This window comes from Halopseudomonas pertucinogena (assembly GCF_014646575.1).
Taxonomy (GTDB): Bacteria; Pseudomonadota; Gammaproteobacteria; order Pseudomonadales; family Pseudomonadaceae; genus Halopseudomonas; species Halopseudomonas pertucinogena.
The window spans coordinates 623,943-680,882 of sequence record NZ_BMNN01000001.1 but is presented as its reverse complement, the minus strand read 5'-3'; the positions used below and the strand labels follow the sequence as shown (position 1 = coordinate 680,882).

The 56,940-nt window shown below is 63.8% G+C and carries 52 protein-coding genes and 1 pseudogene (2 of these 53 running past the window's edge); 28 read left to right on the top strand and 25 right to left on the bottom strand.

Annotated elements, in window-relative coordinates; all coding sequences use genetic code 11:
* The 6 genes from IEW63_RS03200 to IEW63_RS03175 form a co-directional block, all read right to left on the bottom strand.
* Positions 1–492, bottom strand: partial view of an SDR family oxidoreductase gene (locus IEW63_RS03200; RefSeq protein WP_188635128.1) — the 5' portion only. 318 nt of this gene lie to the left of the window's left edge; 492 of the gene's 810 nt are visible here — the first part of the coding sequence; it begins with the start codon at positions 490–492; the stop codon falls past the left edge of the window.
* A gap of 133 nt (positions 493–625) precedes the next feature.
* Positions 626–1,246, bottom strand: coding sequence for a tRNA-uridine aminocarboxypropyltransferase (locus IEW63_RS03195; RefSeq protein WP_188635548.1), 621 nt, complete (start codon positions 1,244–1,246; stop codon positions 626–628).
* Between the two features lie 101 nt (positions 1,247–1,347).
* Positions 1,348–1,812: a hypothetical protein gene (locus IEW63_RS03190; protein WP_188635127.1), complete on the bottom strand. Its 465-nt coding sequence runs from the start codon at positions 1,810–1,812 to the stop codon at positions 1,348–1,350.
* A gap of 188 nt (positions 1,813–2,000) precedes the next feature.
* The gene (locus IEW63_RS03185) at positions 2,001–2,720 is read right to left on the bottom strand and encodes a hypothetical protein (RefSeq protein WP_188635126.1); all 720 of its coding nucleotides are present in this window, start codon (positions 2,718–2,720) and stop codon (positions 2,001–2,003) included.
* Between the two features lie 2 nt (positions 2,721–2,722).
* Positions 2,723–3,628: a hypothetical protein gene (locus IEW63_RS03180; RefSeq protein WP_188635125.1), complete on the bottom strand. Its 906-nt coding sequence runs from the start codon at positions 3,626–3,628 to the stop codon at positions 2,723–2,725.
* Positions 3,625–4,335, bottom strand: coding sequence for a DUF1190 domain-containing protein (locus IEW63_RS03175; RefSeq protein WP_188635124.1), 711 nt, complete (start codon positions 4,333–4,335; stop codon positions 3,625–3,627). Before IEW63_RS03175 ends, IEW63_RS03180 begins: the two co-directional genes overlap by 4 nt.
* A 142-nt stretch (positions 4,336–4,477) precedes the next feature.
* On the opposite strand from IEW63_RS03175, the gene IEW63_RS03170 reads away from it, so the two are divergent.
* A complete protein-coding gene (locus IEW63_RS03170) occupies positions 4,478–5,641 on the top strand; it encodes a glutathionylspermidine synthase family protein (protein ID WP_188635123.1) in 1,164 nt (387 codons plus the stop codon).
* Positions 5,642–5,726: 85 nt separating this feature from the next.
* Here IEW63_RS03170 and ccoM read toward each other — a convergent pair whose 3' ends face one another.
* Genes ccoM through IEW63_RS03155 form a run of 3 tightly spaced genes read right to left on the bottom strand, consistent with a single transcriptional unit; the run spans position 5,727 to position 6,434 of the window.
* A complete protein-coding gene (gene ccoM / locus IEW63_RS03165; RefSeq protein WP_188635580.1) occupies positions 5,727–5,891 on the bottom strand; it encodes a cytochrome c oxidase subunit CcoM in 165 nt (54 codons plus the stop codon).
* 43 nt (positions 5,892–5,934) lie between these two features.
* Positions 5,935–6,117 (bottom strand): hypothetical protein, encoded by a 183-nt coding sequence (locus IEW63_RS03160; protein WP_188635122.1) that lies wholly within the window; start codon positions 6,115–6,117, stop codon positions 5,935–5,937.
* Positions 6,118–6,161: 44 nt separating this feature from the next.
* Positions 6,162–6,434, bottom strand: coding sequence for a hypothetical protein (locus tag IEW63_RS03155; protein ID WP_188635121.1), 273 nt, complete (start codon positions 6,432–6,434; stop codon positions 6,162–6,164).
* A 204-nt stretch (positions 6,435–6,638) separates the two neighbouring features.
* On the opposite strand from IEW63_RS03155, the gene rapA reads away from it, so the two are divergent.
* On the top strand, positions 6,639–9,485 hold the full coding sequence (gene rapA, locus IEW63_RS03150; protein WP_188635120.1) for an RNA polymerase-associated protein RapA: 2,847 nt from the start codon (positions 6,639–6,641) through the stop codon (positions 9,483–9,485).
* 4 nt (positions 9,486–9,489) lie between these two features.
* On the opposite strand, the gene IEW63_RS03145 is transcribed toward rapA, so the two are convergent.
* A complete protein-coding gene (locus IEW63_RS03145; protein ID WP_229710301.1) occupies positions 9,490–10,653 on the bottom strand; it encodes a patatin-like phospholipase family protein in 1,164 nt (387 codons plus the stop codon).
* The gene (locus IEW63_RS03140) at positions 10,650–11,621 is read right to left on the bottom strand and encodes a lipid A biosynthesis lauroyl acyltransferase (RefSeq protein WP_188635119.1); all 972 of its coding nucleotides are present in this window, start codon (positions 11,619–11,621) and stop codon (positions 10,650–10,652) included. Before IEW63_RS03140 ends, IEW63_RS03145 begins: the two co-directional genes overlap by 4 nt.
* Before the next feature lie 150 nt (positions 11,622–11,771).
* On the opposite strand from IEW63_RS03140, the gene minC reads away from it, so the two are divergent.
* The 5 genes from minC to IEW63_RS03115 all read left to right on the top strand — a co-directional run bounded on the left by minC (position 11,772) and on the right by IEW63_RS03115 (position 15,738).
* Entirely contained in the window at positions 11,772–12,542 is a 771-nt protein-coding gene (gene minC, locus IEW63_RS03135; RefSeq protein WP_188635118.1) for a septum site-determining protein MinC, read from the top strand.
* Positions 12,543–12,687: 145 nt separating this feature from the next.
* Positions 12,688–13,494 carry a septum site-determining protein MinD gene (minD, locus tag IEW63_RS03130; RefSeq protein WP_188635117.1) on the top strand — a complete coding sequence of 269 codons (807 nt, stop codon included), beginning with the start codon at positions 12,688–12,690 and terminating at the stop codon, positions 13,492–13,494.
* 3 nt (positions 13,495–13,497) lie between these two features.
* Positions 13,498–13,755, top strand: coding sequence for a cell division topological specificity factor MinE (gene minE / locus IEW63_RS03125; protein WP_188635116.1), 258 nt, complete (start codon positions 13,498–13,500; stop codon positions 13,753–13,755).
* 40 nt (positions 13,756–13,795) lie between these two features.
* Positions 13,796–14,431 (top strand): RluA family pseudouridine synthase, encoded by a 636-nt coding sequence (locus IEW63_RS03120; RefSeq protein ID WP_188635115.1) that lies wholly within the window; start codon positions 13,796–13,798, stop codon positions 14,429–14,431.
* 17 nt (positions 14,432–14,448) lie between these two features.
* Complete coding sequence (locus tag IEW63_RS03115; RefSeq protein WP_188635114.1) at positions 14,449–15,738, top strand: M18 family aminopeptidase; 1,290 nt, start codon at positions 14,449–14,451, stop codon at positions 15,736–15,738.
* A 39-nt stretch (positions 15,739–15,777) separates the two neighbouring features.
* On the opposite strand, the gene IEW63_RS03110 is transcribed toward IEW63_RS03115, so the two are convergent.
* Positions 15,778–16,728: an NAD(P)H-quinone oxidoreductase gene (locus IEW63_RS03110; protein ID WP_188635113.1), complete on the bottom strand. Its 951-nt coding sequence runs from the start codon at positions 16,726–16,728 to the stop codon at positions 15,778–15,780.
* Between the two features lie 103 nt (positions 16,729–16,831).
* On the opposite strand from IEW63_RS03110, the gene IEW63_RS03105 reads away from it, so the two are divergent.
* The gene (locus tag IEW63_RS03105; protein ID WP_188635112.1) at positions 16,832–18,946 is read left to right on the top strand and encodes a carboxy terminal-processing peptidase; all 2,115 of its coding nucleotides are present in this window, start codon (positions 16,832–16,834) and stop codon (positions 18,944–18,946) included.
* Positions 18,947–19,324: 378 nt separating this feature from the next.
* Here the strand turns inward: IEW63_RS03105 and bamJ are convergent, their stop codons facing one another.
* Entirely contained in the window at positions 19,325–20,050 is a 726-nt protein-coding gene (bamJ, locus tag IEW63_RS03100; RefSeq protein WP_188635111.1) for a BamJ family beta-barrel-assembly machinery protein, read from the bottom strand.
* A gap of 177 nt (positions 20,051–20,227) precedes the next feature.
* On the bottom strand, positions 20,228–20,392 hold the full coding sequence (locus IEW63_RS03095; RefSeq protein ID WP_188635110.1) for a con-10 family general stress protein: 165 nt from the start codon (positions 20,390–20,392) through the stop codon (positions 20,228–20,230).
* Positions 20,393–20,559: 167 nt separating this feature from the next.
* On the opposite strand from IEW63_RS03095, the gene IEW63_RS03090 reads away from it, so the two are divergent.
* Complete coding sequence (locus tag IEW63_RS03090) at positions 20,560–20,958, top strand: hypothetical protein (protein ID WP_188635109.1); 399 nt, start codon at positions 20,560–20,562, stop codon at positions 20,956–20,958.
* A 10-nt stretch (positions 20,959–20,968) separates the two neighbouring features.
* On the opposite strand, the gene IEW63_RS03085 is transcribed toward IEW63_RS03090, so the two are convergent.
* Positions 20,969–21,457, bottom strand: a complete 489-nt coding sequence (locus tag IEW63_RS03085) for a CinA family protein (RefSeq protein ID WP_188635108.1) — start codon at positions 21,455–21,457, stop codon at positions 20,969–20,971.
* Positions 21,458–21,762: 305 nt separating this feature from the next.
* Between IEW63_RS03085 and glgA the strand changes: the two genes are divergently transcribed.
* Genes glgA through IEW63_RS03030 form a run of 11 tightly spaced genes read left to right on the top strand, consistent with a single transcriptional unit; the run spans position 21,763 to position 36,539 of the window.
* Positions 21,763–23,256, top strand: coding sequence for a glycogen synthase GlgA (glgA, locus tag IEW63_RS03080; protein ID WP_188635107.1), 1,494 nt, complete (start codon positions 21,763–21,765; stop codon positions 23,254–23,256).
* Complete coding sequence (treZ, locus tag IEW63_RS03075) at positions 23,244–25,007, top strand: malto-oligosyltrehalose trehalohydrolase (protein WP_188635106.1); 1,764 nt, start codon at positions 23,244–23,246, stop codon at positions 25,005–25,007. The genes glgA and treZ overlap by 13 nt, the downstream gene beginning before the upstream one ends.
* Positions 25,004–27,061 carry a 4-alpha-glucanotransferase gene (gene malQ, locus IEW63_RS03070; protein WP_188635105.1) on the top strand — a complete coding sequence of 686 codons (2,058 nt, stop codon included), beginning with the start codon at positions 25,004–25,006 and terminating at the stop codon, positions 27,059–27,061. Before treZ ends, malQ begins: the two co-directional genes overlap by 4 nt.
* Positions 27,054–29,825 (top strand): malto-oligosyltrehalose synthase, encoded by a 2,772-nt coding sequence (gene treY / locus IEW63_RS03065; protein WP_188635104.1) that lies wholly within the window; start codon positions 27,054–27,056, stop codon positions 29,823–29,825. Before malQ ends, treY begins: the two co-directional genes overlap by 8 nt.
* Positions 29,822–30,184: a DUF2934 domain-containing protein gene (locus tag IEW63_RS03060; protein ID WP_188635103.1), complete on the top strand. Its 363-nt coding sequence runs from the start codon at positions 29,822–29,824 to the stop codon at positions 30,182–30,184. Before treY ends, IEW63_RS03060 begins: the two co-directional genes overlap by 4 nt.
* Before the next feature lie 5 nt (positions 30,185–30,189).
* Positions 30,190–32,391, top strand: a complete 2,202-nt coding sequence (glgX, locus tag IEW63_RS03055; RefSeq protein WP_188635102.1) for a glycogen debranching protein GlgX — start codon at positions 30,190–30,192, stop codon at positions 32,389–32,391.
* A 32-nt stretch (positions 32,392–32,423) separates the two neighbouring features.
* Positions 32,424–32,609: a hypothetical protein gene (locus IEW63_RS03050; protein WP_188635101.1), complete on the top strand. Its 186-nt coding sequence runs from the start codon at positions 32,424–32,426 to the stop codon at positions 32,607–32,609.
* A gap of 9 nt (positions 32,610–32,618) precedes the next feature.
* Positions 32,619–33,530 carry a DUF72 domain-containing protein gene (locus IEW63_RS03045; protein ID WP_188635100.1) on the top strand — a complete coding sequence of 304 codons (912 nt, stop codon included), beginning with the start codon at positions 32,619–32,621 and terminating at the stop codon, positions 33,528–33,530.
* On the top strand, positions 33,527–34,318 hold the full coding sequence (locus tag IEW63_RS03040) for an endonuclease/exonuclease/phosphatase family protein (RefSeq protein ID WP_229710299.1): 792 nt from the start codon (positions 33,527–33,529) through the stop codon (positions 34,316–34,318). Before IEW63_RS03045 ends, IEW63_RS03040 begins: the two co-directional genes overlap by 4 nt.
* Positions 34,315–35,556: a cardiolipin synthase ClsB gene (gene clsB, locus IEW63_RS03035; RefSeq protein WP_188635099.1), complete on the top strand. Its 1,242-nt coding sequence runs from the start codon at positions 34,315–34,317 to the stop codon at positions 35,554–35,556. Before IEW63_RS03040 ends, clsB begins: the two co-directional genes overlap by 4 nt.
* Positions 35,553–36,539: a lysylphosphatidylglycerol synthase domain-containing protein gene (locus IEW63_RS03030; protein ID WP_188635098.1), complete on the top strand. Its 987-nt coding sequence runs from the start codon at positions 35,553–35,555 to the stop codon at positions 36,537–36,539. The genes clsB and IEW63_RS03030 overlap by 4 nt, the downstream gene beginning before the upstream one ends.
* A gap of 192 nt (positions 36,540–36,731) precedes the next feature.
* On the opposite strand, the gene glgB is transcribed toward IEW63_RS03030, so the two are convergent.
* From glgB to IEW63_RS02990, 8 genes and pseudogenes are all read right to left on the bottom strand, one after another.
* A complete protein-coding gene (glgB, locus tag IEW63_RS03025) occupies positions 36,732–38,924 on the bottom strand; it encodes a 1,4-alpha-glucan branching protein GlgB (RefSeq protein WP_188635545.1) in 2,193 nt (730 codons plus the stop codon).
* Positions 38,914–42,253: pseudogene (gene treS, locus IEW63_RS03020) on the bottom strand (maltose alpha-D-glucosyltransferase). The gene glgB and the pseudogene treS overlap by 11 nt, the downstream one beginning before the upstream one ends.
* Before the next feature lie 7 nt (positions 42,254–42,260).
* Positions 42,261–44,234 carry an alpha-1,4-glucan--maltose-1-phosphate maltosyltransferase gene (locus IEW63_RS03015; RefSeq protein WP_188635097.1) on the bottom strand — a complete coding sequence of 658 codons (1,974 nt, stop codon included), beginning with the start codon at positions 44,232–44,234 and terminating at the stop codon, positions 42,261–42,263.
* Entirely contained in the window at positions 44,227–45,093 is an 867-nt protein-coding gene (locus IEW63_RS03010; protein ID WP_188635096.1) for an SDR family oxidoreductase, read from the bottom strand. Before IEW63_RS03010 ends, IEW63_RS03015 begins: the two co-directional genes overlap by 8 nt.
* Before the next feature lie 27 nt (positions 45,094–45,120).
* On the bottom strand, positions 45,121–45,843 hold the full coding sequence (locus IEW63_RS03005) for a ferritin-like domain-containing protein (RefSeq protein ID WP_188635095.1): 723 nt from the start codon (positions 45,841–45,843) through the stop codon (positions 45,121–45,123).
* A gap of 11 nt (positions 45,844–45,854) precedes the next feature.
* Positions 45,855–47,024 (bottom strand): hypothetical protein, encoded by a 1,170-nt coding sequence (locus tag IEW63_RS03000; RefSeq protein WP_188635094.1) that lies wholly within the window; start codon positions 47,022–47,024, stop codon positions 45,855–45,857.
* Positions 47,025–47,163: 139 nt separating this feature from the next.
* Positions 47,164–47,331 carry a con-10 family general stress protein gene (locus IEW63_RS02995; RefSeq protein ID WP_188635093.1) on the bottom strand — a complete coding sequence of 56 codons (168 nt, stop codon included), beginning with the start codon at positions 47,329–47,331 and terminating at the stop codon, positions 47,164–47,166.
* Positions 47,332–47,475: 144 nt separating this feature from the next.
* Positions 47,476–47,994: a ferritin-like domain-containing protein gene (locus tag IEW63_RS02990; protein WP_188635092.1), complete on the bottom strand. Its 519-nt coding sequence runs from the start codon at positions 47,992–47,994 to the stop codon at positions 47,476–47,478.
* A gap of 247 nt (positions 47,995–48,241) precedes the next feature.
* Between IEW63_RS02990 and IEW63_RS02985 the strand changes: the two genes are divergently transcribed.
* The gene (locus tag IEW63_RS02985) at positions 48,242–48,577 is read left to right on the top strand and encodes a DUF3509 domain-containing protein (RefSeq protein WP_188635091.1); all 336 of its coding nucleotides are present in this window, start codon (positions 48,242–48,244) and stop codon (positions 48,575–48,577) included.
* Between the two features lie 36 nt (positions 48,578–48,613).
* Here the strand turns inward: IEW63_RS02985 and ligD are convergent, their stop codons facing one another.
* A complete protein-coding gene (gene ligD / locus IEW63_RS02980; RefSeq protein WP_188635090.1) occupies positions 48,614–51,196 on the bottom strand; it encodes a DNA ligase D in 2,583 nt (860 codons plus the stop codon).
* A 17-nt stretch (positions 51,197–51,213) separates the two neighbouring features.
* Positions 51,214–52,077 (bottom strand): non-homologous end joining protein Ku, encoded by an 864-nt coding sequence (gene ku, locus IEW63_RS02975; protein WP_188635089.1) that lies wholly within the window; start codon positions 52,075–52,077, stop codon positions 51,214–51,216.
* A 186-nt stretch (positions 52,078–52,263) separates the two neighbouring features.
* On the opposite strand from ku, the gene IEW63_RS02970 reads away from it, so the two are divergent.
* From IEW63_RS02970 to IEW63_RS02940, 7 genes are all read left to right on the top strand, one after another.
* Positions 52,264–52,476 carry a hypothetical protein gene (locus IEW63_RS02970; RefSeq protein ID WP_188635088.1) on the top strand — a complete coding sequence of 71 codons (213 nt, stop codon included), beginning with the start codon at positions 52,264–52,266 and terminating at the stop codon, positions 52,474–52,476.
* A 32-nt stretch (positions 52,477–52,508) separates the two neighbouring features.
* Complete coding sequence (locus tag IEW63_RS02965) at positions 52,509–53,675, top strand: zinc-dependent alcohol dehydrogenase (protein ID WP_188635087.1); 1,167 nt, start codon at positions 52,509–52,511, stop codon at positions 53,673–53,675.
* A 17-nt stretch (positions 53,676–53,692) separates the two neighbouring features.
* Positions 53,693–54,067, top strand: a complete 375-nt coding sequence (locus IEW63_RS02960; RefSeq protein WP_188635086.1) for a Rho termination factor N-terminal domain-containing protein — start codon at positions 53,693–53,695, stop codon at positions 54,065–54,067.
* A 12-nt stretch (positions 54,068–54,079) separates the two neighbouring features.
* On the top strand, positions 54,080–54,361 hold the full coding sequence (locus IEW63_RS02955; RefSeq protein ID WP_188635085.1) for a YgaP family membrane protein: 282 nt from the start codon (positions 54,080–54,082) through the stop codon (positions 54,359–54,361).
* Positions 54,362–54,374: 13 nt separating this feature from the next.
* Positions 54,375–55,487: a DUF3182 family protein gene (locus IEW63_RS02950; RefSeq protein WP_188635084.1), complete on the top strand. Its 1,113-nt coding sequence runs from the start codon at positions 54,375–54,377 to the stop codon at positions 55,485–55,487.
* Positions 55,463–56,212, top strand: a complete 750-nt coding sequence (locus IEW63_RS02945; RefSeq protein ID WP_188635083.1) for an alpha/beta hydrolase family protein — start codon at positions 55,463–55,465, stop codon at positions 56,210–56,212. Before IEW63_RS02950 ends, IEW63_RS02945 begins: the two co-directional genes overlap by 25 nt.
* 84 nt (positions 56,213–56,296) lie before the next feature.
* On the top strand, positions 56,297–56,940 hold the 5' portion of the coding sequence (locus IEW63_RS02940) for a DUF4142 domain-containing protein (protein ID WP_229710297.1). The gene runs 34 nt beyond the window's last position; the window shows 644 of its 678 coding nt (coding positions 1–644); the start codon lies at positions 56,297–56,299; its stop codon lies beyond the right edge, outside the window.

Here is a 56,940-nt window from a genome sequence, read left to right as displayed (position 1 = left end):
TTCGGACAGGGCAACCACCCCGGCCTTGGCGACGTTGTAATTGCTCATCCCCGGTGCCTGCATCAGCGCGGCCATCGAGGCAATGTTGATGATGCGACCGCCGTCTGTGGCCAGCAGCAACGGCAGGAACGCCTTGCAGCCCTTGACCACACCCATCAGGTTGATGCTGATCTGCCAGTCCCAGTCCTCCAGCGACAGGTCCTCGAACCAACCTCCGGAGGCCACGCCGGCATTATTGATGAGGATATCGATACCCTGCATCATCTCCTCGCAGCTTTGCGCCAGCGCCGCCAGCTGGCTGTAGTCGCGCACGTCGCAGCGACGGGTGAACCCGCTGCCACCGGCCTCCTCCACCAGGCGCAGCGTCTCCTTCAACCCCTCTTCCTGAATGTCTGCCAGCGCCAGCCAGGCGCCCTCCCGGGCATACCGCAGTGCCAGCTCCCGCCCCAATCCGCTGCCTGCCCCGGTTACCACTACTCGCTTCGTTTTCATACCGTCTCCATATCACCCATGCCGAGCCACTTGTTGTTTTTGTCTCAATCAGGCTCTTTGGCGCCAGTCTAGCCGGACGGCCCGGCAGCGAGGAGCGGTAAACAGCAATATCACTGTCACGAATGTGGGCAACTCAGCATGGCTGGGGCTTGTGGTTGCGCTGGTAGACCTCCGCACCCATTGCCGTTATCTGACTCTCGATCAGCGCATCGAAGGATGCCAGCAGCGGGCTGAAGTCGGTCTGGGGCTCAATTATCTGCAGCGCATGCATGCCCGCTTCGATGGTCGACAGCGCACCGGCCATGGGTGCCTTGCGCAGCCGGTAACGGCTCTGCAGCCCTTCCGGCAGGGCCACCCGTGGCAACGCCTGCAATACCGGATTCACATGCAATAGCTTGCGGGCCTTGGGCCAAGTGCCGTCGAGTAGGACCAGCTGCCGCGGCCGCTGCGGCGCTCCAGCCGCAAGCACCGAAGCCGCAGGCCCGGGAAACAACAGCTCGGTGTGCCAATTCGGATCTGCCAGCCGCCTGCACCACTGGGTCGACAGCGTCTCGGCCACCAGCAGCTCAGCGTTTGTCAGGCCCGCGACCAGCAGCCGGGCGGTGTTCAGCGCATGCCTGCGTTCGTCAGGGTGCTGCACTACCAGAATCCGGGTACAGGCGGTGATATGCGGTAGCAAGTGACATACGCAGTACCCGGCAGGACGGCGGCAACAGCCGCACCGGGGGCGTAAAACAGGAGACGAAGGAGGCAGCGTCACGACAAGACCCAGAGCAGAGCGACAGCGCAAGTGTAACGGAGAAACCCGGCTGGCAGAAACGCCGACCCGCGACGATACCTCTTCAGCCCGCGCTATCAGCCCTGTTCACTCTCGGAAACGCGCTCGGTGAGTTCTTCGATCGCGACCAGCCTGAGAGTATAGTGGGGACCGCCATGCCCCTCCAGGTGCAGCTGATAACCTTCCGGAATATCCTCATCGGGAATACTCACGCGGCTGGCTAGTTGTTCGGCCAGAGCTTCGGCGTTGCCCTTGGAGATGGAACCGCTGACAGCTTGGCCCGCGACAATGATCAGCAACCCGACCGAGACTATCGGCCCCGGGTAGGCCTGGATCATCTGCTCGAAGGTCATGCCCACCGCCGGGTTGTAACTGATGTAGTCCGGCCCCGTTAGCAACGTCACCCCACCGAGCAGGAGCATGATCACCCCGACTATAACGAGAGCGGTGCCGGGCCAGGTGGAAGCGTCGGTTCCGTTCAGCTGCAGCGTGGCCGGCAGATCGTCGATAGTGATTGGTCGGTTGAAGGATGTTTCAGACATAATTTCTTCCCTGATAAAGCCACTGAGGCAGTTGGCAGATGGCCATCTGCCGGTCCGGCTGGAATGATACCGCCCCAGCGGGGCAAAGCGAGGCTGACGGACTTCAAATGCCCACCAGCTCTCAAAACCGGTTGTTCTTTCCACATGCACGAGCTGTACTTTGTACGCCACGCAGGAACTGCGAGCTGTCACACTTCGGCAGAGCGTCCGACTGCGCCCACCAGCAACCGATACTGCCGGCTGTCCAAGGCCCACTTCAGCACCCCAGCCAGGACCAGTGCAGCAAGCAGAGCACCCAGTGTAGTGAAGGCTGCCCCCCAGCTGCTGCTCATCAACAGCGCAGGCAGGCCACATATCCCAGCAATCAAGCCCGCCGCGATCAACGGGCCAGCTTGTTCCCCCCGGAAATATTGCATGAGCGACGGTAGCTCCCATTCCGGAATCGCCAGCGCCTGATCCACCGTCAGCCCACCGAGGGTGCCGGCATCGACCGGCAGCTTCCAACCTCCCAGCAGCTCGTCAAGACTGTCGGCGGCGCTGTCCCCAGGCTGGAGCACGGCGGATGCCCCAGAATTCAGATGTGTGAGACGACGCTGATCCAGGTCCAGCGTGTAGAAATGCCGGCCGGCGCCCGCTGCCAGGGTAAATAAGGCAAGCGCCAGCCAGATGCTGAGCCATATACTCAATATAAGAAGCAGGTTGATCCGACCCCAGCCAGTCTGGTCAAAGGGAGCGCTGTAACATAGAACCAGCGCCGCCAGCAGCGGAAACCAGACCACCAAGGTCTGCGTCGCCACGCTGTTTTCGCCGATCAACAACAGCACTTCCTCTCCCTTCCGGCCCGCCAGAAGCTGCCTGAGCTCAACCGGCACCGCATCCTGCTGTGCTTGCACCTTAATGTCGGCCATGATCAGAGGGTCCTCTCTACCGATACCAGCACCAGATTAAAATGCGGCTCGCCACGCAGCAGTTGCACCGTACCTCCGGCCCTGTCCGTTGGCCCATCGGTCAGAGCAACCGCATACCACAAGTCCTTTGTCTCGATCATCTGCAGCATGAACATCGGCCTGCCCGGGGGCGACTTGGCCGCCGCAGGGCGGATCAGCCCCGTCACGCCGGCTGGCAGTGCCGCCGACTGCTCAGCGAGACGCTCCACCAGATCACCGACCCCCGCCAGACTTCCCCTTTGCAATAGCAGACTGCCATCGGCGCGCAACCCCAGAACCCCATCGGGCCAGGACAGGGTGCGCCACTGGTCAAGTGCAACAAGGGCTTCGTTCGTGGGCTCATAGGAGTTGAGCAGCATCTGCAGTTCGCGGATCTGTCGCACCGACATCAGGCTGAACGCTCGCGCGAAGAGGTCTGCTTCCCAGCCGTTGTGCCAGATGATGGGCGGTGGCGAGCCAAGACTGCGGCCGAAGGCTCTGGACAAATACCGAACTGAGACCAGCTGGCCTGGCCCCCAGCCCTGCTCGGTGCGTACCCAGGAAGCAAGTGTGCTGACCCGGGTCATGCCATGCTCACCTAGCAGCAGCGTGCCGCAGCGCACCAGCAGCCGTGGTTGTCCGGAGGGGGACGGCGGTGCCCACTGCGGGAAGGCACAGCTGTCTGGCCCTATTCCCACCTCGGTGTGACTGACGGGCTTGTGCTCGTTGGGCATCAACCAGCGCAGCGCAGCTGGGGCTTCGCGAAGAGCCTGGTGAAGCTCGACGGCGAGCGGGTCCTGCACTTGGTCCTCGTCCGCCAGCGCCGTCGGCACAGCCCCCCAATGCAAACCCAACGCCAGCACCAGCCAGCCCAGATACCACCCGTTCAACTTGCTGCCGCCTGCATGGTCTGCCGCGCGGTAGCACCGAACCCGCCGCGCTGGATCGGGCCGGCATGTGCGGCGCCAGGGGCCAGCTGACTGCGCCTCAGGGTAAGGGACTCACGATGCCCGCGCGGGGCCAGGTATTGAGCGTTTGCGGTAACGAAGTGCGAATGGAAAGGGATGTAACTGTATGGGTAGTAGCCCCCATGCAGCACATCTTGAGACATTCCATAGGCTGGCTGCAGTTCCTGCTCGGACAGGGACGCAGCGCTGGGCCGACTGCCTCGGCGGGCATCATCGAGCGTAGGCTGCTCGACCAGAAAGCCGTTGTAGGCTGGCCGAAACTGGTTATCCTCGGTGCGTTCGCACACCGACAAGCTAGCTGCGGCGCACCAGCCCTTGCGACAATCATGGGACGCCGCCACATGGGCGAAATCTGCTTCGCATTGTTCGCGAGTGCTGTAGCGCGGCGCCATGCTCAGGTGCCGGGAAGCGGCTTCGGAATCCAACTCAGCGCAATAGGCGGCGGCGTTCGGCAAATGATGCTGGCAATCCACCACACCCGAAAAAACACGCACCTCGCTATGCAGCGGGTCGATCCCCAGCACCACCAGCGGCGTAACTCCCATGAGAACCAGACCGACGACCTGGGAACGCTTCTGACGACGAGTGCGAGCTTCTAGCGCGGCGCCAACCGCTTGCGTGGAAACCATGGGTAGTCCCTTACCTTGATCTGACCGCGGAAAATCCGAGCTAAGGATACCTGAGTATCAAACTCCAAAAGTGTATCAACTTCACACTCTGCGCTTGTAGAGCTACACTTTTCAGCTTTATACAATGTGGAAAGGATATCCCATGCTACGTATCGGGACAGCCGAGCGGCCGGACTGGCGGAATCAGGCTGAAAAGTACGGTTTTCGCTTTCATACGCTTGACGGCGCCCCCTACTGGGACGAGACGGCCTACTACCGGTTCACCCTGCAACAAATCGAAAATGACCTTGAAGCACCCACCGAAGAGCTTCACCAAATGTGCCTTGCGCTGGTGGACGAAGTTGTGCGCAGCGAGCAATTGCTCGATCGGCTGGCCATTCCAGCGTCAGCTCGGGAGCTGATCATCAGCAGCTGGCAATATTCGGAACCTTCACTCTACGGCCGGATGGATTTCGCCTACGACGGAGCAGGGCCGGCGCGACTCTATGAATACAACGCGGACACGCCCACGTCGCTGTACGAAACCGGCTTTTTCCAGTGGCTGTGGCTCGAACAGCAGATCGCGCGGAGCGAGCTGCCCGCTGAAGCCGACCAGTTCAACCGCTTGCAGGAGGCGCTGATAGAGCGCCTGGAACATATAGGACGCACCAATCGCCCCTTCCATCTGGCGTGCTGCCGCGATCATCTCGAGGACGCCGGCACCATCGAATACCTCGCCGATTGTGCACGGCAGGCCGGGCTGATACCCGCCACCATGTTCATGGACGACATCGGTCTGGATCAGAACAACCGCTTCGTCGACCTGGCAGGCGAACCCATCGAACAGCTGTTCAAACTGTACCCTTGGGAGTGGCTGTGGCAGGAGGATTTCGCCACCCACACCGCCGCCAGTCTCACTCAGTTCATCGAGCCTGCATGGAAACTGATTCTGTCCAACAAAGGGATATTGCCGCTGTTGTGGGAGCGCCACCGCGGCCACCCGAACCTGCTGCCTGCCTGGTTCGATGGTGAGGTAGACGACGATACGCCGCTGTCGCGCTGGGTGCGCAAGCCGCTGTTCTCCCGGGAGGGAGCGAACATCTCCATCGAGACACCGGCTGGCCCCGAAGAGCAGGTGCCGGGGCCCTACGGTCAACTGCCGACCATCATCCAGAGCTGGCATCCCCCGCCCCGTTTTGACGGCAACTACTGCCTGATCGGCAGCTGGGTGGTGGGCGGGGAAGCCGTGGGCATCGGCATTCGCGAAGACAGCACCGCAATCACCCGTGACACCTCCCGCTTCCTGCCGCACATCATTCTGGATTAAGGCCCGGCGGCGGACAAAAAAAGGCGGTTACCCAGAGGGCAACCGCCGAAGGCCTTGCGAGCCATGCACGTTGAAAATCAGGAATTCAGGTGTTCCGGTTACGGCCTTTCTGCGCGTCCTTGTAGATGAATACGCCTACCCCGGCGAGGAAAACAACCATAAGGCCGACAGTAAGCAAGCCGGCAATCACAGCGTCATCAATAAACATCGTGGGCATCTCCGCATCCGTGTATGAGTGCAGATTACCCATGAAGGATGTCCGGGTAATTGATCAGGATCAATTAAAGGAAGGATCAGCGCTTCTTCGACTTCTTTTTCGTCCGGCGCTTCTTCACGGGACTGACGGCAGGCAGGGGAAAGGCCTTCTCGAAGGCGCTGCGAACCTCCGCCAGGCGCGCTTCGTGGATGTCGTGCCTGCGCTCGTGGCGCGCTGCGGCCAGATCGACCACCGCGGCGGATTCGGTTGACTCGGACATGCCGGACTCCTGAGGGGCTAAAGCCGGCGTCAGCCTATGGAAGATCAGGCGCGGATGTCAACCAGCAGTCCCTTGCGCGGAAGATCCGGTGCGGCCGCAGCTGGGTCCGCCTCCACGGTCAGTTCAGGCTCCGCTGACTCCGGCTCCGACTCACCGGGTTGCGCGCCATCATGCCCACCATGGAATGCCTGCTGCTCCACCGGCAGATCGGCGAGCGGGTCCCGGGCTGGCCCTTCGGCGGCACTGGTCCTGGGTTGACGGTCCGGTCTGAACACCTCCTGCTGCGCACCGGCAGGGGGCACTCCTGGAATAAGCATGTTCACACCTCGTTTCGTTATGGCTGACTCATATCGCCGGCCATATGAATGTTATCGGCTGTATCTATTCTCTGTTTAGACGGCGAAATACCAACCGGTTCACAATCCCGCAATCTGCCGGTTTCCCCTCAGGTGCAGCCAGCGGTTTGTGTGCCCGGACCTATCAGTTACCATAGCGCCCTTTACGCACGGCAGGAGTGGAACATGACGGTATTTACCCCGGGACAACGCTGGGTAAGCGACAGCGAATCGGAACTGGGACTGGGTACGGTGTTATCACAGGATGGCCGTCTGGTTGTCCTGTTGTTCCCTGCCAGCGGCGAGACCCGCCATTACGCGCTGCGCACTGCCCCATTGACCCGCGTCCGCTTCAGCCCGGGCGACAGCATCACCCATCACGAAGGCTGGACGCTGACGGTCAGTGACGTGAGCGAGAAGGACGGCCTCCTGCAATACCGCGGTCTGCGGGAGGATGGCACCGAGGACGGCTTCAGCGAGACGATGCTGGACAACTTCATCCAGTTCCGTCTGGCCAGCGACCGCCTGTTTGCCAGCCAGATCGACCCGCTGAACTGGTTCAGTCTGCGCTACGAAAGCCTGCGCCACCATTGCCGCATCCAGCGCTCGCCGCTGCTGGGCCTGGCCGGGGTACGCACCCAGCCCATCGCTCACCAGCTGCACATCGCCCGCGACGTGGCCGACCGGGTGGCGCCCCGGGTATTGCTGGCCGACGAGGTCGGGCTGGGCAAGACCATCGAGGCGGGGCTTATCCTCCATCGCCAATTGCAGACCGGACGCGTGCGCCGGGTGCTGATCGTGGTACCGGAGAACCTCCAGCACCAGTGGCTGGTGGAGATGCTGCGCCGCTTCAACCTGCGCTTTGCGCTGTTCAACCATGACCGCTGCGCCGGTGCCGAGGACAACCCCTTTGACGAGGAGCAGCTTGCACTGGTGTCACTGGAGTTCCTGTTGCAGGACGCAAAGGCAGCGGACTGGCTGCAGGCCAGCGACTGGGACATGCTGATTGTCGATGAGGCCCACCACCTGGTGTGGCATGAGGAGGGCGCCAGCCCGGAATACAGGCTGGTCGAGCAGCTGGCGGCCCGCATCCCCGCCGTGCTGCTGCTGACCGCAACTCCTGAGCAGCTCGGCCAGGCCAGTCACTTCGCCCGCCTGCGCCTGCTGGATCCGGACCGCTTCCACGACCTGCAGGCATTCCGCGAGGAGACCAGCCGCTATCAGCCGGTGGCCGAGGCCGTCCAGCGGCTGCTCGATACCCGCCAGCTGGCCGATGCTGACCGGGCAGCCCTGACCGCCTGGCTGGGCGATGGCGCGCAGGCATTGATGGCCGGCCTGGCCGATGACGACGAGGCGGTTGCCGAAGAAGCCCGCCGCGCCATCATTCGCCAGTTGCTCGACCGGCATGGCACCGGCCGGGTGCTGTACCGCAACACCCGGGCCGTGGTCAGCGGCTTCCCGGAACGCCAGCTCCACGCCTACCCGCTGCCCTGCCCGCCTCAGTATCAGGATATCGAGGGCCGCGCTGCGCTCTATCCGGAAGTCGGACTGCAGGATGAGTTCGAGCCCCAGGAAACCGCCTGGTGGCAGGAGGACCCCCGCGTCGACTGGCTCATCGACACCCTCAAGATGCTCAGGCACAGCAAGCTGCTGGTGATCTGCGCCCATGCCGAGACTGCCCTGGACCTGGACGACGCCCTGCGCGTGCGCAGCGGCATACCGGCGACCGTGTTCCATGAGGGCATGAGCATCATCGAGCGCGACCGCGCGGCAGCCTATTTCGCCGACGAGGAATTCGGCGCCCAGGTGATGATCTGCTCCGAAATCGGCAGCGAAGGACGCAACTTCCAGTTCGCCCATCATCTGGTGATGTTCGACCTGCCGGGCCATCCGGATCTGCTGGAACAGCGCATCGGTCGCCTCGACCGCATAGGTCAGCAACACAGCATCCAGCTGCATGTGCCCTACCTTGAGGAAACGGCCCAGCAGTATCTCTTCGAATGGTACGACCAGGCGCTGAACGCCTTCCGCGCCACCGCACCGACCGGCAACGCGCTGCAACACCGCTTCGGGTCGGCGCTGCTGCAGCAGCTGGATCATCCTGACCAGGCAATCTGGGCAGCATTGCTGGAAGAGGCCCGCCAGGCGCGGGTCGAGCTTGAAGCCGAACTGCAGCGCGGCCGCGACCGGCTGCTGGAGCTGCATTCGCGCGGCCACGCCGGGGATGCCCAGCGCATGATGGACAGCATCGAACAGCAGGACAATGACTTCCAGCTGCCAGTGTACATGGAGCGGCTGTTTGACGTGTTCGGTATCGACAGCGAAGACCATTCGGACAACGCGCTGGTGCTGCGTCCCGGGGAGCGGATGCTGGACGCCGGCTTCCCGCTGGGTGACGAGGAAGGTGTCACCATCACCTACGACCGGGAAACGGCGCTGTCCCGCGAGGACATGCAGTTCATTACCTGGGAGCATCCGATGCTGCAGGGTGGCATGGACCTGGTGCTGTCCAGCAGCATGGGCAACAGCTCCGTGGCCCTGCTCAAGAACAAGGCACTCAAGCCCGGCACCATGCTGCTTGAATGCCTGTTCGTCAGCGAGGCCATCGCTCCGCGCCATCTCCAGCTGCAGCGCTACCTGCCCCCGACCCCGGTGCGCTGCCTGCTGGACATCAATGGTAATGATCTGGCCGCCCGGGTCGCCTTCGAAACCCTGGAAGCGCAGATCGAGAGCCTGCCCCGGCATCTGGCCAGCAAGATCGCCAAGAGCCAGCGCGATACCGTCGAACAGCTGCTGGACCGGGCGGAAGCCCTGGCTGACGTGCAGCACGCCGAACTGGTGCAGCAGGCCGGCAAGCGCTTTGCCAGCGATCTGGACGAGGAGATCACCCGCCTGAAAGCGCTGCAGCAGGTCAACCCGCTGGTACGCCAGAGCGAGATCGATGCGCTGGAGAAACAGCGCGCCCAGGGTGTAGACGTACTGGGTCAGGCGAAGATCAGGCTGGATGCGCTGCGCATCCTGGTGGTGGGCTGATCTGTCAGAGCGCCAGGAACCGGCGCAGCTCCTGCGCCCTGGCCAGCGCGTCCCGGCGCCCCAGGGCGATCAGCTCGCTGCAGTAGCGCTGCTCGAACAGCATGTAGCTGAGCAGGTCGCTGCCGGAACTGCGGGTGGCACCGCTGCCGCGCAGGAACAGCCGCAGTCCCGCCGGCAGGTCGCTGCGATGGCGCGCGGCGATCACATCCAGCGGCTCGCTGGGTGACATGACCAGTACATCGACGTGGCGGATACCGCTGTCGCTGTTGCGCATCGCCAGCGGCTGGTAGCTGGCCAGATGGTTCATCCGCTCCAGTTGCTCCAGGTCCGTTTCCAGGTTGTCGATGAAGGTGCTGTGCAGCAGATGCCCGCCGAGCTGCGCCAGACTGGGCGGTGCCGGTGCCTTGAGCGTCGGCCCCGGCTGATGTCCGGCGGGCTCCGTGCCCCGATGATTGACACCGATCACCAGTACCCGATTGGCGCCCAGGTGCAGGGCCGGGCTCAGCGGTGACTGCTGACGTACCGCCCCGTCACCGTACCAGCTGCGATTGAGCAGTACCGGAGGGAACAGCAGCGGGATCGCGGCCGATGCCATCAGGTGATCCAGCCCCAGCCGCGTCTGCACCCCGACGCGCCGGTGCCGGCGCCAGGGAGCGATGCGACCGCGGCTCTGGTAGAAGTACACCGAGCGCGAGCTGTTGTAGTCGAAGGCGCAGACCGAGACGGCACGCAGCTGTTCGGCCTGCAGCGCCTCCTCGATACAACCGAAGCGCATCCGCGCTGCCAGCAGCTCGCGCAGCGGCCGGTTGTCCAGCAAGGCGGTAATCCGCTCGCCTCCCCCGCCCAGCAGGTTGGTGCGCGACCAGCGCCAGGCCTGGGCGAGCAGGCCCGGCCAGTCGGTACGCATGACCTGATGGCTGCGAAAGCCGCCCCAGACCTCAAGCATGCTTTCCACCGCCTGGTGCAGGTTGCCTGCATGGGTGGCCAGCGCCAGGGCATTGATGGCCCCGGCCGAAGTGCCGCAGATGATTGGAAACGGGTTGGGAGTGCTGTGCGGCGTCAGCTCGCTGAGGCCCGCCAGCACCCCCACCTGGTAGGCGGCACGGGAGCCGCCGCCGGACAGGATCAGCGCCAGATTATCGTTTATACCGGCGCCGAAGGGGCTCACTCCGCACTCCGGCGCTTGCGGTTTCTGCGGCGCTTGCGCCGCCGCGGCGGATAGGGCCTGGCCTCACCCTCGGGCCGGGTCTTGAAACGCCGGTGGACCCACATGTACTGCTCCGGCTGCTGCAGGATCACCTGCTCCACCCACTGATTGATGCGCAGCGCATCGGCCTCTTCGTCCCCCGCAGGAAAGTTTTCCAATGGCGGGTGCACTGTCAGCTGATAGCCCTTTCCACCCGGCAGCCGGGTCTGGGTGAAGGGCACCACCAGCGCCTTGCCCAGCCGGGCGAAGGTCGCTGTCGCCGTCACCGTAGCGGCAGGAATACCGAACAGCGGCACGAACACACTGGCCTTGCGACCGTAATCCTGGTCCGGTGCGTACCAGATGGCGCGCCCCTTGCGCAGCGACTTGAGCATGCTGCGCACATCGTCGCGCTCCACCGCCACCGCATCGGCATTATGCCGTTCGCGACCGCGACGCTGCACATAGTCGAAGGCGGCATTCCTGTGCGCCCGGTACATGCCGTCAATGGTCGCCTGCTGACCGAGCAGCGCTGCGCCGATCTCCAGCGTGGTGAAATGGGCGGACATCAGCACCACCCCCCTACCCGCTGCCGCGGCCTCGCGCAGATGTTCCACCCCGTCGACTCGCGCCAGCTTCGCCAGACGCCGCCTGGGCCACCACCAGGCCATGGCCATTTCGAACAGGGCGATGCCGTTGGAAGTGAAATTCTCCCGCAGCACCCGTTGCCGTCGATCCTCGCTCCACTCGGGGAAGCACAGCGCAAGATTGATCCGGGCGATTTCCCGGCGCTCGGCCATGAACAGGTACATGAACCAGCCGACCACATGCCCCAGCACCAGCAGCAGACGGTAGGGCAGCTGCACGATCAACCACAGCAGACCAAGCCCGATCCACATGGGCCAGTAACGGGGGTGCAGCAGCGCTGCGGTGAAGGGGGGACGCGTCATCGGTACAACCATCAGAATTATCGAAGCGCACATTCTACCCGCCCCGGGTCCCGCAGGGAAAACCGCGAACCGCCGGCATTCCCGGATTCGGCTTGCGGACTGCCATTTCAGGCTATATAAGTGTGCCCACCAAACGATCCAGGACCCATCATGACTTCCAACTCGAACCTCGACCTGCTCGATAGCGACCCCGTATTCAACCTCAAGGGCGGTATGCTGGCCATGACCGTGGTGGAGCTGGTGCGACAGTCACCGGAACGCTTCGCCATCCAGCTGGCGGAGAAGGTCGAGCAGGCACCGAATTTCTTTGGCGATACCCCGGTTCTCATCAGTCTGGAAAAACTCGACGACACGCTGGACATCTCCGGCCTGATCGCCCTGTTGCGCATCTGCCGCGACCACGGTCTGCTGCCGGTGGCGCTGCGCGGCCCGGACAACTATCGCGCGCTGGCCCAGCAGGCCAGCCTGGTACTGCTGCCACCGGGCCGGTCCCGGGAAAAGTCTCTGGAAGCAGCGGAACCGACCACGCAAACCGTTGCCCAACAACCAGCCGACATGCCCACCGCGGCCGCTCCGGCGGATACCAGTGCGGCCACGCCCAGCCGGGTCATCACCCAGCCGGTGCGTTCCGGCCAGCAGGTCTATGCCCCCGGCGGCGACCTCATCGTACTGGCACCGGTGAGTGCCGGCTCGGAGCTGCTTGCCGACGGTCATATCCATGTCTACGGCCCTCTGCGCGGCAGAGCACTGGCCGGGGTGCGGGGAGACACCCAGGCGCGGATCTTCTGCCAGTCGCTGGAGGCCGAGCTGGTGTCGGTAGCCGGACAGTACAAGGTCGCGGAAGACCTGCGCCGGCAGCAGTGGAAGGAGGCGGTGCAGATATCCCTGGAAGGCGACAGCTTGAAGATAGCAGCCCTTTGACAGATACTGTTTCCCCATTCGGAAACGCCCGTATGCCGTGGTCTGGAGTCGCTTGCAGTCACCCGGACATGTCGCGAAACAGCGCTCAGCATCAGCTTACTGTGCGCGCCCATAACTACATCAAAGATCAGTCAGGAAGGTCATTTTGGCAAAGATCCTAGTCATCACTTCAGGCAAGGGGGGCGTTGGCAAGACCACTACCAGCGCTGCCATCGGTACCGGGCTCGCTCTGCGCGGGTACAAGACGGTCATCATCGATTTCGATGTGGGGCTGCGCAACCTCGACCTGATCATGGGGTGCGAGCGTCGCGTGGTCTATGACTTCGTCAACCTGATCAACGGCGACTCCAATCTCAACCAGACGCTGATCAAGGACAAGCGCTCCGACAACCTGTTCATCCTGCCCGCGTCCCAGACCCGGGACAAGGACGCGCTGACCCTGGAAGGGGTACAGGGCGTACTCGATCAACTGAAGGAAACCTTCGATTACATCGTCTGCGACTCCCCAGCCGGCATCGAGAAGGGTGCCCACCTGGCCATGTACTTTGCCGACGAGGCGATCGTGGTGACCAACCCGGAAGTGTCCTCGGTGCGTGACTCCGACCGCATGCTCGGCGTGCTGTCCAGCAAGTCCCGACGCGCCGAGCAGGGCGAATCCATCAAGGAACACCTGCTGCTGACCCGCTACAGCCCCGAGCGGGTGGAAACCGGCGAAATGCTCTCGGTCAGCGATGTCGAGGATATCCTCTCGATCCCGCTGCTGGGCGTGATCCCCGAATCCCAGGCGGTGCTCAAGGCCTCCAACCAGGGCATCCCGGTCATCATGGATGACAAGAGCGATGCCGGTCAGGCCTACAGCGACGCGGTCGATCGCCTGCTGGGCAAGGAAGTCCCCCACCGCTTCCTCGAAGCCCAGAAGAAAGGGCTGCTCAAGCGCCTGTTCGGAGGATAACCCATGAGCCTGTTCGACTACTTCACCCGTCGAAAGAAGCAGGAATCCCCTGCTTCGGTGGCGAAGGAGCGCCTGCAGATCATCGTCGCCCACGAACGTGGCCAGCGCAGCCAGCCCGACTACCTGCCGCAGCTGCAGCAGGAAATCATCGACGTGATCAGCAAGTACGTACCCATTGACCGCGAGCAGGTGCATGTGGCGCTGGACAACCAGGACGATTGCTCGATCCTGGAACTGAACATCACCCTGCCCGACCGCTGATCTGCAACAGGTGCCGCCCCGGCGGCGCCCCGGTAACCCCATGCCCCTTACCCATATCGGTATCCTCCATGAGGATCCGGCCTTTCTGATCGTCAACAAGCCTACCCTGCTGCTGTCGGTGCCCGGCCGCGCGGAAGACAACAAGGACTGCCTGATCACCCGGCTGCAGGAAAACGGCTACCCGGAAGCGCGCATCGTCCACCGGCTGGACTGGGAGACCTCCGGCATCCTGGTGATTGCCCGCGACCCGGACAGCCACCGGGAGCTGTCACGGCAGTTTCATGACCGCGAGACCGGCAAGCGCTACATTGCGCTGTGCTGGGGACAGCCGGCCGCGGACGCCGGACACATCGATCTGCCCTTGCGGTATGATCCCCCCAACAAGCCGAGGCATATCGTCGATCATGAGCAGGGTAAGCCGGCCCAGACCTTCTGGCAGGTACTCGAGCGCCACGCCGAGCATTGCCGGGTCGAACTGACCCCGATCACCGGCCGCTCGCACCAGCTGCGGGTGCACATGCTGAGCATCGGCCACCCGCTGCTCGGCGACCGGCTGTATGCCGAGGGCGCCGCGTTGGAAGCCTGCCCGCGCCTGGCCCTGCATGCTGCCCGCCTGGAAATCAACCATCCGCAGACCGGCGAGCGCCTGACCTTCGATTGCCCGGCCCCGTTCTGAAGCAGAGGAGTCACCCCTTGTACAGCGATCCCAGCCTGAGCCTGATCGATTTCATCCAGTCCTCCCCCACCCCGTTCCACGCGGCGCAGACCCTGGCCGAGCGCCTGCAGGCCGCCGGTTACCAGCCACTGGACGAGCGCGACGAGTGGAATATCGAGGAAGGCGGGCGCTATTACGTGCTGCGCAATCAGTCTTCACTGATCGCCTTCAGCCTGGGCCAGCCCGGTGCGCTGGAAAATGGCCTCCGCATGATCGGTGCGCATACCGACAGCCCCTGCCTGCGGGTCAAGCCACAGCCGGAACTCAGCCGCCACGGCCTGTGGCAACTGGGCGTAGAGGTGTATGGCGGAGCCTTGCTGGCACCCTGGTTCGACCGCGACCTGTCACTCGCCGGACGAGTGACCTGCCGCGATGCCGAAGGCCGGCTGCTCAACCTGCTGATCGATTTCGAACGTCCGATCGCCATCATTCCGAGCCTGGCAATCCACCTCAACCGTGACGTCAACAACGGTTTCGCGGTCAACCCGCAGACGGACCTGCCGCCGGTACTGGCCCACGCTATCGAGCCCAACCGCGACCTGCGCGCGCTGCTCGCCAGCGAGCTGCACAGCCGCCACCCGGAACACGGTCCGCTGACCGTGCTGGATTACGAACTGAGCTTCTACGACACTCAGGCGCCGGCGGTGATCGGGCTGGACAACGAGTTCATCGCCGCAGCGCGCCTGGACAACCAGCTGTCCTGCCATGCCGGCCTCGAAGCCCTGCTGGCCAGTGATGACAATCAGGCCAGCCTGCTGGTGTGCACGGATCATGAAGAAGTCGGCTCGGCGTCATCCTGCGGTGCCGACGGCCCCTTCCTGGAAGATGTGCTCCGTCGGCTGTTGCCGGACGACAGTCAGCGCATCCGCACCATCCAGCGCTCGGTGCTGGTCTCGGCGGACAATGCCCATGCCATTCATCCGAATTACGCGGACCGCCATGATGGCAACCATGGCCCGCAGCTGAACGCTGGCCCGGTGATCAAGATCAACAGCAACCAGCGCTACGCCACCAGCAGCGAAACCGCGGCGCTGTTCCGTCATCTGTGCGAGCAGACCGGCGTACCGGTGCAGAGTTTTGTCGTGCGAACCGACATGGGTTGCGGCAGCACCATCGGCCCGATCACCTCCAGCCGGCTGGGCGTGCGTACCGTGGACATCGGCGCGCCGACCTTTGCCATGCATTCGATCCGTGAACTGGCCGGGGTGAAGGATGTGGCCTACCTGCAGCAGGTGCTGACTGCATTTCTGAATGCCGAACAGATATGACCGGCCCTGTGCCGGGCCTCGACCCGGCACAGACCCCGATCACTCGTTGAGCAGCACTATCTTGCCGACAATCTGATCCTTCGCCAGCTCGGCAAAGGCATCGTCCACCTCATCAAAACGGTAGGTCTTCGCTACCAGCGGCTTCAGCTCGCCGGATTCGAACAGCGGCCAGAGCCGCTCCTCCATCCGCGCCAGCAGCCCCGCCTTGAAGTCGTCACTGCGAGTGCGCAGGGTCGAGCCGGTGATCTGCAGCCGTTTCACCAGCAGTCTGGCCAGATCCAGCTCGGCCTTGCGACCGCCCATCAGACCGATGATCACCCAGCGGCCATCCTGCGCCAGCAGGTCGAGGTGCTCGGGCGCATAGCTGGCGCCCACCGGGTCCAGCGCCACGTCGAACGGGCCATGTTCGCGCAGACCGCCGATGCCGTTCTGCCGCAGGACCCCGCCCTGGGCGCCCAGCGCGATGCAGGCATCCAGCTTCTCCTGACTCCCCAGACTCACCCAGCAGGGGTTGCCGAAGGCCTTGCACAGCTGGATCGCCGCGGTTCCGACGCCGCTGGCACCGGCATGGATCACTACCTTCTCGCCGGGCTGAGCAGCACCCAGCTCGAACACATTGAGCCAGGCGGTGCTGAACACCTCGGGGATGGCCGCGGCATCCTCCCAGCTCATGTGCTCCGGCACCGGCAGCAGATGCCGGCTGTCGACCACCACCTCGTCAGCCATTCCGCCGCCGGCCAGCAATGCGCATACCCGGTCGCCCAGCTGCCAGCGGCTCTGGCCCGCCGTCTCGATGACTTCGCCAGCGCATTCCAGTCCGAGAATGTCAGTGGTGCCGGGCGGTGGCGGGTAGTGACCGGCCTTCTGCAACAGGTCTGCGCGATTGATTCCGGCGGCCTTTATCCGCACCCGAACCTGTCCCGGCTGCAGGCTCGCAGCCTGCTCCTGCCGCCAGCTCAGAACCCCGCCTTCAGCTTGCAATCCTCTCACGGTGCCCCCAATATTAAACAGTCAATCAGGCTTGAAACGGGAACCTCGTCGTCCCCTGCGAGCACTAAAGCATACCCTCACCTCTCGGGACACGATACTCCAGATGACTCTTTCAAATACCCTGCGCAAATCCTGCCTCATCGCTCTGCTGTGCCTCGGCGTCGGCACGGCGGTGGCCGAAGGCACCGATGGCGTCACGCCCGTGCTGGATCTGGAGAGCCTGCAGCCGACCCGGGAACAGATGATCGCCAGCCTCAATACCGTCGAGCTGCTGCGCCGCCATCATTACAACCGTATCCGCCTGGACGATGCGCTCTCCAGCGAGGTATTCGACACCTACATGCGCCACCTCGATCCCCAGCGCAGCCTGTTTACCGCGGCTGATATCCGGGATTTCGAGGCCTACCGTCACAAGTTCGATGACCTGCTGCTGGCGGGCGACCTCAGTGTCGGCTTCGCCATGCACACCCGCCAGCTGCAGCGAGCCGACCAGCGCATCGTCTATGCTCGGCGGCTGCTGAAAGAAGGCGTCGACAAGCTCGACTTCACCGGTGACCAGAGCATCCTCATCGACCGCGAAGAAGCCGAGTGGCCGGCGGACGAGCAGGCACTGCAAGCCCTCTGGCGCCAGCAGATAAAGGACGAGGTCCTGCGGCTCAAGCTGGCCGGCCGGGATACCGACGCCATCCAGGATCTGCTGGAGAAACGCTACGCCAATCAGCACAAGCGGCTGTCCCAGACCCGCAGCGAGGATATCTTCCAGAACTACATCAACGCCCTGGCCCAGGTCTACGACCCGCATACCCAGTACATGTCTCCGGAAAATGCGGAGAATTTCGACATCAACATGAGCCTGTCACTGGAAGGCATCGGCGCGGTACTGCAGAGCGACAACGATTACACCAAGATCGTCCGCCTGGTGCCGGCGGGGCCTGCAGAGAAGAGCAAGCAGCTGGCCCCGGCCGACCGCATCATTGGCGTAGCCCAGGGCAAGGGCGAGATGGTCGACGTGGTGGGCTGGCGTCTGGACGAAGTGGTCAAGCTGATTCGCGGACCCAAGGGCTCCTCGGTGCGCCTGGAAGTCATACCGGCGAGCAACCCGCCCAGCGACATGACCACCCGCGAGGTCGCGCTGGTACGCGAAGCGGTGAAGCTCGAAGACCAGGCGGCCAAGTCATCGGTGCTGGAGTTCAATGAGCAGGGCAAGGAATACCGTATCGGTGTGATCGAGGTGCCCGGCTTCTATATCGACTTCAAGGCCTACCGCCGTGGCGATCCGGACTACCGCAGCACCACCAGGGATGTGCGCCGCCTGCTCAGCGAGCTGCAGGAAGAGAACATAGACGGCATCGTGCTGGACCTGCGCAATAACGGCGGCGGGTCACTGCAGGAGGCCACCGAGCTGACCGGCCTGTTCATCGGCAAGGGCCCCAGTGTGCTGGTTCGTGACGCCCGCGGTGATGTCCAGGTGCTGGATGACCCGAACGCCGGGGTCGCCTACAGCGGCCCGCTGGCAGTCATCGTCAACAAGCTCTCCGCCTCGGCGTCGGAGATCTTCGCCGGCGCGGTGCAGGATTACGGTCGCGGGCTGGTCATCGGCGAGGCCACCTTCGGCAAGGGTACCGTGCAATCGATCCAGCCGCTCAACCATGGCGAGCTGAAGTTCACCCTGGCCAAATTCTACCGGGTCTCCGGCAAGAGCACGCAGAATCGCGGCGTGGTGCCGGACATCACCTACCCCTCCCTTCTGGAGACGGTCGATATCGGCGAGAGCAGCCTGCCCCGCGCGCTGCCCTGGGATACCATTCCGGCGGTGCCCTACCGGGCCGACACCATGCTGAGCCCGCTGATCCCGCAGCTGATCGACCGGCACCAGGCGCGGGCCGCCCGGGACCCCGAGTTCGTTTACACCCTGGCACGCATCGACCTGAACAAGGCCATGCAGGAGCGCGAATATCTGCCGCTGAACGAGGAGAAGCGCCGCGCCGAGCAGAAGGAGTTCGAAGACCGTCTGCTGGCCCTGGAAAACGCCAGACGCAAGGCCCTGGGCGAGGAGCTGCTGACCGAACTGGACAAGGATGACCCACTCGAGGATGCCAGCCTGCTGCCCGGCGGCGAGGCAGACGAAGACAAGGGGGAGGACCCCTTCCTGGCTGAGACCGGCCATATCCTGATCGATCTGCTGGAGCTGCAGCGTCAGGTGGCCAGCGCCAGCTGAGTTGCTTCACGTTCCGACCGCCGGCCCGTCCTCATCTCTCATCTACCCGCCCGGCTTGCCGGGCGGGTTACTGATCCAACCTCCGCCCTGCCCTCCGCTTCATACCCGTTACGCGGTTACCCACAGTTACTGTGGATAACTCTGTGAACAACCACTGAGAAACTCGACCAAAGCCGCATCCGCACGGGCGCCTGCCGAGCTGAACATTTTTTGTTCAGAGGAAAAAAATCGAGTAAAAACAGGAATTTAACGAAGGCGGGAGATAAATCTTCCGAATAACAACAAAGCGTTTGCTGTTATCCGGAGATTGTGCATAACGGTAACACCGCGAACGGGAGATGCGTCTGCATCGCGCCTTCGCCGGTGTTACCTTTCAACTCATTCCTGATCCTGCTCCTGACCCTCATCCTGACCCTGGATGCCGAGCAGCTCCATATCGAAGACCAGCACCGAATTCGGCGGGATCAGCGGGCTGGGGCTGGCGGGGCCGTAGGCCAGTTCGCTGGGAATGGTCACTTTCCACTTGTCACCGACACGCATCAGCTGCAGCGCCTCAACCCACCCCGGGATGACCTGAGCCACCGGCAGATCGATGGGTTCGCCACGGCTGAGCGAGCTGTCGAACACGGTACCGTCGATCAGCCGGCCTTCGTAGTGAACGGTAACGACATCGGAAGCACCCGGCTGGGCACCCTCGGCGTCGCCGGATTCGAGAACCTCGTACTGCAGACCGGACTCGGTGGTGATCACGCCATCACGGGCACCGTTCTCCGCCAGGAAGTCGGCACCGGCCTGCTGTGCCTCTTCGTCAGCCTCGTTTGCACGGGCTTCAAGGCTGGCCTGCAGGTCGCCGAAGGCGGCGATGATGTCTTTTTCATCGACGCGCGCATCGGTGCCGCCCAGAGCGTCCTTCATGCCCAGCGTCAGCGCGTCGATGTCGAGTTCGTTGAGTCCATCCTGCGCCAGGCTCTGGCCCAGGTTCAGACCGATCCCGTAGGAGGCCTGTTGGATGGAGGTCGTGAGTTCGGGTTCCTTTTCCTTGTTGCAGCCCATCAGGGTCACGATACCAATTGCCACTGTGGCTGCCAGCAGATTCCGCTTCATGCTTACCTCTTGAGACGAGCCCGGAAAGGGCGAAATGAAGCAGAAGCATAACAGCGGTTATCAGGTCCGGCTACTGCTCCGCAGAGCCGGAAAATGATCCAGTCGGCATTTCGGCAACCACCACGCATGCCACAGCGTCTGCGAAACAGGGGCCGTGTGGCCCCTGCTTGTCATCCTTCAACTCCGTCTGCTCTGCTGCCCGCCCTTGCGTCCGGCTTCTGCGGCGCGCTGCGGGTTGTTCTTGAAGTTGCCGCCGCTGGCCTGACCTCCCTTTCTGCCTGCTTCCGATGCACGTTGCGGATTTTCGGCGAAATTGCCTTTACCACCTCTACGTTGGGTCATGTGCTTGGCCTCCAATCAGTTTTTAACATGCAGGTGCAGGGCACCCGATTATTTGGAGACCCACCTGCCACAGAGGTTCGCGTTATTTTTGGCCAGCGCGACGGGATGTCGGAACCCGCCCGCCCCCGAGCACTCCAAACGCACAACCACACGATCGGGGATTGACCATGAACCACGATATTTCTCCTGACGAGCTGAAACGCCGTTACAGCGAGGTTCTGCTCGCCCGCGCCGCCCCGGTATTCGAGCAGGCCGCGCTGTCAGCCCGGGAGGCCGGCCTGCAGGCGACCGTGCATACCGGGGGCAATCCGCCGGAGCTCTGTCTGCAGGTGAGTGCCAATGACAATGCCCATGCCAGTCATTACCTGATCCAGCTGGATCAGGCGAGCCTGCAGGTTCAACACCAGTTGCTGCTGACGGTGGACGGAAGTTGCCGCCGGGTATCGGGCGGGCTGGAGTCGATCAACAACATGGTGCTGGACACGCACCTGAGTACGTTGTTCCGCGAGGGGTTCAGCGTCATCCTGCCACCCGTGGAGGAACGCCACCCCAAAGGATTCTGGTAGCCGGCGGCGCTCAGTCCGGGCTGCCCCGCAGGATGCCCACATAGCGTTCCAGCGACAGCAACGCATGCCTGGCCGCCTGCTCCCTTACCTCGTTGCGCTCGCCCGGAAATTTGAGCGTCTCGCTGAACACCTCCGGCCTGCCCTTGACCTGCATCGCGCAGGCAAAACAGATGGTGCCGTCTAGCTCGCCCTCCGCTTCGGCCAGGCCGGTGTCGGCCAGGGTCACGTCCGCACCGCAGCGCTCCAGCGCCCCGAGCGCCATTTCCCGCGCCACCTCTTCGCTGGTCAGGCCGAACTCGTCAATGGTCTGCTGGTTGACGCCGAGCATGCGGCGCTTGGCTTCAACAGCGTACACAACGTAGCCGCACTCCATCACCGAACCGCTGCCGGGTACCTCGGCCAGGCGTGCTGCAATCAGCCCTGCGGTGCAGGATTCGGCGGTCGCCAGCACCAGTTTCTGGTTCTCCAGAAAGTCCACCACCGCCTTCAGTTTGTGCATCAGCCAGCCTCCTTCGTTGCGTTCAGTCATGCGGATTTAGAGCGCCGGAGGCCGCAACAAAGTTCCCCTTGCCGCTGCGCTGAGCGGACAAAAAAGTCGAAACTTCTCCGAGACCCACCGGTCACTGAATTGAGTGATGGAAAACAGAGCGTCGGTATGCGCAATGGCTGCAAACCGCCATCTCTCATTACAGACAACAGATATCGGGTTTGGAGGATGGTATGGGAAATGCTGCGGCGGTCCTGCCGGGAGAGTCGTTCAAACGCATCAAAACACAATCGCAACCGCAGCTGCATGTTCAGGCGATGCCTTCGCCGCCAGGAAACACTGCACACGATATTCTTTTCGTCACCCCCGAGATCACCGATCTGGTGAAGGTCGGCGGCCTGGGTGACGTGTCCGCCGCCCTGCCCCGCGCTCTGGGCAAGCACCACCGGGTTCGGGTACTGATTCCCGGCTATCGCCAGGTCATCCGCAGCGGCCTGCCGATTCGGGTGGTCGGCAAGCTGCCGGGGCTGGGCGCCATACCGCCGTGCCTGATCGGCGAGATGACCCTGCCGGATCAACTCACCGTCTACGTTGTGCTCTGCCAGCAGCTGTATGACCGCGAGGGCAACCCCTACGGCGACGCCCAGGGCCAGGACTGGCCCGACAATCACATCCGCTTTGCCCGCCTGTCCCTGGCTGCGGCCCGTATCGCCGCCGGCCAGGGTGTTCGCAACTGGCAGCCGGATCTGGTTCATGCCAACGACTGGACCACCGGTCTGACCCCGGCCTACATGGAATGGAGCGGCGAGCGTACTCCCTGCGTATTCACCATCCACAACCTGGCCTATCAGGGCCTGTGCTCCGCCGACTGCCGGGTCGAACTCGGTCTGCCGGAGGAAGCCCTGACCCAGGACGGAATGGAATACTACGGTGACCTGTCCTTCCTCAAGGCAGGCATCAATTACGCCACCCAGGTCACCACCGTAAGCCAGACCTACGCCCACGAGATAACCTCCCCCGCATTCGGCTGCGGACTGGAAGGTCTGCTGCGCCAGAAGGCACGGGAGCGGCGCCTCAGCGGCCACGTCAATGGTATCGATGACAGCTGGCAACCCCGCACCGACCCCCGCCTTGTTGAGGGTTTTGCGCCCAACCAGTGGGAAGGCAAGCGGGCCAATACCCGTTATGTGGAGCGCCGCTTCGGCTTTGCCGAAGAGGATGCCCCTCTGTTCGCCGTTGTTTCCCGCCTGGTCCATCAGAAAGGCATTGACCTGACTATCGCGGTGGCTGACGAAATCGTCGCCGCCGGTGGCCGGATAGCCATCATCGGCCAGGGCGAGCGCGCGCTGGAACGGCAGGTGGAAGAGCTGGCCCGCCGCCATCCCGGGCGTATCGGGGTCAATCTGCAGTTCTGCGAGACCGAAGCCCGGCGCATCATCGCCGGCAGCGACTTCCTGCTGATGCCCTCACGTTACGAGCCCTGCGGGTTGAGTCAGATCTACGCGCAGTGCTATGCGTCACTGCCCATCGCCCGCCGCACCGGCGGGCTGGCTGACACCATCGAGGACGGGGTCTCCGGGTTCCTGTTCCGCGAACCCACCGCCGACAGCTATCTGCAGGCCATTCGCCGGGCGCTCAACGTACATCGCCGCCCATTGCTGCTCAACGCCATGCGCTGCAAGGCGATGGCCGCACCGCTCTACTGGCAGCAATCGGTCAAACCCTACGACCGGCTGTACCGCCGCCTCATCGACAGTCATACCGATGCCATTGCCGCCCATGGTCGGAGAGCGCTGGCATGCGCGAACTGACCCACATGCACGGTGCCACCGTCCAGCCGGACGGCGGCACGGTCTTCTCGCTGTGGGCGCCCGACGCCAGCAGCGTGGCGGTCCGCCTGGGGGACGGCAGCGTTCACAGCCTTCATCATCAGGATGAGGGCTGGTACAGCGCGCGGGTGCTGTGCGGGGCGGGAACCCATTATCAGTTTCTGATCGACGACCGGATTTCGGTACCCGACCCGGCGTCCCGCTATCAGCCGCAGGGGGTCAATGGCCCCAGCTGCGTGGACAATCCGGGCGCCTTCATCTGGCGCAACAACGACTGGCGCGGCCGGCCCTGGCACGAGACCGTCATCTATGAGCTGCACCCCGCCGCGATGGGGGGCTACGACGGCATCCGCCAGCGCCTGCCCGAGCTCCAGGAACTGGGTGTGACCGCCATAGAGCTGATGCCGCTGAGTCAGTACCCGGGCAAGCGCAACTGGGGCTACGACGGTGTCTTCCCCTTCGCGCCGCAATGCACCCTCGGTACGCCCGACCAGCTTCGTCAGCTGGTGGACGCGGCCCATGGCATGGGCATCATGGTTTTCATCGATGTGGTGTACAACCACTTCGGCCCTGAAGGGAATCATCTTGCGCAGTACGCCAGCTCCTTCTTCCAGGCCGACAGCGACACGCCCTGGGGCGCCGCCATCGACTTCAGCCGGCCACAGGTTGCCGACTTCTTCTGCGAGAACGCGCTGATGTGGCTGACCGACTACCGGATGGATGGGCTGCGCCTGGACGCCGTCCACGCGATCGACAATCAGGAGTTCCTGCTCAACCTCGCGGAGCGCATCCGCGACAGCGTGCCGGATGACCGCCAGGTGCATCTCATGCTGGAAAACGAATGCAACCAGGCCAGTCTGCTGGAGGCCGGCTATGACGCCCAGTGGAACGACGACGGTCATCATGCCCTGCATGTCCTGCTGACCGGGGAAGACGAAAGCTACTATCGGGATTTTGCCAGGGAGACCACCATCAAGCTGGCCCGCTGCCTGGAGGAGGGCTTCATCTATCAGGGTGAGGTCGACCGCCGCGGGCAGAGCCGCGGCGAGCCCAGCGGCCACCTGCCCCCCACCGCGTTCATCCTGTTCCTGCAGAACCACGATCAGATAGGCAACCGCGCCCTCGGCGAGAGGCTGGTGAACCTGGCCGATCATCGCGGGATAAAGGCCGCACTCGGGCTTGTCCTGCTCTGCCCGATGATTCCCCTGCTGTTCATGGGGGAGGAATGGGGCTGCGAACAACCGTTCCTGTATTTCACCGACCACCCGGAGGACCTGGCCAAAGCCGTGCGTGAGGGGCGCCGCAACGAATTTGCCGACTTCCGTGCGTTTGCCGACGAACTGCTGCGGCAGCGCATTCCTGACCCGAACAGCGCCTCCACCTACCTGACCTCGGTTCCCGACCGAGCGTCGGGCAACCCGACGCTGCAGGCCGACTGGTTCGCCTATTACCGCACTTTGCTGCAGCTGCGCCACGCCCATATCGTCCCGCGCCTGCCAGGCACCGAGTCCGATGGCACCGTTATCCTGGCTGAAAAGGCCGTGTCTGCCCGCTGGAAGCTCGGCGACGGCAGCCGCCTGCGTATCGAGCTGAACCTGTCGGAACACCCGGTGAAGGTCAGCCCACCGGAGGCCGGCACCCGGATAATCCATGACTATCGCGCCAGTCTCTCCCAGGATGCCGGGCTGCTGCCGGGCTTCAGCATGCGGGCCATCCTGGACCCGGCGACATGATCAGCCAGCCGCTGCGGGAGCTCGCCGAGGAGGCGGGCATTCTCTGCCAGTGGAACGACGCCCACGGCAAACTGCTGAACCTCGATGAAGACGCCTTGCGCAGCGTGCTGGGCGCGCTTGGCCTGCCGGCTGACAGTCCCGAGCAGGCTGACAAGAGTCTCAGGCAGCTGCGCCGGCGCAAGGCGGCAGCCGAATCAGGCCCGCTGCTGATCACCGATGCCGATCAGCCCATCGATCTGCGGGGGCGGCTGGCCGCCGGCAGCTACTGCACGATTCAGCGTGAAGACGGCAGCCGGCACGAGGCGCGGGTCGACAGCCACGGGCGGCTCGCCGCGCAGCCCTGCGGTTATCATCAACTGAGCTGCGGCGAGCAACAGTGGACCCTGGCCTGCGCACCATCGCGCTGTCCCACGGTGGCCGAACTCACCGGCAAGGGGCATATCTGGGGGATTGCCGCCCAGGTCTATTCGCTGCGCCGGCAGAACGATGGGGGGCTGGGCGATCTGGGCGCACTGCAACAACTTATTGGCAGCGCCGCCGCGCTGGGCGCCGATGCACTGGCAATCAGCCCCCTGCATGCGATGTTCAGCAGCCTGCCGGACCAGTACAGCCCCTACTCCCCTTCCAGCCGCAACCACTACAACATTCTCCATGCCGATCCTGCTTCCCTGCTGGGCGAAGCCGAGATGGCCCAGGCTCTGCGCCAGTGCGGTCTGGAGGAACAGGCCACCCAGCTCGAGCAGCTGGATCTGATCGACTGGCCGGCCGCCTCCGCGCTGCGTCTTGCCCTGCTGCGCCACTTCCATGGCCGGCTGGCAGAACTGCCGGCGGATCTGCAACAGGATTTCCAGCAGTTCCGGGCCCAGGGTGGCGAAGCCCTGCAGCTGCATTGTTGTCATGAGGCGCTGCAGCGTCACATGCTCGATCAGGGCATGGGGGCTGACTGGCGGAAATGGCCCGCCCCGTGGCAGCAGCCGGACACGGCAGAGGTTCGCCAGTTCGCGGCGCAGCATGCCGGAGAACTGGACTTTCACGCCTTCGGCCAGTGGCTCGCCGCCCGCGGCCTCGCCCGGGCCCAGGAACTTGCCCGTGAGAGCGGCATGGGCATCGGGCTCATTGCGGATATGGCGATAGGTGCCGATCCGGCCGGCAGTTTCGGCTGGGCCTGCCAGGAACAGCTCCTGGGGCGGGTGAGCATAGGCGCACCGCCGGATCTGCTCAGCAGGACCGGCCAGAACTGGGGAGTGGCGGCGTTCTCGCCGCTCGGCCTGCAGGAGCATGGCTACAGCGCCTTCATCGACATGCTGCGGGCCAACCTGCGTCACAGCGGCGGGCTGCGGATAGACCACATCATGGGCCTGCAGCGGTTGTGGATCATCCCCGAGGGCGAAAGCGCCGGCCGCGGTGCCTACCTGAGCTATCCGATGGACGACCTGCTGCGGCTGCTCACCCTGGAAGCCTGGCGGCATCGCGCACTGATCATCGGTGAGGACCTGGGCACGGTACCTGCGGGACTGCAGGAGATACTGGGCCAACGCAGCATACTCGGCATGCGGGTGCTGCAGTTCGAGCAGCAGGACAGTGTCCTGCCGCCGCCCCGCCAGTGGTCGGCCGAGGCGCTGGCCACCACCAGCACCCACGACCTGCCGACCACCGCGGGCTGGCTTGAGGGTCATGACATCCACTGGCGCCAGCAGACCGACCAGATCGATGCCGAAGACGCAGCTGCCGCCCGGCAACAGCGCACCGAGGAAATTCGCATCCTCGACAGCGCCCTGCAACAGGAGCAGCTGCCCGCCGCCGACGATGACGAACGCCTGACCAGCTGCCTGCGTTACCTGGGCCGCACTCCCGCGCCGCTGGTGCTGGTGCCCCTGGAGGACGTGATGGCCAGCATCGAACAACCCAACATGCCCGGCTCGGACGACCGCCATCCAAACTGGCGCCGCCGCTGGCCGGACGCCGCGGCCCGCATGCTCGAACAACCTGCCCCCCGGGAAAGGCTCAAGGCCCTGGACGGGGAAAGACGTGACAGGAACTCCCAAGATGACTGAACTGCGCGCCACACTGCGCCTGCAATTCCATGCCGACTTCACCCTGGACGATGCCGCGGCCAGGGTGGACTACTTCGCTGATCTGGGCATCAGCCATATCTATGCCTCGCCGCTGCTCAAGGCCCGCCCCGGCTCGCAGCACGGCTACGACGTGATCGACCCCACCTGCGTCAACCCCGAACTGGGCGGCGAGGCCGCCCTGCAGCGGCTGGCCGAGGCGCTGCACCGGCGCAACATGGGACTGATCATGGACCTGGTCCCCAATCACATGGCGGTCGACCATGACAACCCCTGGTGGCGAGACGTGCTGCTGTGGGGCAGCCGCAGCGCCTACGCCAATTTCTTCGACATCAACTGGCACAGTCATGACCGCTTTCTGCGGGGCAAGGTACTGCTGCCGATCCTCGCCGAGGACTACTTCAGCTGCCTCAAGGCGGGCAGCGTCCGTCTGACCTTCGTGCCGCTGACCGGCCACTTCTACATCTGCCACGGCCATCACCAGCTGCCGGTCGCCCTGCCCAGTTATGCAGATATCCTGCAGGGCAGCGCCGACGCCAGCCTGGTCAGGATTGCCGATCGCTGCGCCGCGCTGGAAGACCAGTTTGATGCCGGTCGCATCAGCCACGACATCCATCAGGAGCTGGCGGCGCTGGCCCGCGACGGCAGCGAGCCCGCCATCGCCGAGGCCGTGAGCCGTTTTTCCAATGAATCGCCCAAGCATGCACTGGCACTGCACGAACTCCTCGAGCGCCAGCACTACCGGCTGGCCAGCTGGCGCACTGCCAATGACGACATCAACTGGCGGCGCTTCTTCGACGTCAACGAGCTGGTTGCCCTGCGTGCAGAGCTGCCCGCGGTCTTCGAAGCCACCCACCGCAAGGTATTCGAGCTGATCGCGGCCGGCTGGGTGGACGGGCTGCGCATCGACCATATCGACGGACTGGCCAACCCCCATCGCTACTGTCGACGGCTGCGCCGGCGGATCGAACGCCTGCGCCCGCACGATCACCAGAGCTTCACCATCCACGTCGAGAAGATCCTTGCCGAGGAAGAGCAGCTGCCCGACGGCTGGCTGGTGGACGGCACCACCGGTTACGAGTTCATGAACCGGGTAGCGCTGCTGCAGCACGACCCCCGGGGGCGTGACGAGCTCGCCGAGCTATGGACATCCACCACCGGGCGCAGCGCCGACTTCCGGGAAGAGGCACGTGCCGCCCGCCGGCAGGCGCTGGCCGGCTCGCTGGCAGCGGACTTCGAGACCCTGACCCAGGGTCTGGCGCGACTGGCCCGCTGCACGCTGGCCACACGGGATATCACCGCGGGATCCATCCGCCGGTGCCTGCGCGCCCTGATCACCCACTACCCGGTATACCGCACCTACAGCTGGGTCTGCGGCCACTCCGAGCAGGACCGCCGGCTGTTCGAACAGGCGATGGCCGGCGCCCGCGAGGAGCTGAGCAGCAATGACTGGCCGGTGCTGGACCAGCTGCAGCACTGGCTGGGTGGCGACCCGCTGCAGGTGAGCCCGCCGGGCAGAAAGCGCGCCTACCAGCGGCGCCTGCTGGCGCGCTTCCACCAGCTGACCGCCCCCGTGGCGGCCAAGGCCGTGGAGGATACCGCCTTCTATCGCTCCGCCATTCTGCTGTCGCGCAACGAGGTCGGCTCCGAGCCCCAGCGGTTCAGCGCCGATCCGGACTGGTTTCACGAGCAGTGCCGGATCCAGGCTGAGCGTTTTCCCCGTGGGCTGCTGGCTACTGCCAGCCATGACCACAAGCGCGGCGAGGACGCCCGCGCCCGGCTTGCGGTGGTCAGCGAGCACGCGCCCTGGTTTGCCATCCAGGCGCGGTTCTGGAGCAAACTGGCCGAGCCGCTGCGCTCGGTGGTCGCAGGCCAGCCTGCCCCCAGCCCGGCGGACGAACTCATGCTCTACCAGACGCTGTTCGCCCATTGGCCCCTGGGGCTGGACCCGGACAGCCAGCAGGGCTGCAGTGATTACGCGGAGCGGGTGCGTCAATGGCAGTACAAGGCACTGCGCGAAGCCAAGTTGCACAGCAGCTGGGCGGCGCCTGATCATGCCTACGAACAGGCCTGCATCGATTTCCTCGACCGTCTGCTGACCCACCGCGACGGCACGGAGCTGCGCCGGGCCCTGGCCCACGCAGTGGCCCTGGCCGCGTGCAACGGCGCGCTGAACAGTCTCGCCCAGAGCCTGCTGCGCATGACCTGCCCCGGCGTCCCCGATCTCTATCAGGGCTGCGAGTACTGGGATTTCAGCATGGTCGATCCGGACAACCGGCGGGCCGTGGATTTTGACCAGCGCCAGCAGAGCCTGGCCCACCTCAGCGAGCCGGCCGAGTTGCTCCGCCGCTGGCAGGACGGGCACATCAAGCAGTGGTTGATCGCACGCACGCTGCGCGCCCGGGCCAGCCTGCCCGAGGTGTTCAGCCATGGCAGTTATCAGCCTCTGCGCCTCCAGGGCCGGTATGCCGACCGCCTGCTGGCGTTCTGCCGACGCCACGCAGACCAGTCGGCGATCGTCCTGGTGCCCCGTCTGGCCGCGCCACTTCTGCGCGACAGCGAGCAGCCCTTCATACCACCCCAGAACTGGGACGACACCCTGATCGACCTGCCGGAAATCCCGCTGTTCAGCGCCCTCACCGGCGCCGCCGTGAACAGCGGGCCAGCGGTGCCGGTCAGCGAACTGCTGCACGACGTCCCGGTAAACCTCCTTGTCACTGCCAAACCACAGGAAACCACGCCATGAACAATGAACAGCGCATACGTGAGCTTGCCTACCAGATCTGGGAAAGCGAAGGCCGCCCGGAGGGTGAAGACGCCCGCCACTGGCAGATGGCGATCAAGCTGCTCGACAGCGAGCAGAAGGGCGACCTGCAACCCGCACCGGAGAAGAAGCCGGCGGCACGCAAGCCCCGAGCCAAGGCGGCGCCCCCCGATGACGAAACCCAGATGGAAAAGCCCGCCCTGCTGGGCAAACCCGCAGGTGCTGGCAAGGCCCGCGTCTCCCGGTCAACAGCCAGCAAGCCTGCCAAGGCTCGTCAGCCCGTTACCCGCACGACCAAGGTGAGCGAGCCGGGCAATCCCACGGATTCTTCAACAGAGTAAACATCATGACCATCAGCAAGGGTGTTGCCCAATCACGCCGCGCACTGCACAAATCCCGTATTGCCGAGGGCCAGCCCTTCCCCCTCGGCGCTACCTGGGACGGCCTGGGTGTGAACTTCGCCTTGTTCTCGGCCCACGCCACCAAGGTGGAACTGTGCCTGTTCGACAGTGAAGGCAAGCAGGAACTCGAACGCATCGAGCTGCCGGAGTACACCAACGAGATCTGGCACGGCTATCTGCCGGACGCGCATCCGGGCATCGTCTATGGCTATCGGGTTTACGGCCCCTACGAGCCCGATGCCGGACACCGCTTCAACCCCAACAAGCTGTTGCTGGACCCCTACGCCAAGCAGCTGGTCGGCGAGCTGAAGTGGTCGGACCGGCTGTTCGGCTATACCCTGGGTTCGCCGGACGCGGACCTGAGTTTCGACGACCGGGACAGCGCCCCCTACGTGCCCAAGGCGCGGGTCATCGATCCCGCATTCACCTGGGGTCGCCACCATCGCCGATACGTCCCCTGGGAGCAGACCATCATTTACGAAGCCCATGCCAAGGGCCTGACGATGCGGCACCCGGAAGTACCGGAGCATGTACGGGGCACTTTCGCCGGTCTCATGCACCCGGAGGTAATCAGGCACATCAAATCGCTGGGGGTGACCAGTGTCGAGCTGCTGCCGGTACATGCCTTCGTCAATGATCAGCACCTGCTGGACAAGGGCCTGAACAACTACTGGGGCTACAACACCATCGGCTTCTTTGCCCCCCACCCCACCTACCTGGCCAGCGACAACATCAGCGAGTTCAAGGAGATGGTCGCGCACCTGCATGATGCCGGGCTGGAGCTGATTCTCGACGTGGTCTACAACCACACCGCCGAAGGCAACGAGCTGGGCCCGACCCTGTCGATGCGCGGCATCGACAATGCCACCTACTATCGTCTGATGCCGGATCAGAAGCGCTACTACATCAACGATTCGGGTACCGGCAACACCCTGGATCTCAGCCACCCCTGCGTGCTGCAGATGGTGACCGACTCGCTGCGCTACTGGGCGACGGAAATGCAGGTCGACGGCTTCCGCTTCGACCTGGCCACGATTCTCGCCCGCCACGCCGATGGCTATGATGAGCGTCACGGCTTTCTGGTTGCCTGCCGTCAGGACCCGGTGCTGAGCCGCTGCAAGCTGATTGCCGAACCCTGGGACTGCGGGCCGGGAGGCTACCAGGTCGGCGGCTTCCCACCCGGCTGGGCCGAGTGGAACGACCGCTTCCGCGATACCGCCAGGGCCTTCTGGATGGGCGAGGAAGGCAAGGTGGCGGAGCTGGCCAGCCGGCTCACCGCCTCCGGTGACCACTTCAATCAGCGCGGCCGCCGGCCCTGGTCATCGATCAACTTCGTCACCGCACATGACGGCTTCACCCTGCGCGATGTGGTCAGCTACGACCACAAGCACAACGAGGCCAACGGCGAGGACAACAACGACGGCAGCGATCATAACCTGTCGTGGAACCATGGCTGCGAGGGCCCTACCGAGGACCCGGAAATCAATCGTCTGCGCCTGCGCCAGATGTGCAACCTGCTGTCCACGCTGTTTCTCTCCCAGGGCACGCCGATGCTGCTGGCGGGTGACGAGTTCAGCCGCACCCAGCGGGGCAACAACAACGTCTATTGCCAGGACAACGAGCTGGGCTGGATCGACTGGAACCTGGATGACGACGGACGGCAGCTGCTGGATTTCACCCGCTATCTGATCCGGCTGCGTCAGCAATACCCCATCCTGCGGCGAGGCCGCTTCCTGGTCGGCGAGTACAACGAAGAGCTGGGCGTGAATGATGTCAGCTGGCTGTCGCCTACCGGCGAGCCGATGACCGAGGAGCAGTGGGAGGATCCCCATAGCCGCTGCCTGGGCATGCTGCTGGATGGCCGCGCACAGCCCACCGGCATCCGCCGCCCGGGCGATGACGACACCCTGCTGCTCCTGGTCAACGCGCACCACGACGTGGTCAGCTTCCATCTGCCGGAAGTGGCCGGCGGCAGCCACTGGACGTGCCTGCTGGATACCAACCGGCTGGACCTGCGCAAAGGAGAGCATCATGACTTTGCCAGCGAGTTCCTGCTTACCGGGCGCTCGGTGCTGCTGCTGAAGCTGGAGCATGAAAAAGCTGAACCAAGCCGCAGCGCCTCAGTCGGAAAGGATAATGGGCACTGATTTGCTGGTGCCCACCAAGGGAGGTCAACGGCATGAGCAACGATACGTCCAAACCCGAAGATACCACCGCACCCAAGCCCTTCGAGCGGCGCGAGTGCGGTCCTGAACCGCGGCGCAAGGCACCCGAGCCGGGCGATGTCGAGGATCAGCTCGACGAGGCCCTGGATGAGTCCTTCCCCGCCAGCGACCCACCTTCCCCGGCGTCCCCGAAACCCTGAAAGGACGCCATGAAGGGTATCCATATCGGCATATCCGGCTGGCGCTACACCCCCTGGCGCGGTGATTTCTATCCCGACGGCCTGGTGCAGCGCCGGGAGCTGGCCTATGCCTCGCGCACGGTCAACAGCATCGAGATCAACGGCTCCTTCTATTCGCTGCAGACGCCCGAGCGCTTTGCCGGCTGGCGCGAGGACACGCCCGACGATTTCGTGTTCAGCGTCAAGGCGCCGCGTTACATTACCCACGTGAAGCGGCTCCGGGACATCGGCGAGGCGATGGCCAATTTCTATGGCTCGGGGCCGCTGCAACTGGAACACAAGCTCGGCCCCTTCCTGTGGCAGTTCCCACCGAGCTTCAAATTCGACCCGGCGCTGTTCGCCGAACTGTTCGCCCTGCTGCCGCGCAATTTCGGTGAAGCGCTGCATTGTGCCCGGCAGAGCACACGCTTTGCTGAGCAACCCGCTCCGGCCTGCGCCGCCGACCGTCCCCTGCGCCACGCTGTGGAAATCCGCCACACCAGCTTTCTGCAGGAAGAGTTCATCGATCTGCTGCGCCAGCATCGCATCGCCCTGGTGGTCGCCGACACCGCCGGCAAATGGCCGCTGGTGGAGGAACTCACCGCCGACTTCATGTATCTGCGGCTGCACGGGGACAAGGAGCTTTATACCAGCGGCTACGATGAGGGCGCGCTGGATCGCTGGGAGCAGCGCATCCGGCTGTGGCATCAGGGCCGCCAGCCGGATGATGCCAGGCGCATCTCATCGACAGATACCAGCGCCGGCAAGCGGGACGTGTACTGTTATTTCGATAATGACGTCAAGGTGCGGGCGCCCTACGACGCCCGTCGCCTGCTTGAGAAGCTCGGGCTGACTGCCGGGCTCGAACAGAAGCCGGGCACGCTTTCCGGGGAGTTTCTGTGACACCACAAAGTGCAACCGATCGCCATCTCACCAACCAGTCGCCCACGGTTACCTCGCTGCGGCTGCTCACCATCAATACGCACAAGGGGTTCAACTGGGCCAACCGCCGGTTCATGCTGCCGGAGCTGCGCGAAGCGGTACGTACGCTGGACACCGACCTGGTATTTCTCCAGGAAGTGATGGGCTTTCATCACCGTCATGGCCAGCGCTTCGACAACTGGCCGGATGCCCCCCACTACGAGTTTCTGGCCGACACCATGTGGCCGGAATTCGCCTATGGACGCAACGCCGTCTACCCGGACGGGCACCACGGCAACGCGCTGCTGTCCAAATTCCCGATACTCCATTACGAGAATCGTGACGTGTCCATTACCGGGACCGAGGAGCGTGGACTCTTGCACACCATACTGGATGTACCTGGCCAGCCCGACCTGCATGCCATCTGCGTGCATCTCGGGTTGCGCGAGCGCCACAGGCGTGAGCAGCTGCGTCTGCTCTGCCACATGATCGACCAGTTCCCCGCCGACGATCCGGTGATCGTTGCCGGTGACTTCAATGACTGGCGCAAGCGCGCTGATGCCCAGCTGCATGAATGCGGACTGCGCGAGGCCTTTGTCGAAGCCAATGGCGCTCCGGCAAAGACCTTTCCGGCGCGCTTTCCACTGCTGTGCCTTGACCGGATCTACACACGCAACCTCATCACCCACAACCCCAGGACGTCATACCGGCGCCCGTGGTCCCATCTGTCGGACCATGCTCCGCTGGCCGTCGAGGTACGCTTCAAATGAAACCCATCTGGCTTGAAGGCAATGCGGTCGAGATGCTGATCAACGGTGAGGAATTCTTCCCCCGGGTATTTGAACGCATTCGCCAGGCTCAAAAGGAAGTTCTGCTCGAGACCTTCATCATTCTCGAGGACAAGGTCGGCAAGGAGCTGCAGGAAGCGCTGATCTGTGCTGCCCGCAATGGCGCCCATGTCGAGGTGATCGTGGATGGCTACGGCACCGTCGACCTGAGCGATGAATACCTCGCCCAGCTCCGCGATGCCGGGGTACGGGTTCATGTATTCGACCCGCAGCCGCGCCTGCTCGGCATGCGCACCAACCTGTTCCGCCGGCTGCACCGCAAGATCGTGGTGGTGGACAGCGAGGTGGCCTACGTCGGCGGCATCAACTTCACCGCCGTGCACCTGGGTGATTACGGGCCCGGTGCCAAGCAGGACTATGCCGCCGAGGTGCGCGGGCCGATCGTGCTCGAGATCCGCCATGCCAGCCTCAACCTGTTCCGTCAGGCGCGCAAGGAACTGCCACTGCCGCTGGCCGCCGAGCACCGGCATCACCATCAGCAGCGCTACGCCGGAAGCTCGCGCATCATGCTGGCCATCCGCGACAACGAGCACCACACCTCGGACATCGAGGATCATTATCTGTATGCCATCCGCTCAGCCAATCACCGGGTGGTCATCGCCAACGCCTATTTCTTCCCCGGCTACCGCATGCTGCGCGAACTGCGCAACGCCGCCCGCCGGGGTGTCCAGGTGACGCTGATCCTGCAGGGCGAACCGGATATGCCCTGGGCGCGCAATTTCTCCACTTTCCTCTACAGCTATCTGCTGCGCGCCGGGGTGGTCATCCACGAGTACTGCGAGCGCCCGTTGCATGGCAAGGTCGCGCTGATGGACAGTGAATGGGTGACCATCGGCTCCAGCAACCTGGACCCGCTGAGCCTGTCGCTCAATCTTGAAGGCAACCTGTTCATCCGCGACACGAAGCTCAACCATCAGCTGTATGACCACCTCATGAAGCTGTCCCACGAGCATTGCAGCAGCATCACCATCGACAAGGCCGCCCGTGGACTCTGGTGGCGAGCGCCCCTTACCGTACTGTGTTTCCACTTCCTGCGCCGCTTCCCGTCAATCGCCGGCAGCCTGCCTGCCCACACACCGCGGCTGGAGCCGCTGCTGCCGGTCGAGGAGCGAGCGGAAGAAGAGCTTGTGACGCTGGAGCACCAGGAGAAGCCTCTATGACCGCCCAGGAGCAGTCTCCACCTTCCCGCGGCTGGCGCCGCTGGATCAAGCCGCTGCTGACGCTGGTCTTTCTGATCGTCATCCCCACCCTGTTGTACTTCCAGCTGCGGGATACCGACTGGCAGGAGGTCTGGGGCACCCTTCAGGACTACCCGGCGTGGGTGCTTGTCCTCGGCGCGGCCATTGCCCTGCTCAGCTATCTCAATTACAGCAGTTACGACCTGCTCGGCCGCCATTACACCGGCCACCGCCTGCCGATAAGACAGGTGCTGCCACTGGTGTTCGTCTGTTATGCCTTCAACCTGAACCTGAACGCCCTGGTCGGCGGCATCGCCCTGCGCTTCCGACTCTACACCCGGCTCGGCCTGGATGTGCCCACGATCACCCGCATCTTCAGTCTGAGCGTGATCACTAACTGGCTGGGGTACCTGTGGCTGGGCGGCACGGTGTTCGCCATGGGCGTGGTGCCACTGCCGGACAACTGGGAAGTAGGCAGCACCGGGTTGCGGGTGATCGGTGTGCTCATGGTGCTTACCGCGCTGGCCTATCTCGCCGCCTGCGCCTTCTCGCCCCGGCGCAACTGGCGAATCCGCGGCCAGACCATTGAACTGCCGGGCTGGCGCCTTGCCCTGACCCAGGCGGCGCTGGGTGCGTGCAACTGGGTATGGATGGCCTCGCTGCTGTGGTTGCTGCTGCCCGAGGGCGTGTATTTCCCCACCGTGCTGGGGATCCTGCTGATCAGCAGCATCGCCGGGGCGATCGCCCATATCCCGGCCGGGCTCGGCGTGCTGGAAACCATCTTCCTCGCCCTGCTCACCGACGTACCCCACGGCAATCTGGTCGCAGCGCTGCTGGCCTACCGGGCGCTGTATTTCCTGCTGCCACTGAGCATTGCGGTGGTGGTGTATCTGGTGCTGGAAAAACGGGCCCGAGCCATGCGCGACGCCAATACCCAGGGCGAGACACTGCGGGCGGAGGGTTGAGATAGCTGTGGCGTGGAGGCTCCCCCTCTCCCCCAGCCCCTCTCCCGCGAGGGGAGAGGGGTGGCTGAGCGGCACGGCCGTGCAAACTCCAATACCCCCTCTCCCCTTGCGGGAGAGGGCCGGGGAGAGGGGGAAGGCAGGCCGCGCTTCCCGGGACAGCAAGAACATTCGCGGGGCGCCCAGCCCCGCGCGCTATTTCACTCCGATGATCAGCGTGCCCAAGGGCGGCAACTCCAGCACCAGCGAGCACGGCTGGCCATGGCTCTGCTGCGGCTCGCTGTGCAGCTCCCCATAACTGCCTGCTCCGGACCCGGAATACTGTAGCGCATCACTGTTCAGCAGTACCTGCCAGCCCGCGGCCTCCGGCACCCCTACCCGATATCCGCTGCGCACCACCGGCGTGAAATTGTGCACCACCAGTACCAGCGCGCCATCTTCGCCCCGGCGCAGCCAGGCATAGACGCTGTTGGTGCTGTCATCGCCGATCAGCCACTGGAAGCCGTCCGCGCGATCATCGCGCTGGTGCAGCGCCGGGTGTTGCCGATACAGGGCATTGAGGTCCCGCACCAGATCCCGCACGCCGCGGTGTTCGTCATACTGCAGCAGGTACCAGTCCAGCTGCCGGTCGTGGCCCCATTCGCGCCACTGACCGATCTCGCAGCCCATGAACAACAGTTTCTTGCCCGGGTGGCTCCACATGAACGACAGGTACAACCTCAGATTCGCAAACTGCTGCCAGCGATCCCCGGGCATCTTGCCCAGCAGCGAACCCTTGCCGTGGACCACTTCGTCGTGTGAGATCGGCAGGATGAAATGCTCGGTAAAGGCATACAGCAGGCCGAAGGTGATCTGCTGGTGGTGATGGCGCCGGTGCAAGGGGTCTTCGCCGATGTATTTCAGCGTGTCGTGCATCCAGCCCATGTTCCACTTGCCAGAGAAGCCCAGACCGCCGGCCTGGGTGGGGTGACTGACCCCGGGCCAGGCGGTGGACTCCTCGGCAATCACCAGGGCACCGGGCACCTCGCTGGCTACCACATCGTTGAGGTGGCGGAGAAAGTCGATGGCTTCCAGATTTTCCCGGCCGCCGTGGCGGTTGGGGATCCACTCGCCGCTCTTGCGCGAGTAGTCCCGGTAGAGCATGGAGGCGACCGCATCCACCCGCAGGCCGTCGACATGGTATTCGCGCAGCCAGTGCATCGCCGAGGCCAGCATGAAGCCGTGCACCTCGGTGCGACCGAGGTTGTAGATGTGGGTGTCCCAGTCCGGGTGCCAGCCCTCGAAGGGATGGGCGTATTCGTACAGCGCGGTGCCGTCGAACAGCCCCAGCCCATGCGCATCACCGGGAAAGTGCGCCGGCACCCAGTCGAGGATCACGCCGATGCCGGCCTGATGGCAGGCATTGACGAAGCCGGCAAAATCCGCCGGGCTGCCGTAGCGCGCGCTCGGTGCGAACTGGGACAGCGGCTGGTAGCCCCAGGAGCCGCCGAAGGGGTGCTCCATCACCGGCAGCAGTTCGATATGGGTGAAGCCCATATCCGTCACGTAGGGCACCAGCTGTTCGGCCAGCTGCGCCCAGCTCAGCGGTTCACCGCTGTCGGTATGGCGCCAGGAGCCGGCGTGCACTTCGTAGATGGCCAGTGGTCGGTCGGGCCCCTGCCTCTGCTCGCGCTGGGCCATCCACTGGGCATCGTCCCAGTGGAAGTCCAGCCTGCCGGCCACCACTGAACCGGTGGCCGGCGGGTGCTCGGTCTGCAGCGCAACCGGGTCGGCCTTCAATGGCAGCAGCCCCTCCCGACCGAGAATCTCGTATTTATAGACCTCACCGGCCTCCAGCCTGGGGATGAAGATTTCCCAGATGCCGGCACCGGGATGCAGGCGCATGGGGTGGCGGCGTCCATCCCAGCTGTTGAAGTTGCCCACCACCGACACGCGCCGGGCGTTGGGCGCCCATACAACGAAACGCACGCCATGGACCCCGTCCACCTGCCAGGGTTGCGCGCCGAAGCAGCGCCCCAGCTGGCGGTGCTTGCCTTCGGCAAACAGATGGATATCCAGCTCGCCCAGCTGCGGGCCGAAGGCGTAGGGGTCTTCGGTTTCCTGCACACCGCTGCTCCAGTTGATCCGCAGGCGATAGGGCTGACGTCGGGGCATGTCCGCGACAAACAGCCCCGGGACCTGCTCCTGCATGAATCCCAGCGACTCACCTGCGGCATCGAGCAGCTGCACCTCCAGCGCGCCCGGCTGCCACACGCGGACCCGCACGCCATCCTCCATCTCATGCGGTCCGAGGAAGGCGAAGGGGTCGCCGTGCTCGGCGCGCAGCAGGGCCTGTACCTGCGCACTCTCGTCATTGGTCCGCCCGGGGGCGGTATTCCTATCGGCCATTGCCGTTCTCTCCATCAGGGTGCTCCAGGGTCTTGCAGATCTCGACCAGCCCGCTCAGCGGGACGTCCAGCCAGTCCGGCCGGTAACCGGCTTCGTAATTGATTTCATAGGCCGCCTTTTCCAGGCTGAACAGCGCCAGTGCCGCCTGCTCGCCTCCGCTGTGACGCCAGGCGTGGGGCACCCCACGGCTGGCCTGACGGTAGGCGTCGACAAAGGCCCGGCTGCTCTGCTCGCGGTAGCGCCGGGAAATCAGCAGCCGCGCCTGCTCGGCTTCTTCCGAATGATCGGTGCCGTATACGCTGCGCAGGGCGGTGGCGGCGGCGTAGTCGAAGGAACGCAGCAGGCCGGTGACATCCTTGAACGGGCTGTGACGCTGGCGACGCTCCTGCAATGGCCTGGTGGGTTCACCTTCAAAATCGATGAAACAGGCGTCGCCGGGCACCACCAGCACCTGCCCGAGGTGCAGATCGCCATGGACCCGGATCCGTACGCTGCCTTCGCACAGCTGCGCCAGCCGTGTCACCTGTGAACTCAGGTGTGCTGCGCGGTCCTGCAGCCAGCGGGCCAGCTCGGCATGGGGTGGCGACAACCTGCCCTCGTGCTCGCGCAGCGCGGCCAGCGCCTGGCCAAGTTGCCGGTTGATGCTGTCGGCCCAGGCAGCACAATCGGCCTGATCGCTGATGACGAAGCCGAAGTCTTCACCACCGTCGGCGTCAGCCAGCAGGGCGTGCATCTGCCCGAGCCGCTGGCCCAGGATGGTGGCGAAGGCTTCGAGCTCCGCCAACGCCGTGTACTGGTTCTCCTGTTCCGACAGGCCACCCACCAGTTCATCGCGGATGGCACGCTCCAGGGTATCCCGCGTCCACTGCCAGGCATCGCCCTGACTGGCGATATAGCCCTGCAGGATCATCAGCGTGTAACACTCGCCCCCCCTCCGCCAGCCGGCTCACCTCGCCGAGCAACGGTGCTATCGCCGGGAACTGGCGCTGGGTGAGGAAGCGGCCGATCTCGATCTCGGGATGAATGCCGGGCATGACCCGCCGGATGATCTTCAGCATCATCCGCTCGCCGATCAGGATCGAGGTATTGGACTGCTCGGCGGTCATGGGATGGATATCTTCATCCTCGACCGGCTCCAGCGCCGCCAATCCGGGTTCAGGCTGGAATCGGAGCTGCTGGCCGGGTGCCTGCAGGACCTCGGCGCGGCGCAGGCTGGCGAGCAGGTGCCGGGTAAAACCGGCCAGGGTGGCGGCGTCCGTCAACAGTCCGAGCCGTGCGCCCCGCCGCAGCCGGGCCACGGCAAATGCGGCCGCCGCCTGGCCGGCGGGTTCGCTGGCTTCGGCCATGGACAGGAAGCCCAGCGGCAATTGGTACAGATCATCGCCGGATTGCAGCTCGCAGAGCACACAGGGTGCCGGCTCGCTGCAGAAGGGAATGGCATACAACAGATTGACCGACTCCGCGCTGCCTCTGGCCGCGAACCAGCGACGCTTGCTCAGCCAGGCCGGCAGGGATTCCTGCTCAAGGACCTGACGGCAGGCCTGGCCGAGCAATTCGGACAGGTCCTTCTTGATCACCAGGGTCGCCAGCTCCGGCATCTGCTGTACCGGTTCGACGTGCCAGCTGGGCATCTGGCTCTCGTCCGCCAGCACGAACCAGTAAAAGCCGTAGGGGGGCAGCGTCAGCAGGTAATGCAGCTGGCCAATCGGCGGAAAGCTGCTGCCGCCGATCATCTCCACCGGCACCTTGCCGGCCCAGGGAGCCAGATCCAGTTCGGTGGCCTGGGCCGAACGCGACAGGTTCGCCACGCACAGGATGATCTCGTGCTCACCCTTGTCGTTGGTGAACTCGCGCAGATAGGCAATGATGCGGCGGTTGGCCGGTGCGAGCATCCTCAGGGTGCCGCGGCCGAAGGCCTGTTGCTGTCTGCGCACCGCCAGCATCCGCCGCGTCCAGTTGAGCAGGGAGTGCGGGTCCCGGGTCTGGGCTTCCACATTGACCGCCTGGTAGCCGTAGAGCGGGTCCATGATCGGCGGCAGCACCATGCTCGCCGGATCGGCTCGGGAGAAACCGCCGTTGCGGTCGGTCGACCATTGCATCGGGGTCCGCACTCCGTCGCGGTCGCCGAGGAAGATATTGTCGCCCATGCCGATCTCGTCGCCATAGTACAGGGTCGGTGTACCGGGCATGGACAGCAGCAGACTGTTGAGCAGCTCGATGCGCCGTCTGTCCCGCTCCACCAGCGGAGCCAGGCGCCGGCGAATGCCGAGGTTGATGCGTGCCCTGCGGTCCGCAGCGTAGTAGTTCCACAGGTAGTCGCGCTCCTGTTCGGTCACCATCTCCAGCGTCAGCTCGTCATGGTTGCGCAGGAAGATCGCCCACTGGCAGTTCTCCGGTATTTCCGGGGTCTGGCGCAGGATGTCGGTAATCGGAAACCGGTCCTCCTGGGCGATGGCCATGTACATGCGCGGCATCAGCGGAAAGTGGAAGGCCATGTGGCATTCGTCGCCGGGGCCGCCATCTTCACCCCCGAAATAGGGCTGGGTATCCTCGGGCCACTGGTTGGCCTCGGCCAGCAGCATGCGGTCGGGGTAGAGCGCATCCAGCTCGGCACGGATCTTCTTCAGCACCTCGTGGGTTTCCGGCAGGTTCTCGTTGTTGGTGCCGTCGCGTTCGATCAGATAGGGAATGGCATCCAGCCGCATGCCGTCCACACCCATGTCCAGCCAGAAGCGCATGACCGCCAGTACTGCCTTGAGCACCCGCGGGTTGTCGAAGTTCAGGTCCGGCTGGTGGGAATAGAACCGGTGCCAGAAGAACTGCCCGGCGACAGGGTCCCAGGTCCAGTTGGACTTCTCGGTATCGAGGAAGATGATCCGCGTGCCCTGGTATTTCTGGTCGGTATCCGACCAGACATAGAAGTCCCGCTCCCACGATCCCTTTGGCGCATGGCGGGCACGCTGAAACCAGGGGTGCTGATCCGAGGTGTGGTTGATCACCAGTTCGGTGATGACCCGCAGTCCACGACGGTGCGCCTCGCGGATGAATCGGCGGACATCAGCCATGGTGCCGTAGTCGGAATGCACGCCCCGGTAGTCGGCAATGTCATAGCCATCGTCGCGCCGTGGCGACGGGTAGAACGGCAGCAACCACAGGGTGTTGACCCCCAGATCAACCAGGTAATCCAGCTTCTGGATCAGCCCGGCGAAGTCACCGATGCCGTCGTCATTGGCATCGAAGAAGGATTTCACATGCAGCTGGTAGATGACTGCATCCTTGTACCAGCAGGGGTCGTTGAGGAATACCGGATCCTTCTTCTGTCGCGCCATGTCTACCTCATGTCACAGGCCTTATACGCCATATTCCGAAGGGCAGATGCCAGGGTTCGATGCGCATCCACTGGGTCTTGCCGTGCCATAACCAGGTGTGACCGTTCATCAGATCCTCGCCCTGAGTCACGGCGTCATCATTCAGACCGAACTCCCACAACGGCAGTTCAAAGTGAGCTTGCTGGGCATTGAACGGATCCAGGCTGACGGCAACCAGGATGAAGCTGGAGAGGTCCTCGGTGCGCTTGCCGAAGTACAGGATATTGTCGTTCCAGACGTTGTAGGCCTGGAACCCCAGATGGGTCTGCAGCGCCGGGTTCTCCCGGCGGATTCGGTTGAGCCGGGCGATCTCGGCGACGATGTTGCCCGGCGCATGCCAGTTGCGCGGCCGCAGCTGGTACTTTTCCGAATCCAGGTATTCTTCCTTGCCCGGCAGCGGCGCGCTTTCGCACAGCTCGAAGCCGGAATACATGCCCCACAGGCCGGACCCCATGGTGGCCAGTGCTGCCCGGATCAGGAAGCCGGCCCGGCCGCTGTTGTGCAGGAACCGCGGGTTGATGTCCGGCGTGTTGACGAAGAAGTTCGGCCGGTAACATTCCCGCCATGGCGACTGGTTGAGCTCGGTAAAGTACTCCTGCAGCTCCTGCTTGGTATTGCGCCAGGTGAAGTAGGTATAGCTCTGACTGAAGCCGATCTTGCCCAGGCGCGCCATCATGGCCGGGCGGGTGAAGGCTTCGGACAGGAAGATCACCTGCGGATGCTGATGCCGCACCTCGGCAATCAGCCACTCCCAGAACGGCAGCGGCTTGGTATGCGGGTTGTCTACCCGAAACAGCGTAACGCCCTGCTCCACCCAGAACAGCACCACGTCGCGCAGTGCCAGCCACAGGTCCGGCATCGCCTGCTCTGCATAGAAGTCGACGTTGACGATATCCTCGTATTTCTTCGGCGGGTTCTCCGCATAGCGGATGCTGCCGTCGGGCCGCCAGTTGAACCAGCCCGGATGCTCCCGCAGCCAGGGATGATCCGGTGAGCACTGGATGGCGAAGTCCAGGGCAATTTCCAGCCTGTGCTCCCTGGCCTCGCTGACCAGCCGGCGAAAGTCGTCCAGCGAGCCGAGCAGCGGATGCACGGCATCGTGCCCGCCTTCCTCGCTGCCGATCGCGTAGGGGCTGCCGGGGTCGTCGGGGCCTGCCTGCAGGCTGTTGTTCGGCCCCTTGCGGTGGGTCAGTCCGATGGGGTGAATGGGCGGGAAGTACAGCACATCGAAGCCCATGCGGGCGATGTCCGGCAGCCGTCCGATGACATCATCGAAGGTGCCGTGCCGCTCCGCATCGCCACTCATCGAACGGGGGAAGAGTTCATACCAGCTGGCGAATTCCGCAAGCTTGCGCTCGACATCCAGCAAATGCTGATCACTGCGGCACAGATGCGGGCGCTCAGCCGCCAGCGCCATTATCTCGGCGGTATGGGGGCTCAGCATGAGGGCCACGCGCTCGTCGGTGCCGGCGGGCTCGGCGAGCGCCACCAGCAGCTCCTGCAGCATGTCGATGTGTTCCGCTGCGGCCTGATCGAGGGTCCGTTGTATCAGCTGCTGGCCTTCCTGCAGCTCCAGCTCCACGGTAACACCCGCCCTGTGTTTCTTTTCCAGCTCGTCGGTGTAAGTCGCCCATTCATCGACCCAGGCCTGGATGCGGAACGGCACGATCCCGATATGCTCGGCAACCAGCTCGGCCTCCCAGCGGTCGTTACCGATAAGGGTCATGGGCACTGACCGCCAGGGGTCTCCGGCACGCGGGCGCCAGCGCACCTCGGCGCCAAGCTTGCCATGGCCGTCGCAGATAAATACGGCGGATACCGTGACCGGCCGCCCTATCAGCGCCTTGACGGCGTGGCGACCGCCATCGATCGCCGGCGCCACCGACTCGATGGCAATCCGTGGCGAGGCGATCGCCTGTTCGACCGAGGCGCCGTCAGCCATTGACTACCGTTCCACCGTTCACATGCAGCACCTGGCCGCTGACGTACGAGGAGTCGCGACAGGCCAGATAGACGTAGGCCGGTGCCAGTTCGGCTGGCTGTCCCGGCCGCTGCATCGGTGTGTTGGAGCCGAACTCCGCGACCTGATCCTCGGTGAAAGTCGAGGGGATGAGCGGCGTCCAGATCGGCCCGGGGGCCACGCCGTTGACGCGGATGTTTCGACTGGCCAGGTTCATTGCCAGCGACCGGGTGTAGGCGACGATCGCGCCCTTGGTGGCGGAATAGTCGATCAGCTGGGGACTGCCTTTATAGGCCGTGACCGACGTGGTATTGATGATCGAACCGCCTTCGGGCATGTGCGGCAGCGCCGCCTTGGTCAGCAGGAACATGCCGAAGACATTGGTCTGGAAGGTCCGCTGCCACTGTTCTGTGCTGATGTCCTCCAGTTTCTCCTGGGGGTGCTGCTCCGCGGCGTTATTCACCAGCACATCGATGCGGCCCCATTTACCTGTGACCTCGTCAATGACCTTCCGGCAGAAGGCCTCATCGCCGATGTCTCCGGCGAAACCCAGCACTTCCCCACCAGCGGCGGAGATCTCCTGTTCGGTCTCGCGGGCATCCGCTCCCTCTTTCTCGGGGCTCAGATAGAGCATGGCCACCCGGGCGCCCTCCCGGGCAAAATGCACCGCCACCGCCCGGCCGATGCCACTGTCCGCGCCACTGATGACGGCAACCTTGCCTTCGAGCTTGCCGGAACCCCGATACTCATCGGTGATGAACACCGGCTGCGGATGCATTTTCTGCTCCGAGCCCGGCTGTTGCTCCTGATGCTGTGGTGGGGGAGTCTGCTTGTCGCTCATGCTGCACCTCACTCTGACTGACGAATCTCAGGGGTTGGACAAGCCCAGTTCCCGGGTGAGAAGGGAGCGGATGGTGTTCACGTGACGCTCCTCCTCCACCAGGGCACCATCGAAACTGCGGGCGATCTTCGGGTGGCCGCTCTGCTCGGCGAGCTTGATCAGCAGCTCCCAGGCCGCGTTATCCGCCAGTTCGATGGTGAGAATCGCGTTCAGCGCCTGGGCCATATTGGTCCGCGGGTCGGTAATGACCTTCAGCGGCCCGGAGCCGAGCACGCCGATCACATCCGCACCGGGCGTCATGGCAGTGGGATCGGCGCCCAGTGTCTCGATGGCATTGATCAGCAGGAACATGTGCGCCTGCTCGTCATTGCGGATCTGCTGCAGTGTCGGTACCAGTTCGGCACCGCCGCTTTCGCAGGCCTGCGCCTTGGCAATCAGCGCCTCGTACAGGCGTACGCCGGTGCGCTCGTAGGCCAGGCGCTCGCCGAGCTTGTCGACCAGCACCTCGGGGTTGTTGCCCAGTACCTTGTCGAACGTGGTCTTGAGCATGCCCTTGGCCGAACCCGGGATGGGCACCGAGCCGATGTCGCCCTCTTCGCGGTTCATGTGTTCGCGGGCGCGCTTGAGTTCCTGGGCATCACCGGGCACGTCGGCGGGACGACGCTCGGTGTAGTCGACCATGCTCTGGGTATCGTCCGGCGACATCTGGGCACCGGTCATGTTGTGTCCGAGTTTGGCTGCTTTGGTCATTGTTATTATCCTCAGGAAGATTTGCGGATCAGTTCAGTGCCCGGCATCCAGTCATAGCCGGCAGAGACGATTTCCGAGGCGATGCCTTCGGAATTGAGCTGCCTGCGGAATTCGAGCGACAGCGGGCTCTCCTGCTCCTTGGGTACGAAATGGTTGCCCGAGGTACGCAGGTCGGTTTCCTCGGCCAGCACCTTGCGGATGAAATCGCGCTGACTGTTGATCTGTACCATGTCCGGCAGCGCTCCGCCGAGCACTTCGGCCGGTTCGCGCCGCTCGATCTGCTTGAACAGATCGCAGGCCAGATTGAGGTGGCCCAGTTCATAATCGAGGAAGCGTTCCCACATCGCCTTGATCCGCGGGTTGGGCTCCTGTGCCGCGCAGCTGTGATACATGTAGACCTCCATCGCCTCATGCACCAGCCACTTCTCCATGATGCTTTCCGAAGGGTCCATGAGCGATTCGTACTGGGTCACGTGCTGCTCTTCGACCGAGGCGATCTCCGCATAGAGCATTCGCGCAACCGGATCGGTGAAGGTCGGACCGATGTTCATGTAATAGTCATGGGTCTGATATTCCGCGCCGGTGATGAGCGCTGCGTGGATCTTGGTGATCAGCTCGGCATTGTTCTTGTCGTAGTTGTCCCGCAGGTCGCTTTCCGGTGCGCGGTGGTGCTCCGAGGTGGGCCGCCCGGGAACCAGATCGGTGTAGCCCTGCAGGATATTATTGGCGTCCTTTCCCTCGAGACGGTCGAGCATGGCCGAATAGCGGTAAAGGTGGTCGAAGTCTTCGAGCAGGCCGAAGCGGTAGGTCTGGGCCTGGTAGGGATCGGGCTCGTTCTGGGCGACGGCGGCGGTGATCTCGATGGCCACTTGCTCATAGGCGATGGTGGTTTCCAGTGGCGAGTGGTCCGGGGACAATGCCCAGTTCACCGCGGTGGCCTGGTGTTGCTCCACCCGGCGGATCTGCGCCAGCGGCAGTTGCAGGCGTTTGTCGAAGCGGGCCAGGTGGTGTTTGAGGCGCAGGGCGTCATTCTCGACACCGTTCATGAGGATGATTCTGACTCGGGTAAAGGCATCGTCATCAAGCTTGCTGATGGGGCGGCTGGCCATCTCCTTCCAGGTGAATCGCTGCTGTTCCAATGGGCAACCTTTGTTGTCCAGAATTCCGGTAAGACCGTGCATGGGGGCCTCCTCAGGCGGGGGGATCAAACGCGCAAATCGGCAGATCGGATAGGTTTTTTGGTTTCTTCTTCTGGTTCAGCGGGCAATGCCGGAAAAAGGGGCCGGCGGGTTACCCGCCGGTCCGAGTTTCAGCCCTCAGTTAGCTGCGGCGGCTGTTCTGCCCGCCTTTCTGTCCCGCTTCGGAAGCCCGCTGCGGATCATTCTTGAAGTTGCCGCCACTTTGCTGGCCGCCCTTCTTGCCCGCTTCGGAAGCGCGCTTGGGATCATTAGCGAAGTTGCCCTTACCACCACGTTGTTGCTCTGTCATTTCAGATCTCCCGTTGGGTTTAGACGCCAGTGAGTCCGACTTCGGGCCCACTAGATAAGTAGGCCAGCCCTTCGCGCTATTTGTTCAAGCCGTTTATAGATCCAATTCGTCTGTTCAAATGACGCGATATAACAGGCCTCAGAATCAGCGTTTCGCTTCAGCATCAGGGTCAGCGGACCGGGCGAGGAAGGTCTTGGTCACCTCGGGGAGGTGCTCCAACAGCCATTGAGCCATGGCCTCTTCCTCACGCAGATTTTCCTCGCAGATGCGCTGGGTTTCGGCGTCGCCTGCGGCCTTGGCCGCGGCGATGAGAATGGTGCAGGAGGCGATCTCCATGTGCTCGAAGACATAGCCGCTCATCGCGCCCTTCACCACTTCGTCACTCATCACCATGCCGCTCATGCCTTGGGCAAAAGCCATCAGTTTCCCGCCCACGTCTTTCAGTGTGGAGGGGCTGCCACCGAGCCGCTGGATGCAGCTCTCCAGTCGTGCCTGCTGCCCCTTGGTCTCATTGATGTGCTGGTCGATGCGGGCCTTGAGCGTTGGATAATGCTCGAGGCGTTCGGACTGGGATGTCAGCATGGTTTCCGCCTGCTGTTCCATCGCATGGGCATCCCGCAGCCAGTTCATGAGATTTTCCCTGGGCTCCTGTGTGGCAGTCATATTGGACCCTCCTTACCAGTGTGTGTAAGGAATAGAAAATGCGACCGCGGACAAAGTTCAGGCATTCCGATCAAACTGTCAGCCCCGTCAAACGGGCGTTTCAGAGCGGTGCCAGCAAAAAAATGGCCCAGCAACATCAGTTGCATCTCACTTGGTTTCCGCTCATCGGTAAATCGAACCACCGGCTGGCGTTACGGTCTCGTTGTACTAGATTCAACCCTTCCACCGAACAGATCAGGAGGAACCAATGCTTACCAATCTGGCCAAATGGCACGCGGCGCTACCCGACTGCAAGATCTCCGCAGATCCGCGCCCGGATGGCAGCTTCGTACTCGTCGTGAAGTCCGCTGATGGAAAGGAATTGCGGCGTGTTCTGCCTCAGGATCAGAAGAATGCGGATCAGCTTATCCGTCGCATCCGGCTGGATCTGATGTTGGCCAAGGGACAGGCTCCAACCCGTGAGGTGATCGGAACGATCGATGTTTCCAACCTCCCGACCTACAGCAATGGCCGGCTGTACAAGACCCGTGCAGCCAGTCTGTGGGAGCGCAGAAGGATCGCCGGCAAACCCGCCGTCAACTGATCAGTCCGACCTGTAGCTTCAAGCCCTCTGCTCATGTCAGGGGGCTTTTGCTTCCAGCTGTTCCCACCACTCCTTCCTGATTCGCTGGCGATGGTGAAAGCCTGCCCAGGGATCCTCCTGCAGCCCCTGCAGGCGCTCTTCCAGATTACCGACATGCCATTGCCCTGCGCCGCGCAGTTCCGCCAGCTCCTCCCTGGCGATGGGCACCGACACGGGCAGCCCGGGCCGCGCGCGAACCGAATAGGCAACAACGGTACTGGCGCCATGCTGATTGCGCAGGTAATCGATGAAGATCTTGCCGATGCGGTTTTTCGGTCCCATTTTGGAGGTGAAGCGATCCGGTAACTGCCGGGCCATGAAGGCCGAGATGGCCCGGCTGAACTCCTTGATGGTTTCCCAGTTGGCATACCGGGCCAGCGGAATGACAATGTGTATACCGCGACCACCGCTGGTCTTGAGCCAGCTCTGCATGCCGAGCTCGTCGAGCACCGCCAGCACCAGTTCGGTGGCTTCGATCATGCTCTTCCATGGCAGATTGGGGTCCGGGTCCAGGTCGAGGGTGATGCGGTCGGGTTGATCGAGGTTGCGGCTGTTGGCGCCCCAGCCGTGAAATTCCATGGTGCCCATCTGTACCGCTCCAACCAGCGCCCTGATGTTGTTCACCTCCATGTAGGGCTCGTGCTCGGGATCCAGCTTGCGGTCGAGAATACGGATGTGCGGTATGGCCAGCCGTTCGGCGTGCTTCTGGAAGAACTGCTGCCCCCCGACTCCGTCGGGGGCTCGCAGCAGCGATACCGGGCGGCCGCTCAGATGCGGCATGATCCATTCGCAGATACTGGCGTAGAAACTTGCCACATCCCCCTTGGTGTAGCCGCTCTGCTGATCGATGACCCGCTGCGGATTACTGATGCGCACGCCGGCCACCTTGCCGGATACCAGTTTGCGCCCCATCACCTGCTCAACCCGCTCGGCAGACATCGGCTCCTCGCGCACGATATCCTCCGCCGGCTTGTCGCTGCGCAGGGCGATGAACACCGGGTGGCGCACCACTCCGCTGCGGGTCCATTCGCCGAACTCCACCTCGCATACCTTCTGCGGCCTGACCCAGGTGGCGGTACCGGCGTCCGGCACCTTGCCGGATACCGGCGGGCTCTCCTGCACCAGCTCCTTCAGCTGACGGTGAAGGTCGGTTATCCGGGCCTGACTGAAACCGGTCCCTACCCGCCCTGCGTAGCGCAGCTGTCCCTGCTCGGCATCATGGACACCCAGCAGCAGGGAGCCGAACCCCTTACGACTGCCCTTGGGCTCGGTAAAGCCGATGATCACGAATTCCTGGCGCTGGGTGCACTTGAGCTTGATCCAGTCGGTGCTGCGCCGCGACACATAGGGGCTGCCGGCACGCTTGCCGATCAACCCCTCCAGCGACATGGCGCAGGCGCTCTTGAAGATGGACTGGTAATCGGCTTCGAAGGTCTCCGAAAACCGCAGCAACGGACTCTCGTTACCCTGCAGCACCTGCTCCAGTGCCTCGCGCCTGGCCTCAAGGGGTTGCTGGCGAAGATCCTCCCCATTCAGGAAAGGTGCATCGAACAGGTACAGCAGCATCTGCTGATCCTGCTTCTCATCGAAGGCGTTCTGCAGCGCCTGGAAATCGGGCATGCCGTCCTCGTTGAGAACCACCAGCTCGCCATCCAGCCAGCTGCTCTTCAGTTTCAGGCTGCGCAGCGCCTTGCACTGGCGGGGCAGCCGGTGACTCCAGTCGTGGCCGTTGCGGGTCAGCAGACTGACCTTGCCCCCCTTGTCGAAGCGGATCATCAGGCGGTAGCCATCAAACTTGATCTCGTACAGCCAGTTACCGGCGGGTGGCTCGCTGGCCAGAGTGGCCAGTTGGGGGGCCAGGATGTCCGGGAAAGCGGTCGATGCCTTGCCGCGTCTGGCGGTGCGTGACGGTGCAGCCTTGCTGCGCCGCTGCGGTTGGGCCGCCGGCTCCCTTTCCGCCGCTGCCTTTGTCCTGCCAGCCCGATCATGCCTGACACGCTTGCCGGTTTTCTCATCGATTGCAGTATCCGACAGCACGCTCTCGGGGCGCTCCGCCACCACGTCGTACTCCCTGCTGTTGCGTGCCGCCTGATCGCGCTCCTTGATCAACAGCCATTGCTCCTTGTCACCACTGCCCGGCAGCCGGGTGCGCACCAGGGTCCAGGCGCCGGACAGTTTCTCACCGACCAGGGTGAATTTCAGTTTGCCGTCCCGGTAGTCCTTTACCGGGTCGCCGTGGGGCTCCCAGATGCCATGGTCCCAGACAATCACATCACCCCCGCCGTACTGCCCCTTGGGGATACTGCCCTCGAAGCTGCCATAGCTCAGCGGGTGATCCTCGACATGCACCGCCAGGCGCTTGTCGGCCGGGTCCAGGCTCGGTCCCTTGGGCACGGCCCAGCTGACCAGGGTCCCGTCCAGCTCCAGGCGGAAGTCGTAGTGCAGCCGCCGGGCGGCGTGTTTCTGGATGACGAAACGCAACGCCGAGCCGAGGCGGCGCTCAGTGGCCGCATCACCTCGTGGCTCCCGGGTCTTGTCGAAATCACGCTTGCGGTTGTATTCGCTCAGAGGTCTGGGCACGGTGGCCTCCTGTCAGTTCACCCGGATTTCTTCCTGCGGCCGCTGCTGCTCTGGCTGGTGGACTTGCCGCCGCCAGCCTTGCCTCCCTTGCCCTTGCCGCCCAGGCTGCGCTTGAGCAGTTCGGTGAGGTCGACCACATCGGCGCTCTGACGCTGCTCATCCGGCTCGACGCTCTCCACCGCCTCGATCTCGCCGGCGTCGACCTTCTGGTCGACCAGCGCCATGATCTGGTCCTCGAAGGTGTTGCGGTACTCCTCCGGCTCCCAGCCAGCGCTCATGTCTTCCACCAGCCGCTTGGCCATATCCAGCTCCTTGTCGCTCAGGTCCGGCTTGCGCGCCTCGTCCTTCAGGTCAAGGTAGGCAACGCTGCGTACTTCGGATGGCCAGCGCAACATGATCAGCGCCAGCGCGTCCTCAAGCGGCATCAGCGCCGCAAGGCTCTGCTTGGTGCGCACCACCACATGGGCCAGCGCCACCTTGCCGGTGCTGATCAGGGTTTCACGGAGCAAGGCATAGACCTTCTCGCCCCGCCGGTCGGGACTGAGAAAGTAGGGTTTGTAGATGTTGAGCAGCGGGATCTCGCTGGCGTCGAGAAAGGCGAAGATATCGATGGTCTGGGTCGCCCGCGGGAGCGCCGCCTTGATCTCCTCGTCGCTGATGATGACGTAGCGGCCTTTCTCGTAGGCGATGCCCTTGACGATATGCTCGCTGGCGATCTCCTCGCCGGTGGTCTTGTTGATGCGCTTGTAACCCACCGGGTCCATGCTGCGCTCATCCAGCCAGTCGAAATCGATTCCGCTGGCGGTGGTGGCGGATACCAGCGAAACCGGGATGTGCACCAGCCCGAAACTGATCGCGCCCTTCCAGATTGCCCGTGCCATAAGACCTCCCAGGCGATGACATGACAGGATCCTGCCCTCGTCTACGGATGACCCGGGCCGGACGGCAAAAGTTCAGGCCCGCCGACCCCCTGCTCCGGACAAAAAACAATGAACCCAATGCCACCGCCCGGGGGTCAGATCAGATATGGCCACCGGCCCGGCGAGCCATTGCACGGGAGCACTGTCATGCGAGAGAAACGCTTTCTTGTCAGCTTCATTGTCGACGACCAGCCGACCACCATCGAAGTGAACAGCACCGGAGACGACCTGACGCCGGAACAGGCGCGGGCCCACATCGAAGCGCATCCGGATGTGAATGCAAACGGTCGCATCACCGATGTACGCATCACCCCGGTGCTGCACCCCGACTCCGAACCGGGGCACAGATACCAGCCCTGACCGCAACCCGACCCAGCCAGAGAGGATCCCGCATGCGCGCACTTACCTATCACGGCAGTCACGACGTTCGAGTGGAAACCGTACCCGATCCGACCATCGTCGCCGATGACGATATCATCCTGAAGGTCACCGCCACCGCCATCTGCGGTTCGGACCTGCACCTGTACCGGGGCTCGATCCCCCAGGTGAAGCACGGCGACATCTTCGGCCATGAATTCCTCGGCGAGGTGGTGGAAACCGGCAAGGATGTCACCGCCGTCAGCAAGGGCGAGCGCGTGCTGGTGCCCTTCGTCATCGCCTGCGGCAGCTGCTTCTTCTGCAACATGGATCTGCATGCCGCCTGCGAAACCACCAACCCCGACCGCGGTGCCATCCTCAACAAGAAGCAGATTCCGCCGGGGGCCGCGCTGTTCGGCTACAGTCACCTCTACGGCGGTGTGCCCGGCGGCCAGGCGGAATATGTGCGGGTACCCAAGGCCAACGCCGGCCCGTTCCGCTTTCCCCAGGAGCTGGATGACGAGAAGGTGCTGTTTCTCACCGATATCCTGCCCACCGGTTATCAGGCGGTGGTCAATGCCGGCGTCAGGCCGGGCAGCAGTCTGGCCATCTACGGCGCGGGCCCGGTTGGCCTGATGTCCGCCGCCTGCGCCCGGCTGCTCGGTGCCGAAGACATCTTCATGGTGGACGACGACGAGCACCGGCTGGAATTCGCCGCGCGTACCTACGGCGTGCTGCCGATCAACTTCAATCAGTACGACGACCCGGCAGCCGCCATCATCGAACAGACCCCGGGTTGCCGCGGTGTGGATGCGGTGATCGACGCGGTGGGCTTCGAAGCCAAGGGCAGCACCACCGAGGCGGTGCTGAAGAACCTCCGTCTGGAGGGCAGCATCGGCAAGGCGCTGCGCCAGAGCATCGCGGCCGTGCGCCGTGGCGGTACCGTCAGTGTGCCCGGCGTCTACGCCGGTTTCATCCACGGTTTCCTGTTCGGTGACGCATTCGACAAGGGCCTGACCTTCAAGATGGGTCAGACCCACGTGCACCCGCTGCTGCCGAAGCTGCTGGAGCACATCGTCCGCGGCGAGCTGCACCCGGACATCATCATCAGCCACCGGATGAGCCTGGAGCAGGCAGCCGAGGGTTATCGCATGTTCGACCGCAAGGAACAGGACTGCCGCAAGGTCGTCCTGCGCCCCTGACCGAAGGAGGAATGACCATGCCCCAGGGTGACAAAGACAAGTACACGGACAAGCAGAAACGCAAGGCAGCGCACATAGAGAAGAGTTACGAGCGCAAGGGTGTGCCCAGTGACAAGGCCGAGGCCCGGGCCTGGGCCACCGTGAACAAGCAATCCGGCGGCGGCAATCGCACCGGCGGTTCCGGCCAGAACAAGTCGGATCGCAGCAAGGCAGCCAGTCGCAGCGATTCAGCCAAGCAGGCGGCAGCCACGCGCAAGGCCGGCTCCCGTTCCGCCTCATTGCAGGATCAGACCAAGGCCGAACTCATGGCCAAGGCCAGGTCGAAGAATATCCGCGGCCGCTCGACCATGCGCAAGCAGCAACTGGTCGATGCGCTGCGCAGAGCCAACTGAAGGAGACCCGGAATGTATCGAGCCATTCGCGATCTGACCCGCAAGCCGCCGACCCATAACGTCACCGCCACCGAGAAGTGGCTGTCCATCGGCGGCGGCCTGATGCTCATCGGCAAGGGCCTGCGACGCCCCGGCCCGCTGGGCTGGGTGCACATGGCCGTCGGCGCCGCTACCGTCTACCGAGGCATGCGGGGTTACTGCCCGGCCAAGCAGAAGTTGCAGGAAATGCGCGAAAAGCGGATTGCCCTGCCGCCACCGAACTCAACCAGCACCAGCCGCGGCAAGACCGCCTAGCGTGGGGGCCCGCATGAACCCCGGGCGCGCCGCCGCAGGAGTGGTGCTGGTGCAGACCGGCACGTCCGGTGCGGACCACGAGCGTCACATGCATCAGCATCTTGCCGGCTGTCTGGCGGACGTGCTGGGACTCCCCTTCCTGGGCATCCGCCAAAGTGCGCGGCTGGACGAGCCCCGCCTTTACCAGGTGCCTGACGCGACACTGATCGCTCCGCAGCCGGCCATCGCCAGCGAGCTGGATCTGTTCGGGGCCGTGGTCAGCCATCCATTCATGGCGGCAAAGGCCATCTCCCACCCGCTGGTGGAGCCGGATGCTGCCGCGCCGACAGGCTGGAGCGAGGCGTTCATGCAACAGGCCGGCGACAGTGTGCTGCCCGGTTACAGCGCCTTCACCCCCGCCGACGCCCTGCAGGCGGGCGAGCGGCTGCTGGAACGCGGTCCGGTTCGAATCAAGCAGGTCCGTGCCCGGGCCGGACTCGGTCAGCAGCTCGTGCGCAATCGGGAACAGCTGCAGTACGGCATCGCCCGCCTTGATCCGGTGGAGCTGACGCAGCATGGCGTGGTGCTTGAACGTCATCTCGCCGAGGTACGCACCTTCAGCGTCGGCCAGTTGCACGTCGGTGACTGGCTCATCAGTTACTTCGGTCAGCAGCGACTGACCACCGGCAACCGGGGTGAGACCGTCTATGGCGGCTCCGATCTGCACCTGGTGCGTGGCGATTACCTTGAACTGGCCCGCCAGATCGATTCCCCCGTGGCCCGCATGGCCATTGACAAGACCCGGGCCTACGAGCAGGCGGCGGAGACCTGCTTTCCGGGCTTCATTGCCTCACGGCGCAACTGCGACGTGGCCGTCGGGATAGTGGACACCGACCAGACCTGCATGGGCGTGCTGGAGCAGTCATGGCGTATCGGTGGCGCCAGTTCCGCAGAGATCCATGCGTTGCAGGCCTTCGCCGATGATCCGGGGCTGGAACACATCCGTGCCAGCAGCTGGGAGCTGTATGGTGTATCACCGCCCATACCGCAGCATGGCAGGATCCTCTATGAGGGCGACGACCCGCAGGTCGGCCCGATCACAAAGGGAGTCACACTCAGCCCATGGCAGCCACTACCGAATATATAGAGCTGGTTGTCGGCAACGAGCGGATCGCCGGCACCATCCTGGCGCCCCGGCGGCGCATGCCCGGCATCCTGTTCGTGCATGGCTGGGGGGGCAGCCAGCAGCGGGACATGTTGCGCGGCAGACACATTGCCGGGCTCGGCTGCGTATGCCTGACCTTCGACCTGCGCGGTCACGAGAAAACTCTGGAGCAGAAACAGACCATCAACCGCGCGCAGAATCTGGAAGACCTGCTGGTGGCCTATGATCGGCTGATCGAACACCCGGGCGTGGACCCCGAACGCGTTGCGGTCATCGGTACCAGCTACGGCGGCTATCTTGCCACCATCCTCACCAGCCTGCGCCCGGTGCGCTGGCTGGCCATGCGGGTGCCGGCGCTGTACTGGGATGAGCAATGGCAGCTGCCCAAGCAGCAACTCGACCGGCCACGCCTGATGGCCTACCGTCGCAGCCGGCTGGGCCCGGCGGACAACCGTGCCCTTGCAGCCTGTGCCGAATTCAGGGGAGACGTGTTGATAGTGGAATCCGAGCACGACGAGCACGTGCCGCACACCACCATCATGAATTACCGCTCCTCTTTCATCCAGGCCCACTCGATGACCCACCGCATCATCGACGGGGCTGATCACGCCCTTTCCAGCGAGCGTTGTCAGGAGGCTTACACCAGCATCCTGACCGGCTGGATCAGCGAAATGATCATTGGTGATCGTATCGGCCATCTTTCATGACCCATCAAATGCATCATTCTGATTGAACCTTGCCGCTCGCAGCCTTTCTATTTTTATACGTTCAATAAGAAGCAGAGGTGAGATATGAAAAGTTCGAAACCGACGCATTTGAAGCTCCTTGCCACCGCCATCATGACGGTCGCACTCGGGTATGTTGCCCAACCTGCCATCGCCCAGGACACCACCGGTGATCGCGCCCCTCAGACTTCCGGTCCGACCGGTACCCCGGCCACAACCGGTGACGGCGGAAGCGCCGACACCACCGGTGCCATCCGCAACAATGATCAGGTTGACGGCGGCATGGCCGGCACTGACGCCAACCGTGACAGCATTGATGGCGAAGACTTCCTGGAAGAAGCCTCCGCGCTGGGTGTCGCTGAAATAGAGACCGCACAGAAGGCCCTGCAGCAATCGCAGAATGCCGAAGTGAAGGCGTTTGCCGAACGCATGATCAAGGACCACGCAGCCGCCAACGAGAAGATGGCCGAACTTGCCGCCAGCAAGGGCTGGGAAATTTCCGACGAGGCCAAGCTGATGGACAAGGCCCGTGCCATGATCCTGGAAGCGCGTGACGGCGAGTCCTTCGACGATGCCTACGCCAACAACCAGGTTGATGCGCATGAGCGCACCATCGAACTGTTCGAGCGCGCCACCCGCTCCGATGATGCCGAGGTAGCCGCCTTCGCCAAGGAGACGCTGCCCAAGCTGAAGGAGCATCTGGAACACGC

What these genes read in the sequence shown, in the direction of transcription:
- clsB (WP_188635099.1), top strand. Translation starts at nt 34,315, where the DNA reads ATGAAACCCATCTGGCTTGAAGGCAATGCGGTCGAGATGCTGATCAAC.
- glgB (WP_188635545.1), bottom strand. Translation starts at nt 38,924, where the DNA reads ATGGCCGATAGGAATACCGCCCCCGGGCGGACCAATGACGAGAGTGCG.
- treY (WP_188635104.1), top strand. Translation starts at nt 27,054, where the DNA reads ATGACTGAACTGCGCGCCACACTGCGCCTGCAATTCCATGCCGACTTC.
- IEW63_RS03160 (WP_188635122.1), bottom strand. Translation starts at nt 6,117, where the DNA reads ATGTCCGAGTCAACCGAATCCGCCGCGGTGGTCGATCTGGCCGCAGCG.
- IEW63_RS02950 (WP_188635084.1), top strand. Translation starts at nt 54,375, where the DNA reads ATGAACCCCGGGCGCGCCGCCGCAGGAGTGGTGCTGGTGCAGACCGGC.
- rapA (WP_188635120.1), top strand. Translation starts at nt 6,639, where the DNA reads ATGACGGTATTTACCCCGGGACAACGCTGGGTAAGCGACAGCGAATCG.
- IEW63_RS03005 (WP_188635095.1), bottom strand. Translation starts at nt 45,843, where the DNA reads ATGACCAAAGCAGCCAAACTCGGACACAACATGACCGGTGCCCAGATG.
- ku (WP_188635089.1), bottom strand. Translation starts at nt 52,077, where the DNA reads ATGGCACGGGCAATCTGGAAGGGCGCGATCAGTTTCGGGCTGGTGCAC.
- IEW63_RS03175 (WP_188635124.1), bottom strand. Translation starts at nt 4,335, where the DNA reads ATGGTTTCCACGCAAGCGGTTGGCGCCGCGCTAGAAGCTCGCACTCGT.
- IEW63_RS02995 (WP_188635093.1), bottom strand. Translation starts at nt 47,331, where the DNA reads ATGACAGAGCAACAACGTGGTGGTAAGGGCAACTTCGCTAATGATCCC.
- IEW63_RS03170 (WP_188635123.1), top strand. Translation starts at nt 4,478, where the DNA reads ATGCTACGTATCGGGACAGCCGAGCGGCCGGACTGGCGGAATCAGGCT.
- IEW63_RS03090 (WP_188635109.1), top strand. Translation starts at nt 20,560, where the DNA reads ATGAACCACGATATTTCTCCTGACGAGCTGAAACGCCGTTACAGCGAG.
- IEW63_RS03010 (WP_188635096.1), bottom strand. Translation starts at nt 45,093, where the DNA reads ATGAGCGACAAGCAGACTCCCCCACCACAGCATCAGGAGCAACAGCCG.
- IEW63_RS03140 (WP_188635119.1), bottom strand. Translation starts at nt 11,621, where the DNA reads ATGACGCGTCCCCCCTTCACCGCAGCGCTGCTGCACCCCCGTTACTGG.
- glgX (WP_188635102.1), top strand. Translation starts at nt 30,190, where the DNA reads ATGACCATCAGCAAGGGTGTTGCCCAATCACGCCGCGCACTGCACAAA.
- IEW63_RS03045 (WP_188635100.1), top strand. Translation starts at nt 32,619, where the DNA reads ATGAAGGGTATCCATATCGGCATATCCGGCTGGCGCTACACCCCCTGG.
- IEW63_RS03095 (WP_188635110.1), bottom strand. Translation starts at nt 20,392, where the DNA reads ATGACCCAACGTAGAGGTGGTAAAGGCAATTTCGCCGAAAATCCGCAA.
- IEW63_RS02970 (WP_188635088.1), top strand. Translation starts at nt 52,264, where the DNA reads ATGCGAGAGAAACGCTTTCTTGTCAGCTTCATTGTCGACGACCAGCCG.
- IEW63_RS02990 (WP_188635092.1), bottom strand. Translation starts at nt 47,994, where the DNA reads ATGACTGCCACACAGGAGCCCAGGGAAAATCTCATGAACTGGCTGCGG.
- IEW63_RS03060 (WP_188635103.1), top strand. Translation starts at nt 29,822, where the DNA reads ATGAACAATGAACAGCGCATACGTGAGCTTGCCTACCAGATCTGGGAA.
- malQ (WP_188635105.1), top strand. Translation starts at nt 25,004, where the DNA reads ATGATCAGCCAGCCGCTGCGGGAGCTCGCCGAGGAGGCGGGCATTCTC.
- IEW63_RS03120 (WP_188635115.1), top strand. Translation starts at nt 13,796, where the DNA reads ATGCCCCTTACCCATATCGGTATCCTCCATGAGGATCCGGCCTTTCTG.
- IEW63_RS03030 (WP_188635098.1), top strand. Translation starts at nt 35,553, where the DNA reads ATGACCGCCCAGGAGCAGTCTCCACCTTCCCGCGGCTGGCGCCGCTGG.
- IEW63_RS03000 (WP_188635094.1), bottom strand. Translation starts at nt 47,024, where the DNA reads ATGCACGGTCTTACCGGAATTCTGGACAACAAAGGTTGCCCATTGGAA.
- minE (WP_188635116.1), top strand. Translation starts at nt 13,498, where the DNA reads ATGAGCCTGTTCGACTACTTCACCCGTCGAAAGAAGCAGGAATCCCCT.
- IEW63_RS03105 (WP_188635112.1), top strand. Translation starts at nt 16,832, where the DNA reads ATGACTCTTTCAAATACCCTGCGCAAATCCTGCCTCATCGCTCTGCTG.
- minC (WP_188635118.1), top strand. Translation starts at nt 11,772, where the DNA reads ATGACTTCCAACTCGAACCTCGACCTGCTCGATAGCGACCCCGTATTC.
- IEW63_RS03190 (WP_188635127.1), bottom strand. Translation starts at nt 1,812, where the DNA reads ATGTCTGAAACATCCTTCAACCGACCAATCACTATCGACGATCTGCCG.
- treZ (WP_188635106.1), top strand. Translation starts at nt 23,244, where the DNA reads ATGCGCGAACTGACCCACATGCACGGTGCCACCGTCCAGCCGGACGGC.
- IEW63_RS03085 (WP_188635108.1), bottom strand. Translation starts at nt 21,457, where the DNA reads ATGCACAAACTGAAGGCGGTGGTGGACTTTCTGGAGAACCAGAAACTG.
- IEW63_RS03185 (WP_188635126.1), bottom strand. Translation starts at nt 2,720, where the DNA reads ATGGCCGACATTAAGGTGCAAGCACAGCAGGATGCGGTGCCGGTTGAG.
- IEW63_RS03015 (WP_188635097.1), bottom strand. Translation starts at nt 44,234, where the DNA reads ATGGCTGACGGCGCCTCGGTCGAACAGGCGATCGCCTCGCCACGGATT.
- IEW63_RS02965 (WP_188635087.1), top strand. Translation starts at nt 52,509, where the DNA reads ATGCGCGCACTTACCTATCACGGCAGTCACGACGTTCGAGTGGAAACC.
- IEW63_RS02985 (WP_188635091.1), top strand. Translation starts at nt 48,242, where the DNA reads ATGCTTACCAATCTGGCCAAATGGCACGCGGCGCTACCCGACTGCAAG.
- IEW63_RS03050 (WP_188635101.1), top strand. Translation starts at nt 32,424, where the DNA reads ATGAGCAACGATACGTCCAAACCCGAAGATACCACCGCACCCAAGCCC.
- glgA (WP_188635107.1), top strand. Translation starts at nt 21,763, where the DNA reads ATGCCTTCGCCGCCAGGAAACACTGCACACGATATTCTTTTCGTCACC.
- IEW63_RS02945 (WP_188635083.1), top strand. Translation starts at nt 55,463, where the DNA reads ATGGCAGCCACTACCGAATATATAGAGCTGGTTGTCGGCAACGAGCGG.
- IEW63_RS03155 (WP_188635121.1), bottom strand. Translation starts at nt 6,434, where the DNA reads ATGCTTATTCCAGGAGTGCCCCCTGCCGGTGCGCAGCAGGAGGTGTTC.
- IEW63_RS02955 (WP_188635085.1), top strand. Translation starts at nt 54,080, where the DNA reads ATGTATCGAGCCATTCGCGATCTGACCCGCAAGCCGCCGACCCATAAC.
- bamJ (WP_188635111.1), bottom strand. Translation starts at nt 20,050, where the DNA reads ATGAAGCGGAATCTGCTGGCAGCCACAGTGGCAATTGGTATCGTGACC.
- ccoM (WP_188635580.1), bottom strand. Translation starts at nt 5,891, where the DNA reads ATGGGTAATCTGCACTCATACACGGATGCGGAGATGCCCACGATGTTT.
- IEW63_RS02960 (WP_188635086.1), top strand. Translation starts at nt 53,693, where the DNA reads ATGCCCCAGGGTGACAAAGACAAGTACACGGACAAGCAGAAACGCAAG.